The following is a 57,671-nucleotide window of genomic DNA, read 5'->3' as shown; positions in this document are numbered from 1 at the left end:
GAAAAACTCTATGATTGTTTTGATAATCGAGAGGAAAACACACCAATTCAATTACGTTTTCAGCCGAGAACATGAGCAGAAAACAAACTTATTCAATCGCAAAGAGTAATAATGAAAACTGTAGAAAATAAACTACTAATCATCCTGGCATTGCTGATTATTCCTTTTTCAGTTGAATCTCAAGATCTAAATAGCCTAAACCGTGACGCCTTAAATGAACTAAAAGAGGAGGTTATTGCAACGAATAGTGATGCTTTCCTTCTTATGAAAGATGACAGTCTATTAGTAGAATGGTATTCCGACGGTCCACAAAAAATCGAGTTAATGTCCGGCCTAAAATCGGTTGTTGCATTGGGAGTAGGCCGGCTGTTGTACCAGCAAAAAATAGATTCCTTAGATCAACCTGTGCACTCCTATTTTCCCGAGTGGAAACAGGGCAGGAAAAAAGATATAACAATAAGGCATCTTTTAAACCATACTTCCGGGTTGCAGAATGTTTCTAATGCCGGTGTTGAGATATACCCCTCACCCAATGCTTTGCAACTTGCCCTGACCGCAGAATTAACGTCCGATCCCGGAGCCGAGTTCAGCTATAACAACAAAGCGGTAAATCTTCTTGCCGGTATTTTTCAGAAAGCGACCGGCAAACGTATGGATCATTATTTCAGGGATGAATTTTTCAGGCCCCTGCATATAACAGATTATAAATGGTATTTGGACAAGTCAGAAACTCCTCACGCCATGGCGGGATTGGAGCTTTCAGCCAGAGATTTTGCCAAGTTTGGCCAATTGGTGTTACACAAAGGCATCTGGAATGATAATCAGTTGGTAAGCGAAGACTATATCAACGAAATGCTTGAACAAGGACAAACCTATTATCCACTCTCAGGCTTGTTATGGTGGAGGATGCCAGAATATGTTCACTACAATCTCACCAAGGAAAGAATTGAGGACTTTATAAAAGCAGGCATTGACTCTTCAATCCTAAACAAGCTTGAGCCTTTACAGGAATCAAGCATCAATGGGATTGATTCGTATAGGCAAACAATGCAAAAAGTGTTCGGAAGTGATTGGCGCGAAATCAGAGATAAGAATTTCCGTCAAAATGGATTTGAAAATATTTTCAAGAAAGAATATGGACCAATTGCAGGGTATTATGCCGAAGGTTACTTGGGACAATATCTGGTTGTGATTCCCGGGGCAAATCTTGTTGCCGTTCGGCAAATACAGAGGAAAGAGTCGTACAATTCAGAAACGGATAATTTTCAACATTTCAGGTATAGGGTTCTGAACCTGGTATTCGATAACGCCAGTCAATGATATAGCTTTTTAACCCAAGTATTACTTTTAAAAAACAACACATGGAAATCAATTACAATGCACCGGTAACGTATTCCGCCGAAAAGTGGATTCCTGTCCCTCTGGATATTGCCTGGGACGTGCAGACCAATATTGCTGAATGGAGCAAATGGAATACCGAAATCTCCCGGGTCCAATTAAACGGTCCGGTAGCGCCGGGAACGAGCTTCCGTTGGATAGCGGGTGGGGCACCGATTATTTCTGAGATTCAGGAAGTAATTCCCAAACAACGAATTACATGGACCGGCAGAATGCTAGGCATTCGAGCTATCCATAGCTGGACATTTGAGAAAAAAGATGATGGTGTCTTGGTTAAAACGGAAGAATCTTTTGAAGGATTCATGGTGAAAATGATGCCTTATTTATTTCGTAAAATGCTTAGAAAATCTTTACAAAGAAGCCTGGATGCGTTATACAATGAATGCATTCGAGTGAATATTTTACGAATATCCTTACTTTTTTAGTTACTAACTTATTATTTTCAAACACTATTATTTAATCTGCAGCAGATAAAAAAATGTCAAATTTGAATAAATTCGATTATATCTCAGAACAGCTTTGGAAATCATATTCCGACAAAGTATGCTACTACTTTAAAAGCAGAATGGAGAATAACTTACTGGCTTGTGATTTAATGCAGGATACATTTCATAAGGTTCTCACAAATAAAAAGAAATTGGCAGAGATTCAAAATCATGAAGCGTGGATCTTTCAAATAGCGCGAAATACCCTGATTGACTACAGCCGGAAGAAAAAAGAAGAGAAACTGGATAATTTGGAAATTCCGGATGATCAATCATCTATCATAGACTCTACATCTGAATTTGATGAAGTTTCAGAGTGCCTCTATGAACTAATTGATGAGTATTCTCAAGAGGACGAAAATTATCTTCGGGAAGTTTTCACAAAAACCCTTTCCCAAAAAGAAGCTGCACAAGCTCTTGATATACCTTACACTACTTTCAAGTCAAGAGTGCAAAAAGCTCGCAAAATCATTATCAATGAATTTAATGTTCGTTGCTGCCATTTAAAATATAATGATCAAAATAAAATTATCGGGTGCACACCTGTAAGGAATGAATTGGTTTAGTACAAATATCCGATCTCAGCATTTACAATGATACATACACATTGCAACCTTTCAATATGAATACCAATATGTTTACCGAGGATGAATGACTCCTGGTTCTGTTACAATTAGTCTGGCACAAATCCCGGTAATAAAAGGTGCTCTTAAGGAAAACGTAAAGATTCATTTATCATATATTTCTGAATCCTCGTACTTTGGCGCTGATGTGGTTGTTTTTCCTGAACTTTCACTGACAGGATACGAGTTAGAACTTGCTGATCAACTATCATTTCAACAAGAACCCAACGAGTTTAGGGTGTTATCCGAATCATCAGTAGAATACAACATAGTTGTTATAGCAGGGTGCCCGTTGATAAATAAAAAAAGTAAGCCGTCAATCGGTGCTGTGATCTGTTTTCCAAATGGAGATATTGAGTTTTACTCTAAGCAATATTTGCATACAGGCGAGGATGCCTATTGCTCAACTGGCACTGAAGACTACCTGTTTTCCATTAATAAACATCGAATAGCCTTGGCTATTTGCGCTGATTATTCCAATCCCAGACACTCTGCAAATGCCGTTACAAACGGGGCGGATATGTATGTTGCAAGCGCATTAATTTCAGAACCCGCTTATCAAGCAGATGCGAGGATTTTATCCAATATTGCCTCTGGATATAAAATACCAGTCCTTTTATCCAATCATATTTCACAAACAGGAGGTTGGCCTGCTTGCGGCAAAAATACAGTTTGGGATTCATCAGGTGAAGTAGTTATAACCTCAGGCGATAAAGATGAGTGTATTGTCCTGTGCACTTTCTTTGATGATAGTTTTAATGGCACCATAGAGAAGACAACAGTTGGTTAATAACAAGACACTGCCGAAGAAATTACTAACACTTAGAAAGGTTTTCTACTGGTCTTTTTTGATCATCATAATACCCGCTAATGCTAACAGCACCATACCGGCGATTGAGTATAAAATTTTTACAGGGTCTCCGGAGTAGGTCCACCAAGCCGCTACAATTGTCGGAGTGAGTGCTTTAAACAGCATGGAAGAGAGAGACAACCAACCATTGGTTCTACCATACACCGATAAATCCATTTGCTCGGCTACAGCTGTACCTTTGATAATGGTCATAATCCCTTTCGAAGTACCGAAAAGCAGGGAGAATAGCAGCAGTGCCAGTAGACTTTTCGGAAACAGGGCTGCACATCCAATACCGAGCGATGCCATAAACACAGTGAGAGTTCCCAGCTTCAGTGTTTGAAGCTTGCCACCCAGCCAAATAAGGGCAAACCGGCCCAACACCTGCATTGGACCGATGAGTGAATAGCTGATAATCAGCAATGACTTATCCGTGCCGACTTCCGATAAAAGAGGAATAAACAAAAAAGTGATACCGGTGGCAATACTGTTGAAAATGATAAACCATAAATTTAAGCCCCAAAATGTCAGGGGCTTGAATGGTTCTTCCGTAAATAAGCCAAAATCCAATAACTTCTGCTTTCTGTTTGTGGATTCTTTGGCTTTTCCAGCCGGCAATTTCCAAATGTGTATTGGTAATGCAATAAACACGTTAAAAGCGGCAAGCAAAAGTAAGCTCTTCTGCCATCCTACGGTTTGTATTAAAAAGTCAGTAAGCGGAATAAATATGGTGCTGGCAAAACCACCGGCCAGAGTTAACCACGTGATCACTTTCTTATATTGGTCAGGGAACGCCTGCGTTAACACATAAAAAGCGGGTTCATACAATGAACAGGCCATAGCAATTCCCATTAGAATCCAACTTCCATAAAGCAGAGAGAGAGATGATGAACCAGCCCAGAGAAGAAAAGCAAAGACTCCCATCATCGAACCAATACTCATCACTTTACTCCCTCCGAGCCATTCCAATGCATTACCCACAAAAGGGGCCGCTACTGCCCAAGAGATAAAACCAATCGTTAATGCCATATTGATTTCCGAAGAAGTCCAACCATACTCCTTTGCGAGAGGAGTATTAAACAGGGTAAAAGCGTAATAAAAGGTCCCCCAGCCAATCAGCTGGCTTACCGACAGCCAGCCGACCAAGTTGAGTTGCTCTTTTTCCGAACGGATCTTCGACAATAGCCTAAGTGTAGAAATCATCAGGATATCAGCAACAAGCAGCATTTAACGTTTCTGATTCTTCCTGCCCACTACATCCGCAGCCAGTCTCTCCCTCGGCTTTTGATTTTACATCCTTCACACAGCAAGCATCTTCAGTATCTGCATCCAGGATAAAATCTGTAGAACAAACTCCGGTCTCAGGTAGATGAAGTTCGATCTTATCCGCAGCCTCATAATCTCCGGTCAGATAAGCCGCAATAGAACGTACCTGTTCATAGCCGGTCGCAAGCAGGAAATTAGGAGCACGTCCGTAACTTTTAATACCCGCGATAAAGAAGTTTTCGTCTGGATGTTTAAGTTCATTTACCCCGTGAGGTGGCACCGAACCACAACTATGAAAATTGGGATCAATTAGTGGTGCCAAATCTGCTACTGATTCTATGGCCGGGTCAATAGCGGTACGAACTTCGCGTATGAAATTTAAGTCGGGACGAAATCCAGTGGTACCTATAATACGATCGACCTCTACCGACTTGCTTTTCCCTTGAACATTACCAATAATTTCAAGGTTATGAGCCCCTTTTGAACGCTCAATTCTCTGCAATAAAAATGGGGTATGAAGAGTCACCACACCCTTTTCTACTGCTTTTTTCGCTCGCTCTCCCAGTTCACCGCGCGCCTTAAGCTGATCATTTTCCCCACCACCAAAGACCTTGGCAGGATTTGTGCTGCGCATGATCCAGTGAACACGAGTATAGGACGCCTCATCCTGCAACTTGAGCAGGTCCAATACTATCTGCATAGCTGAATGCCCGCTTCCTACTACGGCTACGGATTTCCCGGCATAATCCGACTGATAGGTATCGCGTACATCAGGAATACCATAGGTAATGAACTGTTCATTTTTCTTTTCTCCCGGTGCCGGAATGCCACTTGATCCCACTGGGTTGGGATTAAACCAGGTGCCTGAAGTGTCGATTACCGCCTTGGTCTCCACCTGATATTCTTCTCCATCAGACTGCTGAATTGTTAGTATATAGGGATAGTCACCTCGATTTGCATCCTTCACCTTATCCCAATGCTTACGACTTACAGCAGTAACCATTGAATTTAATCGAACTTTTGATTGCATTTCAGAAAGAGACGATAACGGTAAAAGATACTTCTCTCTAAATTCTTTACCTGTTGGCAGATCAAATTGACTTGGCTGGTTCCAGCCATGATTATCCAGCAAGCGTTTCGCTGTTCTATCAATATTGAATTCCCAGGAAGAGAATAGCTTCACATGCTCCCACTGTTTGATGGCAAAAGCGGGTTCGGGGCCGGCTTCGAACACAATGGGTTGCTCTTCTCTTTCTAATAGATGAGCGGCCGCAGCAAGACCGACCGGCCCCGCTCCAATAATGGCTATATGGTTTTTGTCTTTCATAGTCTCAAGTTTTTTTTTGCTGATATATTTGCCCTTAAGACGAATGAAAAATTGAAGGGACGATAGTTCCGCACAGAATTTTTAAGTATTTAATGATACTGTGTCAGAAAATCACTTCGTGCTTACCTCCTCCCAAGCATCAAATCATAAACATCCATACTCGCACTTTTCGGTGGCTCGGTCAGTTCTGCATCCCTTTGTCGATTTTATTGCATAAGTATTCGGAGTGGGAAAGTAGTAATACTCCAAGCTTTAAAAACCGCATTCGAAAAAGTAATCTCAATGGATTGAACTTTGTTTTCAGATATCTAACCATGACAATTAAATTTGACTATTGGGAGCCTTAGTCATTTGTATAGTCCGTATCAGTTATCGCTATTGAGAAGAAATGCTTTTACCAGGCAACAGAGCGCATTTATGTAAAAATGTTCACCGCTCTCAAAAACAAAAAATCCATAAGACATTGTAAGTAAATATCTTATGGCTTGGCGTTAGTACTTCTCTGTACGCTCGGAAGAAAAGAATATTCTTTCTTAGAATGCACCTTAATGCCGTTTATTGACTAACAAGTGCAGATATAAGTTTTACTTTGGATGGTTAAAGGGAAGGTAAATGAAAGGTTTGTTTGCCATGTATAACTAATACTTAATTTTCCTGTAGACCCTTTAATCTTCGACTTTGAAATTAACTTATATGCTATTTAACCTGTAATGGATAGTGGGCCAAGAAAATGTTATTGCCTCATTCTGATCCGTCATCCGGCATTTCGTTCGGTAATTGTTAAACTTCCAAGGCCTTTCGAGTCTCAAGTCTGTGGACTGAGTCAGGATCATGTGAAGGCAAATATACAAGCGGATCTTGTTCAGCCATTCTTAATATCATCTTTTGGGTATCTAGCGCCTGCTTTGTATCTGGGCTTACTCCATCTGGTTTGAGCTTTAGTAATAAATCCTGAGTGTAGCTGGTATCTCCAGCCAGAAATATTTTTTCATTACCGGTATTTACAACCACTGAAACATGACCAGGGGTATGTCCCGGTGTGGGAACTATTATAATACTTCCATCATTGGTGACAGGAAATGATCGAGCAAATGGTCCATATACCTGGTTTTGAAATTCAATCTCTTTAGGCTGAAACCAATCCTTCCAATGCTGAGGCAGGTACCCTCTTAATTTCCCCAACGTACCTTTAGCAGCCTCATATTCTGTTTTAGGGACAAGGATCTTACTATTTGGGAAATGATATAAACCGCCTGCGTGGTCCGTATGAAAATGAGTCAGTATAACGGTATCGATTTCTTTGGCATCCACATCGAGTCTGGCCAGCTGACGGTCAATTTCATCTTCCCTGGCTACATCCATCTTAACCCCATAGCGATAATACGGATGCCATTTTGGAAAATAATCGGAATAAGATGTTTTAGAGGTTTCTCCGGTATCAATTACAAAAGTTCCTTCAGGATGTTTAATCAGCCAGGCATAAATAGGAAGCCAGGCTGTCCATTCGTTAGAAGCTAAAACTCGCAGCATACCTCCCATTTCGCGAGACTTTTGTGCTTTTTTTAATTTAACGGTTCCTGTTTGAAGTGGGTAGATTTCCATAATTACTCCTATAACTAATTAAGTGTTCAATCATAGGATATACAGCTCAGCAGCCAATCACTTGTATGAACCTGCTGTTTTTGAATATTTTTGAAGGAGTAATACCAAAATTTGTTTTGAAGGCCCTATTCAAGTGAGGGGTATCCGTAAAACCAGCAGAGTAAGCGGCTTCAGTTATCGTCTCACCAATAGCAAGCTTCAGGAGTGCGGTCCGCAGTCGCTGCCACAAAATATATTTACGTATCGGAATACCTACCTGCTCAGAGAACAGATGCATCAACCGACTTGGACTGAGGTAAACTATTTCAGCCAATTCTTCCACCGTTATAGTTTGATCGTTTAAGTGCTTTTTGATCCATTTTATACTTCCAGAAACACGGTCATCCAATTCATCCATAGAATCTGTCACAGGCCATCCTGTAATCACCTCCCAAATTTGATAGGCTGTCTGACAATTCATCGGCTCATTTATAAATGTTTTCAACTCAGATTCAAGATCACCTATAGAGGTATTTATGACATGTAAATCAGGTATCGACCTTTTAATTGAAAATTCAGGATCCAGCCATACCATAAGCACCCTATCTGAACCGTCTAACTCAACCTGATGAGATACATCACCAGGCACAATAAAGGAACTTACATGTTTTGAGTTAGCCCATTCATTGGAACTGAGTTTAAAAGAATTAGATTTACTCAGGCCATATTGAACATAGTGATGAGCATGCATTTCAGACCTGCCATGTCGACCCTGAAAGATCAGACAGTCATCTAATATACAATAGATATTTTGTGTTGTTTTTCCGAAAACGTCTTCAGGTTATGTTTTACTATTTATAATCACTCAATGATTAACTATTGAGAATATATATAAAATCCCTAATTTAGTAGGATGAAGAGCTCACTGAATACGAGAGAATTTTTAAGGGCCCTCAACTCACTGTATCAAAAAATAGCTGCTTGTTCTCGTGACGCTTAAATTCGAGAGCTGGAGTCCAAATCTCTTGTATAGTTCCATTTTAATTGATATTCGCTGGCAAAAAAAAATCTAACTAGCAATAAAGTGCATTTAAGTGATCCTTAAAGGCGCTTTCTGAATTTTGTTTGAGTGGACAAAGAGAAGGAAAACGAAAGATTTGTTTGCCGGTTTTTCACCTACCAAGGTTAATATATAATTGAATCCTCAACTGGTATTGATCTACACTCTCGTTGTTTTCAAATTACTTGACTTATATCCCCCCCTATTTATGTCCGCTACTGTCCGATATCTTGTCCGAAAACTTATTTCATAAAATATACCCTTCTACGCTTCTAGCCTTCAGAACTATAATTCCGAACTAATTCGTCATAAACCACCTTACCAAGCTTTGAGTTTTCTTCTCCTAAAAGCTTAAAAAGTTTTTTTATAGATGAATATCCTGTTTTAGTTAAAATAAGATCATTGATAGTAGAGCGAACGCCAATTTTATTTCTAATTTTATTTATAGGCAAAGGAATTGATATACCTGGACTAAAATTTAGTACATCAAAACTTAAATCAAGACTACCAAATTTATCTGGGCTATACTTTGCTTCAATATATTTTTGAATTGACTTCAAAGTTTTTGTGTGTGTTGATATCTCTTTTGTGTCCTCATGATCAATAGCTTCCTGAAACTTTTTTAACCACGATCTCAGGTCTCCATACTCCTCTCTTAGTTGTAGTGCAACTATAAATAAATCTTCAAAGCTATTTGATTCCTCAATGATTACTGAGATGAGTGGAGGAAGTGAAAACTTAACTTGAATCGACTCTGAGCCCTCATTATCGAAGTAGAGTAACTTGGTTTGATTTGTTGATATGAAACTTAATGTTTCAGTATAGGCATCTCTCTTAGCTATCAGATATTGTTTAAAAGCATGACCTCGAAGTGGATGGGGTAAATAGAAGGTTTCATATACATGACCTCTTGCCAGCATACCGGCACCGCCCCATATCAGTTGCGACAAAAATGGGTCAACAACTTTTCTATTCTTCTTCCACCCCTGCTCATTTTGTTGTTGTATTTCTTGAATACTGGAAGTGATACATAGTTGGTCTACAATAGCTTTTCTTACTTCAATAAACTTTTCTTCTTGAAAGTCATGAACCTTGATTAACCCATCAGATTGGATTCTTTTTAATGAGTTACTGTCATCCCAAACTTGAACAAATCTGCTATCAGTAATAATGGTTTCGCGCAACACTAAATTTTGCAGAAAACTAAAAAGTGCCTGAAGCTGTATAAGGCCCGAAGAGATTTTCTCAAAAGAATGGGAATCATTTTCCTGATCAACAACTAACTTATCAGTTTGGTCATTTGAAAGACCTGATTTCCCTAAATAGGAGATTTCTTGCAAAGTCCAGTTATCTAATAAGATTTGATTGGGCATGAATTAATTTTTGGTTTTATATGCTGTGCATAATGTAAGAATACAGATACTAAAAGGGACAAGCTATACAATTAGTAAATAACGCCATCTTATTCAATCGCTTAATAGTTGTAATTAATCGAACTTTTTTAGTTCTTAACTGCATAACTGGATGAATTCCGTCCAGTAATGCAGTTGAAAACTAAAATGAACAACGGGAATACATACGAATATCTTAGCCGCTACTTAGATCATCTTCGCAGCAAAGGTCGATATACCTTTACGGGAGATGACATAATAACCGAGTTTAACTTATCTGATGAAGCTTATCAAAAAGTTATTCAGCGTTTATCCGATAAAGATCGAATATCAAGGCTCCGGCAGAATTTCTACCTAATCATCCCTCCTGAGTACGCATCCCGCCAAACCCTTCCATTAGGCTACTTCATTGATGACCTGATGAAATTCCTGAACCGCGATTATTATGTGGGACTCCTAACCGCAGCTATGTATCATGGAGCTGCTCATCAGCAGCCACAAACACAATTCGTGGTCTCTGAGCCTCCTTATTTAAGACCTATCAAAAACAGGCAGCAGTCTATTATCTTTTGCCTGAAAAAAGGTTGGAATACTGATTTTGTAACTCAGCAGAAAACAGATGCGGGGTACATAAATATTTCGAGTCCGGCATTAACGGCTCTTGATTTGGTCTTTTACTCAGATCGTATTGGTGGTATAAACCGGGCCACCACGGTTCTGGCTGAATTAGTCATTGAGCTGAAACCGGACACACTGGCAAAAACCGCGGAGGATTTCCCTCAAACCACATCCCTTCAACGCTTAGGTTATTTGTTTGATGAGGTTCTTCAGGAAACCACACTGGCTGATGCCATACATCGTGTATTGGACAGCCGGAAATACTACCCGGCTCAGTTAAATCCCAAGACAGAAAGCGAGAATCAAAAAACACCAAACCGTTGGAAAATAGTACCAAATATGAATGTAGAGGTTGACGAACTATGATCCCTAAAGCGTATATAGATGCATGGCGGTCCATAGCTCCCTGGACTGAATCTTCACAGGTTGAACAGGATTTGGTTATTTCCAGAGCCGTTATAGAGATATTTTCCAATGATTTTTTGAAGGAAAACCTCGCATTTAGAGGTGGCACTGCTTTGCATAAACTCTACATGCAACCACAGGCAAGGTATTCTGAAGATATTGATTTGGTACAGCTACATTCTGGTCCTGCCAAACCCATGCTTGAAGCCATTCGGGATCAATTAATATTCTTGGGTGGTAAAGATGACCGGCAAGTAAAACTGAATGAACATAACTGTACGGTTTACTATCAATTTGAGACAGAAGTAAGTCCCCCGCCAAGCATGAGGGTGAAAATTGAAATCAATACACGAGAGCACTTCAATATGTTGGGATTGAAGAAAGAAACTTTTTCAGTTGATAATCCCTGGTATCAGGGAAGTGCAGAAGTAACGACTTACCAACCAGAAGAACTTTTAGGCACCAAACTCAGGGCGTTATACCAACGAAAGAAGGGACGGGATTTATTCGATCTCCACTACGCTTTGAAAAACCTTGATCTGGAAATCGACAAAATTATAGAGTGTTTTCATGCATATATGGAACAGGAAGACAACAAAGTACCAACAGGCCGTGAATTCGAGCTGAATCTGGAAGAGAAGATGCAAGACGATGAGTTTATTGGAGATATTATGGCTTTACTACGACCAGGAATTAAGTATGATCAGAAACAAGCTTACACAAAAGTTATGTACGAAATTATCAGTGAGGTATGAAGTATAAAGTATTGTTACAATGTATTCTAAAAGCAATTGGGAAGTTTTACACTCAACTTCTGTTTAGAATGGTACATTCAGAAAATTCTTTAAGTATGCAATAAGAAGAATTTAAGTGAAGATGTTTGCCGATCCTAAAATCATAAAAGCCATAAGGCATTGTAAGTACATGCCTTATGGCTTTTTTTAGTACGTCTCTGTACGCCCGGAAGGATTCGAACCCTCAACCTTCTGATCCGAAGTCAAGATAGCTATTGCCTTTAATTGCATATAAAGACACTTATATCACTCTGTGTACCCTAAACTGTACCCTTTTATTTGAATTATATTAAAACTTTTCACTCATATATTTTTAAGTTTATATAAAAATTCCAATAGTGAATGTACTGCATGCCATTTTTTTGATTGCATAACATGATTTGTTAAATGAGTAAGTATGAATAATTACCCTATAGTTTATATACCAGATAATTTTCAACTCCCTCCTGATCTACCTTATCAAGTAGAAAACAATGAAGTCTCCAAAAAGTTGGGTAGAAAACCTAAACGCCCATCAAAACCTATTAAAAAAGAAAAACCCACTTTTCCGGGAATTAAAGGGTTAGATATGCTATTAGTTTATTCAATTATTGGTAGTTTTTTTGGTGGCTTTTTATACTTATTAGGTGGGTCTGATATACTTGAGATGTGGCCCATACTCTTAATTCCATTTGTAGCAATCATACTAACCGCTGATGAATTTAGGGAAACTCTTGTAACTGTAATCAAGAGTATATTTAATTGGTCAAAAGAATATAAAACATATAAAGACCGACTAAGTCAATACAATAGTAGTATAACCAATCATCAGCAAAACCTTAATACTTTTAATAAAAAGCAATTGGAGTATAAACAAAAAACAAATAGGTACTTCGCTGAGAGAAAAAAGCTAACCCAATCAAAAGAATGGCAAAAATATATAGATGGTCAAATAAGAAAAAGTGTACTTGAAAAGTTTAGTAAATACTACAAAAAAAACAGATATGATCTTGATCATTTTGATATCACTAAATTGAAGCCAAAGCTATCTGATAGATATACAAATGAAGGGTTTTCAGAATCCTTTTTCTACAATTATTTAATATTATTGTTTGATGAGAATAGAATTATAACACAACATTCTGTTGGGATTTATTACCCGGACTTTATCATTGCCACGGAAAATCAATTCAATTTAGATATAGAAATAGATGAACCTTACGCATTCGAAACAAGGGAACCTATTCATTATTATTTTGACGATACCGACATTGTTGCTGATGAAATAAGAAACAAATTTTTTAAGGATCATGGATGGGTAGTAATTAGGTTTACTGAAAAGCAGATACTTACTCAACCAGAATCATGCTGTGCAGAAATTATAAGGGTTTGTAAAGAACTATATATCCCATTCAATGAAAATTGCGAGGTTGATATCGATTTAGATATTTCTATTGAAAAGATGCCAAGTTACAATGAATGCTTAGAGGCAGAAAAAAATAAAACCAGAGAAAAGCTTCATTCTTTGATCTGACAAACTACACGATGATTACCCTAATTTAGCCCCAATAAGCGCTAATTACCGCTTATTGGGGCTTATTTCTGTCTATAATATTAACTTAGTTAACAACTAAGATGATTTTTATCGGAAAATTTCGTATGTTAAATCATCATGCAACCATCAGAAATCATTCAATTACGACAACAATTAGGATGGAGTTTAGCCGAATTTGGCAAACACTTCGGTGTAACTGCCCAGGCAGTTCTAAAGTGGGAACGTGGTACAGCCCAGCCTAATGATTTTGCATTGGCTACCATGATACAACTGCAAGAAAGGTTGCAGCAAGCAGAGAGAAATAAACAAAAACAACAATTCATAAATGGGTTAAGAAGAGCACTCCTCACCGGAGGTGTGATAGCCTTACTTACCTATTTATTTAACAAAGAGGTATAAAATGGACCCATCACCATCTACAACACAATCCCCATCCGACAATCGAATATTCCTAAATGGAAAGCAATTAGCTGAAGTATTAGGTGTTGCACCACCCTCATTAACCGAAGCTGTCAAAAATGGATACAATTGTGGAGGATATCCGGTTAGTGAATGGGCTGTTGAATTACCATCAGGTAGAATTAAAGGATATGATGTTCCTGAATTTTTAGTCTCAGGTGAATTCATCAAAGAGACAAGGCCAAATCCAACAGAGAACAAACCTAATTCACCCTCATTTAGCCCTAATAAGGGTGATAGCATTGTCAAAGAGGCTACAGAAATCATAAATAACTACTCATTACTGCCTGAAGGAGAGGATTATGTCAGACCAATCGGAATGATTACTCTACCATCTGTTTTGAAGAAAGCTCTTGAGAAAGACACACCACAAAGCCGAGCAGTCATCGCAGGTGGTTTAGGTGCTTTAGGAGCTTTAGTTGGTCATGCTGTAACAGATAATGCTTCAGGAGCCGGAATTGGTGCAGGAACAGGCTTGACCATTGCGTTGCTGGTATACAAATATTTCAAGCCTGTGCTGGATGGGACGCCTCTTGAATTCGGTATAAATCAGAAAGAAGAGCGGTTAAATAAAAATCAACCAATACACTCATTTTTTTACTCTAATTAGCACTTTAAAGCCTTTGAATTCCACCGATCATCCATTAAGGATATGGAATGTATTAGTGGCAAATTATTAACTCACTTAGTGTTGCAATCAACACCAGAACCAAATTGTTCATATAAAAGCATTGCCCCGATTGGTTCGGGGGGTTCATTTCATCTTATTCTTATTCTCAACGGAGGATTGTATAGCTATCGGTAGTATTCCAGATGTTTTCCCCGTCAAATACTGGCATATTTACAAGGCCTTATTGTGTTGGCTAACCCAAAAACTGGACCGTTTAAAAGTAGAATGCTCGGTTTAATTTAAGAATTTAATTTGATGGGCAGGTACCCCAAACTGGCTTATTATCTTCTATAAGTGGGCTACTTGCAGAAAAAAGACTTGGTTCAGATGTAATTTGTTCAACACACCACGTGTTAATTTGTTGGTTGAATTCACTGCTGTAAAACATTTCCTCCATATATACCACAGAACTTACATTCCAGTTTCCAATATCCTGATTGAAGGGATTTGTATAAGAATTAGGGATACCCCTAAACATTTTATTCATATTATTAACTGAACTTACATTCCAATTTCCAATAGGCTGATTGAACTCACTAGCGTAAAACATCTCTTCCATAGTATTTACTGCGCCCACATCCCAATTTCCAATGGATTGATTGAATGGAGTGCTTAAAAACATACCAGACATATTAGTGACTGAACTGACATCCCAACTACCAATTGGCTGATTGAAAGGAGAAAGAGCGAACATTGCTTGCATATTATTAACAGAACTTACATTCCAATTTCCAATCGGTTGATTAAATTGACTTCGATTAAACATAAAAGACATATTAGTGACTGAACTTACATCCCAATTACTAATATCTTGATTAAAATTTGTGGCACGATAAAACATCTCTTGCATATTCGTAACAGAACTCACATTCCAACTAGTAATGGATTGATTGAAAGGTGTGCCAGAGAACATCCTTCCCATATAACTAACTGCACTCACATTCCAGTTACCAATAGGTTGATTAAAATCAGTGCCTTCGAACATGCTAGACATATCGATCACAGAACTCACGTCCCAATTTCCAATGGGTTGGTTAAAAAAGCTACCCATAAACAAAAAAGACATGTCGGTTACTGAACTTACATCCCAGTTATTAATCGATTTATTAAATGGTGTGCTGAAAAACATTCTTCTCATAGTAGTAACTGAATTTACATCCCAAGTACTAATATCTTGATTAAATGGAGTGTCTTCGAACATGCTAGACATATCGGTCACAGAACTTACGTCCCAATTTCCAATGGATTGATTAAATTGACTTCGAGTAAACATCAAAGACATATTAGTGACCGAACTTACGTCCCAAGTACTAATATCTTGATTGAATGGAGTGCCTTCGAACATGCTTAACATATTGGTCACAGAACTTACGTCCCAATTACTAATGTCTTGATTAAATGGAGTGCCATGAAACATGTATATCATTTCAGTGACCGAACTTACGTCCCAATTACTAATATCTTGGTTAAATGGAGTGCCAGAAAACGTGTATGACATATTCGTTATTAAAGAAACACAAACCTTTGATAAGTCAGAACCATCATCTCTGCGTTGACTGAGGAGTACTCTATCCACAGATTCATATTCTATTCCATTAACCAATCCTTTATCTCCAGGAGATGTATTTGGACACATAATAGTAACCCCATTAGGATGTAAATAGAATGTCTTTTCAAACACAGCCGCCACCGTTTTCTCATTCGTCACTTCAACGGTAGACGGATTCGCGCTACCGGTTACGTCTCCTTCCCAGCGAGAAAACACCCAGCCATCAGCAGGATTGGCCGTGAGCTGCACATTGGTTTCATATGGGTAATCAGTCGTCTTGGCCTGAATCACTTCTTCTGCTACCGTACCCTCACCTTGTATATTGATGGTTAGTGGATAATCTTTTCGATCAAAATTGGCTGTCACGCTTTTATCGGAATCAATGGTAACGGTCTGTGGGTTGTCCGTGCCTTGTAAATCACCAGCCCAGCCGATAAACTGCCAGCCCTCAGCAGGCACGGCCGATATTACAACGGTAGACTCAAATTCATAAGACCCGTCTTCAGCTTTCGTGCCTGTGGACAGGGTTTCTGTAACCTGCCCTTCTCCATTCAGTGTGTAGGAGATTGCAAACATCTCTCGTTCAAACACAGCCGTCACCGTTTTCTCATTTGTAACTTCAATGGTGGACGGGTTCTCACTTCCGGTCACGTCTCCTTCCCAATGGGAAAACACCCAACCTTCTGACGGATTGGCCGTCAGCTGGACGTTGGTTTCATATGGATAGTCCGTCGTTTTAGCCTGAATTACTTCTTCGGCAACTGTTCCTTCTCCATCAACATTAATTGTCAACGGGTAGTCTCTTCGTTCAAATACAGCAGTAACTGTTTTCTCACTGTCAACTTCAATTGTTGCAGGATTCTCTGAACCTTCCAAGTCCCCTTCCCACCGAACAAATCTCCATCCATCGGCAGGCTCTGCAGTTAGCTCTACAACAGTGCCTTCTTCATAATCAGTTGTCTTTTGAGATATGATATTCTCCTGAACAGTACCCTCACCTTCTGTATTGATAGTCAAAGGATAGGTTCTCTCAACAAAGCGAGCAGAGATCTGCTTATCAGAGCTCATGGTAACCGAAGCTGGATTACTGCTACCGGTATGATCCCCCTGCCAACTATCGAACATCCAGCCATCATTCGGAGTTGCCGTTATCTCTACACGTTCTCCCTGTTCATATTCACCAGATGATGGTGTTACCGAACCAGCTTCGGAAGGATTTGCCGTTACTGAAAGAGAGTAAATAGGTGTGCTTTCTGTAGAACAAGAAAGTGTAGCAATCAATAAAAGCACAATTATAGAAAAGGAAATGATTCTATTCATAGCTGGTGGAGGTTGTTAGTACTTCATTTAAAATTTTATACGCTTTCTTAGTTTTGCTGTTAAATCAATCCTTAATGCATCGCAGAGAAAGCCCACTCGAACGAAATTCTCTGAGTATATAGGCACTGATGCTATCTGAGAACAGATACAGTGAGAAGGTCTCAGAAACCGTACTTGACCAGTAAAAACCGTAGCCGCCAACTCCGTCAAGAAAGCCACTGCTGTTATCTCGAAAGCCCGCTGCTGGGAGTTTTAAGGGTGATTCAAATGCCCCAACAATGTCATTACTATTCCAGCTTTGTCGCTCTGCTTCCCATTCAGCCTCGGTTGGCAATCTGTAGCCATCCGGGCACGGATTGTTTATACTATTTACTCCCTGCCAAAGATTGTCATTTTGCGGGCTTCTCCAGTCACGAGGTGAGTTAGGTGCAAGGATATAGTTACTGTGCCCGGGTTGATCAGTATTACTGAGAGTCGAAGTTGTACTGGAATTCCTTTTCTCATGTCCATCCGCAGCCCGACCCCACTGATAGAGGTCGCCATATGCCTCTGAGTCTGTTCTCGATGTCGCTGCTCGACTGGCACCCAGGTTACGGTCCATCCAGGTGCGACCGGTTGCGGGGTTGTATACATCGACTACTTCAGTGGTGGTATCCCTTGGCCAGTCCCCATTACCAGATTCAGACTCAGTGGTGAAGTTTCTCTGCTCGCCATATCCCGTTCCTTGATCATTGGTAGCATAAGCGCGCACAAAATATTCCGTTTCAGCAGTTAAGTCGGTAATAGTGCTTTCAAATTCGCCAACGCCACTGCCATCATTGGTGCATGAATCGTTTAAACTGGGATCTTGATTGGTGCTCCAACAAACACCGCGAGCCGTAATATCTGCGCCTCCATCATTCGATATTTGGCCACCAGTAGTTGCACTTGTTGAGGTTATATCTGTCACATCGCTTGTTACCAGTTGCGGGACAGTAATTATCGATGCAAGCTGCAATAAGACAGGCCTTACAACATCAAATACTGAGGAAGCATTATCATGAATACCTCTTGCAACTTCTGAATGATTGTGATCATTTAAAATTGACTGTAATCCCGACCATTCCGGCAGAGCACTTTCCAATGGGACAATGCCATCATTGTAAGAAGAGACACCACCTAAAAAACTCCACCCTGCCTGATAAACAAGATCTGTTTGAGGAGCTTTTATTCGAGGTCCCATTATGAGGTCCCAATCCATTTCAGGATTCAATTTACCTCCTAAAGAATAAATCTTTTCATTACTTCCTTTCAAATTTTGAAAATCCGATATTACATCACTATTTGGACTCAGATCTAAAAACCCCGGTGTATTGGGAACTAGGGAACCTAATTTCCCTACCTGACAAAATGGTCTACTCGCAATTATTGGATTTTGATCACAAAATTCTTTGATATTGTGGGTACTACTTATCAGGTCAGCCAATGGCGAACCTTCATGAGGTGTACCCAAGGTAATAAGCCCGTCAACTTTATCTTCTCCCTCTGACAGCATCAAACCCCGTGCTACCAGACCTCCCATACTGTGAGCAATAATAACCGGTTCTTCTATCCCCTCTGATTGCATCATATCCCATAAAGCCACGCTATTTTCCAACACCGGGGCATTGGACGTATATCTGTAGATGTACACTTTATAGTTACTGTGAATGTCGTGATCCTCTTGTAATTCCTTGAGGAGCGGCTCAAAAAGGTCCACCTCAGGATCGTAATCAAGAAAATCATCGCAGGTAGCGTTTTGAAGCTGAATACCATGGATGAGAATTAACGGCTTTTCACCATCCAGCACCCCATCAAGCTCTTTCAGACTTCGATAACCTTGGCTGATCTCTGAGTCATCACAAGTACGATCTATTTTGGTCAGCGCTGCTTTAAATTGAAATTCAGCATCAGGTGACAGCGTAAATTCATGAGCCATTACTTCTGTTCCCTGATTTACCCTCGAATCTAAGTATTCTTTTGGTATCCCTTCAGCATAGGCAAATACAGGTTCCTCCTCATCAAATTGAAATGCAAACATAGCCTCATCAGTATTGCCCGAGTAGGACTGTAAAATACTCATAGTGATTTTATTACCTGATGTGGCCGATGATATCATTTCCGCCTGCAACAAGCTGGAAGTAGAGCCACCGTTACTTGACCCTAGTCTAATCTGAATAGGTTTTGACAGGATTTGTTGGCCGGAGAATAAAGACTCAACGGTCTCTTCGATATGCATTTCGACATCTGCTTCAGACTCTGTTGCATCGACAGTGAGATAGACGCCGGAACTTGTGGCTAATGTATCTTTTGTTCCTCTTTGAATCGTAACAGTTTGTTCTCTTACTGGATCGGCGCGTACTTCAATATTTACAGGCCCATCAACTGTAATTATCTTCTCCAGGTTGTCATTTTCACTGTAGCCCTGTGGCAGTCTGATTTTTAACTGATACTCTCCATGGTCGAGGTTGGAAAATTGAAACTTTCCATCTTCTGTGTAGGTTTCCCGGTCAGTAATATTTTGTGCAGATAAGATGACAAATGCATCATTAATACCCTCTTGTGTATCAGAGGTGATTGTTTGTCCCTCTATACTTCCTTTCTCTGGATCCTCAGTTACAGATGTAGGACTTTTATCACTACATGATGTGATAATAATCATGGTAACAAATCCGAAAAAAAAGAGAGCCTGTGGTAAATAAATTTTCCTTGTCATGCCACAAATTTTTTAATTGATATTTAGTTCTATTCTTTAGAAAGAAATAGAGTTATATCTATTCTGTATGCTTGAATGGTATTACAGAATAATTTTTTAAAGATTTTCTGTCGCCTTTCATTTTTATTCTGATTGCAGATCAATCCTTAATGCAGCGGACGGAATAGCCGACCGCACGGTAGTTATTGAGCATATCAGCAGCGTCATCAAAGAATATCAGATACCGTGAGAGAGAACCGAAAACTGTACTCGACCAATAGCGACCGTTTGAGCCTACAGCATCGAGCGAACCACTGGCGCGGTTGCGGTGACCCGCCACAGGCAGCTTAAGCTGAGAGGCAAAAGCGCCTACTCTGTTATTACTGCTCCAACTTTGGCGCTCCGCTTCCCACTCAGCCTCGGTTGGCAACCTGTAACCATTCGGGCATGGATTGTTGATTCCATCAACCCCATGCCACAGATTATCGTTTTGCGGGCTGTGCCAGTCATCTGGTTTGTTGTCGAAATTCAAAATGAAGTTGCCATGGCCGGGCGTATAGGTGTTGCTTAGCGTATATGTTGTGTCGGAGTCTCTTTTTTCATGCCCATCGGCTGCCCGGCCCCACTGGTAGAGGTCGCCGTAGGCCTCTTCATCGTCCATGGAGGTTGCCGCTCGGCTGGCGCCCAGATTGCGGTCCATCCAGGTTTGTCCCGTTGCAGGGTTGTATACATCGACGATTTCAGTGGTGGTATCCTTTGGCCAATCACCTGTGTGACCTGTCCAACCGTTTTCTTGGTACAGCGATAAAACCTGATCTTCTGATAGAGCTATATTGTATATTTTTGCGTCGTCGATTTTTCCCTCAAAAAATGCATTAAAACCATGTCCATAGCTCCCAATTGTAACCCTTTCTGCAGCTGGTCTGCCACCACTTATAGATTCTACTTTTGTCCCATTTAAATATAAATTGGCCATATTATCGTCCCATGTTAGCACAGCATGGTGCCAAGCCTCTCTGTTGATAGGAACTTCACCCATAATTTCCGAAATGAAACTAGAGCCAAAACTATTATCTGCCTTAACCCATAAATACAGACGAGTACCGTCTGGACTAGTAAAATTTGCTGAAGAAAAAATATGCCCACTATTATAACTCGTACCAAATTCATTTGACACGTTGAACCAGATTGATATAGTACCTGCTTCCTCATTTAGTACACTACTTGGAAGGTCAATGTGACTATTTGTCCCATTAAAACCATAAGCGCTATTGATATTTCCAAACCGATCTTCTGTTAAACTGGCTCCATATACAGTTCCTTCAAATCCATTTCCAGTCTCATCGTTGGCGTTACCATTGAATGGATAAGATGCTACCAAGCCATTGGTTAATGGTCTTTTTTCTTGAGTAATTAGAATTGGTTCAGAGTTTCCACCATTGGAATTAATGTAAAGTTCAGCTGTACGTTCATCACCTGTGGTATTTTCATCAACAATTATGTCAACCAAAGTTCTGCCTGTTCCTGACGTAGGAGTAACTATCATCCATTCAACGCCTGGTTGAACAATTTCCCACTCAATTTCACCAGTGCCAATGTTGCTTATCTCTAATTGATAAGAATCTTCTGCAGAAGGTAAATGAAATACTTCTGGGCTAAATGATAAAGCAGGTTTTGCCTGATCGAATTCAGATGGATCAATACCACCATAATGAATTGCAAGTGCCGCTGCTGTTAAGTCATTTACTCCTGGTAATCCTGTAGTAACACCTAGAAAAGGAGAACTAGTCAATAACTCAGCAGACATTTTATAAGAAGAGATCTTTCTGCTTGAATATTTGTTTTCATAGCTGGAGTAACTACCATTTATCGCACTTCGATTTGATCCGATTTGACCTGCTTGAAGGGCGGCAATTAATTCTCCTCCAACACCCGCACCTGTACCTACAGAAACCTCAAAAAATATTTCTTTAACTCCATTAGGTGTTGGTGAGGCATTAAAATAGGATGGACATTCAATTAAGTTATAGAAACTTGCATCACCTTCTACATCTTGTGATTTACCGATAGAAACAGATGCGTCTAAACCTACTGCACCCAAAAAGCCGGATGCTCCAATACCAAAACTCGATGCCTTGGCTGGACCTTGAAACTTATTATTCCGTTTGTCTTGAATTAAATTCAGGAGCCACTTTTTGTATCCTGATAAACCTACATTAGCCGATAGAGATGTACCTATACCAACTCCTGCTAAATTAACACCTATTCCACAGGCTGTGAAGATATACACCTCACGATCCATGTTGACAAAATCGTATAAAACTTCAGATCCGCCCCCTCCCTGAGCTGACAATCCAGTCGCTATTCCACTTGCGACATTTGCTTCAATCCCTGTTTCAATTGAAACACCTTTTCCATAGCCAAGTCCCAAATGATTAAATGCCTTTGCCTTAGTATCTCCAAATTCACTGGAGATAAATTTTTGAGCTTCACGATCAATTCTTTCTATTTCATTCTTTAAATCAGCTGTCGAATGATATTTACTTAATGTATCTACTAATTGCTCTAAGGAAGAACTAAGAGTATCTAGAAAGGCTTCTTTGATATTTGAAGATTGACTATCTATTTCATCTTCCAACGAGTTGAGTAAATCAGAGGGAAGAATTTGTTCAGCTTTTTCAAGAGCCGCTTCTTTTTTCTGAATTACAATTTCAGGCTCTTCATTTACATTGATAGGCCCTTCATCCCCACACGATACCATTAACATTATTGAAACAGCTACCAATAAAAAAACTCTTGAAAAAGTAGATACATTACCCATAGTCCCACGCATTTTACTATTAAATTTCCCCTGCTATTTAATTCAAGTAGAATGGGTAAAGTTGTGAAAAAAACCCTGCCTGAAAGTCACTGATTGCTTTCTCACTCGTATAAACCCCCAAATAAAAACAGTACTTTAAAGTCCCCTTACTCTTCATTTGACTAAATAACTAATGCACTATACTAATAAATCTTTATTTATGTTTATGACCACTTAATTATTATAAAAATCTAAATTTTTATTCAGACAAATCATCCATCTTTTGATTCACAAACATCTATGTCATTCTATTTCCTTAAGGGATTGGCATAAGATAGTTTATGCTGATTTTTTCACTTGAGGACCAGTCTATAATTATGTTATAAAGAGGTGTGATTGGGCTAAATAGGTATGTTTATTCACTGTCCATTTTGAAGCGATTGAACAAGACACTCCACAAAGCCTGGCAATCATCGTTGGTAGGTTAGCTGCTCTTGGAGCTTTAGTTGGTCATGCTGTAACAAATAATGCTTCAGGAGCCGGTGTAGGTGCGGGAGATGGGCTTGCTATTACATTACTTAATTATTGGTACTTCATTCCAAGGGTGTCAACTGTGGACAACCTGAATAAAAATTTATCACACCTAAATGTTTACAATAAGCTCGGCTCATGCTCCCATTCCTTAATTAAGGATGAGAACAAACTGCACGTTAAACAATTTATTTGCTTTACTCAGTTGTAAGCGACCAAATGGGAGACCACTCTCCCGTTATATCTTGATCTTCATTTATACCTCTGACCTTCCAATAGTAGGTCATATTTTCTTTAAGTGGCTCTGAAATCGAAAATGAAGTTGCATCAGTCGAAATATCAACAATTATAGTATCAGTTCCTTCATATACCTGAAGCTGATAGAGAGTAGCATCTTCGTCAGCTTCCCATGCTAATTCGGGTATTAAAGAAACACCTTCTGCGGAGTCATCAGGTGAAAGCAGAACTATTTTAGCAGGTGTCCCCGGACAAGTTCCCCAGTTTGGTTTATTTTCTTCTAACAATGGACTTAACGATGAAAATAAATTGGGTTCTGATTGAATATTTAAAACACACCAATTACTTATATTCTGATTAAAGACGCTTGCTTTATAGAACATCGCAATCATATCTGTTACTGAAGAGACATCCCAATCACCAATGTATTGATTAAAGTTCTGCGCAGAGTGGAACATATCCCGCATATTCGTAACCGATGAGACTTTCCAATTACTAATATTTTGATCAAAACTAATAGCAGAATGAAACATCCCTCCCATATTCCTTACTGAAGAAACATCCCAGCCGCCAATATCTTTATTAAAGCTGTTTGCAAGATAAAACATCCACTGCATGTTCGTAACATTAGAGACATCCCAACTACCTATATCTTGATTAAAGTTCTGTGCATTGCGGAACATATCCTGCATATCAATAACTGAAGATACATCCCAACTACTAATGTTTTGGTCAAAGCTATTGGCTGAGTAAAACATTCCACTCATATCCGTTACCGAAGAAACATCCCAACTGTTGATGTCTTGGTTGAAGTTTAAGGCAGCAAAAAACATATTATTCATATCACTTACTAAAGTGACATCCCAGCTGCTGATGTCTTGGTTGAAGCTACCAGCTCGAGAAAACATATTTCTCATATTAGTCACTGAAGATACTTTCCAATCGCCTATGTAATGGTTAAAGCTACTTGCACCATTAAACATAAAACTCATATTCGTAACAGAAGAGACGTTCCAGCTTCCGATATCTTGATTAAATTTTTCAGCATTTTGAAACATTGCTGCCATTTCTGTTACCGCAGAAACATCCCATTTACCTATGTCTTGGTTAAAGAATCTGGCATCAGAAAACATAAACTGCATATTTGTAACAGAAGATACGTCCCAAATACTGATATCCTGATTAAAGCTGCTTGCATTTAAAAACATAGCACTCATACTCGTAACCGACGTAACATCCCAGCTACTGATATCCTGATTAAAGTTGGTAGCACCTACAAACATGTCGCTCATATCTGTAATACCAGATGTGCAAGTAGTAGCTGCATTTTCAGGAGTAATTTGATCTCTTGCCCGTTTGGTATAGGTAATTCCAAATATAGTACTTGAATCTCCTATTTCAGCTTTTGGACACATAATAGTTACTCCATTGTCGTGTAAATAAAACGACTTTTCAAACACAGCCGTCACCTCTTTGGCATTATCAATTTCAATCTGTGAGGGATTCTCTTTTCCTGTCAAATCTCCTTCCCAATGCGAGAACACCCATCCATCTGATGAGTTCGCTGTTAGTTCAACTACGGTTTCGTATGGGTAGTCGGTTGTCTTCGCCTGGATCACTTCTTCGGCCACCGCTCCTTCACCTTCCACAGTAACTGTTAGTGCATAGTCCTTTCGTTCAAATACAGCCGTTACCGTCTTTTCTCCATCAACCTCGATGGTAACCGGGTTCTCACTTTCCTCTGTATCACCTTCCCAATGGGAAAATGACCACCCTTCATCGGCAACAGCTGTGAGTTCTACAACTGTGCCGTGCTCGTACTCTGTCGAGCGCGTCTGGACGACCTGTTCCTGTACTGAACCACCACCATCAACATTGATCGTCAGCGGATAGTCTCTTTTTACAAATAGTGCTGTTACGGCCTTATCACTGCTCATTGCAACACTTGCCGGATTACTCGTCCCGGAATGATCTCCTTGCCATCGCTCAAACATCCAGTGTTCATTAGCAGTAGCAGTAATCTGAATTGATTCACCCTCCTCAGCTTCAACGCTTGATGGCGAAACAGATCCGGCTTCTGCTGGTTCCGCCGATGTGGTTAATTGATAAATAGGTGTACTTTCGGTTGAACAAGATGCAAAGATGATAACCAATGATAGAAGGAGTAATAGATTCCGCATGTATCCCTAATTTTTAAATAGATATTTAAAAGGCTTAGCTCTTTTTTTATTGAGCCAAATGTAGATGATTATTTGGGTTGCAAAACTATAAACAGTTAGCAGCACGTCCAAAAATTTCACTAAATAATCAGAAGATCATTGGAACTGTACCTGACACTGCCTTAATTATCTATAGTAAGTGTGATCACAACATCAATGAGGCCACTGAATTCATCAATAACTACTCATTATTGCCTGAAAGAGAGGATTATGTTAGACCAATTGGTATGATTACCCTCCCATCTGTCTTGAAGAAAGCACTTGAACAAGACACACCTCAAAGCCGTGCAATCATCGCAGGTGGTCTTGCAGCTCTTGGTGCTTTGGTTGGACATGCTGTGATGGACATACATCAGGAGCCGGTTTAGGTGCAGAGCTGAAATCCCGCTATTACCTTACTGAATGACTGGCACTTCAACTCGAATATAGGAAATGAAGCCGATCCAATTATAGGCCATATTCTCAAATCACCATTCTAATCAATACAAATACAAAAAAGATTATAAAAATTGATGACAGGCCAATTGCCCAAAAAAGCTTACCAACTAACTTCTTTTTATTTTCGGAATAGTACTTTTGATAATTTTCGTTCAAACAATACTCAACTATGCTCTGACCGTTTATCACACCGTTTGGCCCATAAACTCTATATGGGTTGTTGGGGTATTTTTTTAATTCATTTTTGTAATCATCAAATACTGGTAGTGGACAATGATTGGTTAATTCAAAATCAGCAAGGATGCTTGTAATAAGCAATCTTGCTTTATCCATTTTTTGATTTCTTTGATTCAAGCAATAACGCCAGAGTGAAGTAAAGACTTGCTCACAACTATATTTAGCAGCATTGTAGTGGGCATTCAATTTTGATAAGTGTTTTTCGATTAGCGCCCCCATCAAAGTCGGTTGTTTGTAATTTTCCTCTGAAGCATAGAGATCATATTCATCTGAATGATCAACCATAAGTCGATTCTCATCCTGTATCGCAATACTTGTATTTTCAATTCCAAAGTAGTTGTTACCCAACTGGTCTATTACAAAAGACTTTTGACTCAAATCTTTGTCCCCATAATATGTTGCATTGTAGTAATCGGCCAATTCTAAAAGTTGGGCTTTTAGTTTTCGATATTTGAACCAATCTTTGAAACGTTTAAACATATACGAAGAACCCACAGCTCCAGCTACCACCCCGATACCACCACCTATGAATGTACCTATACCTGGGGCGATCATCGTCCCTGCAGCCATTCCTGCTTTACCTCCCGCAATTCCGCCAATTCCAGCTGTAGTTGCTCTTGCACCATCTACTATAAAGTCTGTACCAAACTCTTCTTTTGTGATGTTACCATGATATAGCTTTTTAGTATTACCGAATGTTCTGTAACCCATGAATAAAAACGCAACAACCGGAATGTCACTTGTAACATCTGCTGCTTCTCCAAAGTCGTTAAATGCATCATCCCCTAATTTTTTATACTCCTCTTCAGACCAACCACCATTCCTAACCTTAACCCCCGATTCTTCTAACTTTTGAAGTTTTCCGGTTTCATCTAATTTAAAGTATAGTTCTTTGTTAACTAAGTAATGATCTGCATCACTTTCCTTTACTTTATCAATAAAACTCTGTACTTGGTCTTTACTATAAGTTTTAACAGATATTTCGCTATTCTGAAACCATCCCAATTCAGGGTTGACTGTATCTCCATTCTGATCCTTAAAAATAATATCAGTGTTTGGATGAGATCTATTTTCGTGCAGTTCGGCAGTAATTCCACTTTCTTGTAGCTTTGGTAAAGCGTTTAAAAATTCTATCGCTTCTTCCTCACCTAATTGCCCCTTAATATTGTTAACCACTCTTGATACAGTATCATCCCCTGATATAATTTTCTGTGACATATAGTTCAACCATTCAAAAGGCTTATCTACACCACCTAATATTAAATTATGTTTCTCTTTTAATGCAGCTAATGCTACCTCATGATTGTCCGTTGCTGCATATACATCATAGATACTCATTCCGGTAGATCCAGCCGGTATACCCAAAAATTCAGCATACTTAATTTTTTCAGGTTTAACAGTCTCAGCAATAAACCGATCTACCTTTTTCAGTTCTTTATACCTTTTCCGTGCCCGTATTTCCAGATAAAGTAAATAAACAAGTAATAGAATTGATAGAATCAGTCCGAGCACTACAGCTATAAATTGAACATCCATTGCCTCTGCCATTATCTCACCAGAATTTTAATTGAAAATCACCCCACCCTATCTCTATACAACCACTCCTGAAACCCAATAAACGTATCCCGAATGGATTTCACGCTGCCAAGTTGTTCCTTGGCGTTGGTTAGGGCGTTGTATTTGAGCTCTAACAGATCCGGTAGTTTCTCGTCATCCAGTTCGCTTACGCCTTCCCTGATGTATTGCTCTAATACAAAGTTGATGAACTCTTGCTGTTTGGGATCGTAGGAGTCTAAGTGGAGCTTGGCACGGCTTGCACGCTCTGTTCTGGGGACAATCTCTGAGTGATAGGCCACATAGGATAGCACATCGTAGAGATCGCTGTCTTCACCGTGAACCATGCGCTTCAGATCTTCGAGCTGAGCTTGGCTGTAGCCTTTTTCGCTGAGCTCTTGTAGGAGTCGTTTTCGAGTTTCCGGCTTACTCCAAATTTCCCGTAATTCGGCTTCATTCTTGAAAAAGTGCGGGATATCTCCAAATAAACTATGGATAAACTCTTCACCTGATATGGGCTTCCCATCCGCTGTCCAAAAGGAGGTTTTGACCATGGAGTCGAGTTCTCTCACTTTGTTATCGGAGAGCTTTATGCGGGTCATTTTTCTTGGGGGATTATCACACACGCATGGATCATTTCCACATACTTCACATACTTCGTGATCTTTAGGACACACGCAAGGAGTTTTGCCACACTCCGGACAAGGTTTAGGTGGAGGCTTAGGAGTAACAGGCTCAGGTGCAACAGGGGCACCATCCCAGTCAGGATCATTGAATTTCTCGTGGGTGCTTTGGTAGAAGTCGTAAATAGTGAAGTAGTCTTTCCCATCAAAGAGGCGGGTTCCACGGCCAACGATTTGTTTGAACTCAACCATTGATCGTACCTGCCTCATAAGAACAATGTTTCTGATCTCCGGTGCATCTACTCCGGTGCTTAGCTTCTCGGAAGTCGTAAGGATAGAGGGAATGATCCGTTCGTTATCCTGAAAGTGTTTGAGGTGCTGTTCTCCAAGCTTGCCGTCATCAGCGGTTACACGGTGACAGTAATTTGGATTATCACTGTCTGATAGTTGATTGATGAGATCACGGATTGCAGCAGCATGAATTTGAGTAGCGCAAAATACCAGTGCTTTTTTATCCTGATTGATTAGCTTCATCAATTCCTGTACCCGAAACTTTTCAACGTCCATGAGCTCGATGATTCTATTTTGCTCTGCTAAGGAATATTCTTTGCCCTCCTCAACTACACCTTCTATAACAATATCATCATCGGTGTATTGGTAGTTGTCTCCGGTGGTTTGAATTTCTTTTACACGGAAGGGCGTGAGGAACCCATCGTTGATCCCTTGCTTTAGGGAATAAGTATAGACCGGTTCTCCGAAGTATTCATAGGTATCTACGTTGACATCTCGTTTTGGAGTAGCGGTGAGGCCTAACTGCACAGCCGGACTGAAATGCTCCATGATAGCCCGCCAGCTGCTTTCGTCATTGGCTCCCCCTCGGTGACATTCATCAATGATGATAAAATCGAAAAAGTCTTCCGGGTACTCACCAAAGTAGGGGGAGTTGTCCGGTCCGCTCATGAAGGTTTGGAAGATGGTGAAAAATAGACTGGCGTTATAAGGAACTTGTCCCTGTTGAGCTATCTCATCAGGTCTAATCCTGATCATAGCGTTATCATCAAAGGCGTTGAAGGCATTGAAAGCCTGATCGGCTAAGATGTTCCGGTCAGCAAGGAAGAGAATTCTTGGTCTTCGTTCTCCGCTCCACTGTAAATTCCATCGGGTTTGGAATAATTTCCAACAGATATGAAAGGCCGTAGCCGTTTTTCCTGTTCCGGTAGCCATAGTTAACAGCAGGCGGTCTTTGCCTTCTGCAATAGCATCCAGCACTTTGACAATGGCATTTTCCTGATAGTAGTAGGGCTTGTACCGCCCCTGGTATAATTCGTAGGGTTCCTGCTGAAAGCGTTGCTTCCAGTCCCATTCTTCCGGTTTTTCGTTTTGTACTTCTTCAGGGAAGGTACGTTGCCAGATCTCTTCGGGAGAAGGAAACTGATCTATTTCCTGTTCCTCTCCGGTCTCCATATCAATTTCGTAGATGCGTTGACCATTAGTGGAGTAGGTGAAGCGAATATCCAGCAGCTCCGCATATTGCTTGGCTTGTGCCACGCCATCGGTGTAGTATTTATCCCGAGCTTTGGCTTCAATTACGGCAATTCTGCGATTTCGGTATTCCAGCACATAGTCAGCACTGAGGCTTTGGGTGCGTTGTCCACCTCCAATTAACCGTCCTTTGGTAATGGGAGACTCTGCTCGAATGAAGCAGTCCTCATGCTCCCAGCCGGCCTCTTTTATGGCCGGGGTAATTAGATCTTGTCTGGTTTGCGCTTCATTCATGCAGCCACGTGTTCGTTCGCTGTTAGCTCACCCGAAAAGGCTTTTTGTAGGATGGACTTTTTGAGTTCTTCCAATCCATTGATCTTGTTTTTATAAGCCTCAGTAATTGCTTCAACATCGTTTTTTAGTACATCTAATCCCGAAACAACCTTCTTTTGATCCTCTAATGGAGGAAATGGAACAGGTATGGAATGCAAATTTCGTTGGTTTAACTTAGGCTGAGCCATACCACTTACCCACGGATCTAATTTTATTGAATTAAGATAATATTCAATGAACCTCTGACTGGCCATGTTTTCAAACCTCAACACATGAGCATGGTTATTTACCCAGTTTTTACCACTTATCGAAAATGCTATAGGATAGGTTCTTGCTAATAAATTTGCTCCATCTTCTGATACTAATAGTAAATCTTCATCAAAGATATAATCCGCAACGTAATCTACAATTCCAGATGCACCGTAATAAGGGTAAGGTCCTTCTTCTCGGTTTTTCTTAGATATTGGCTCTCTCATTCTGTCTAAGTTTTCGCAAACTTCTTCCAGTCGTTTTTCCTCCCAACCTTCCCCTCTCTGAGAGAAAATCTCATTCAGCTTACTCTGAAACAGCTCCTCGGCGTTTTCAATGTTCCGCTCAATGTTGGCCTTGGCCTGATCGATGGCCTCAAAGGCCTCATCCAAAATACCCACAATACGCTTTTGCTCCGGTAGTGGTGGAAAAGGGACAGGAATTGAATTTAAATTGCGTTGATTCAACTTAGGTTGAGCCATTCCACTAACCCACGGGTCTAATTTTATTGAATTTAGATAGTACTCAATAAGCCTCTGCGAAACTTTATCTAAAAAACGTAAAACATGGGCATGATTATTTACCCAATTCTTTCCACTAATTGAAAAAGCAATAGGATAAGTTCTATCTAACAAATTAGCTCCATCTTCTGAAACCAATAATAAATCTTCATCAAAAATATAATCTGCAACATGATCGACTATACCCGAGGCACCATAATATGGATAGGGGCCTGGTTCTCGTTTATTCTTAGAAATAGGCTCTCTTAATCTATCCAGGTTTTCACAAATTTCATCCAACCGTTTCAAATAATTTTCATAGCTCATACCAACTCCCGAATAGATTGCATCAGTGATTGGGTTTCCTCATCCAGCATCTCCATCTCTGCTAAGATCTCCTCCGGACTGCGCAAGGGATCTTCTTCCGAGGCATTGGGGTTCTTGGCACTCAGGTCAAAAGTATCGTCAGGAACATCGGCAATCTTCACATTCCAGCTGTGTTCCGTTTCAGGCTTATCCGGTTGCAATTTCCTGAACTCCTTCAGGTCGTCATCATTGAGTGGATTTGTCTTACCAAGGCTTCTACCTGGGTCAAGTTCATAAAACCAGATGTTTTTAGTAGGCTCTCCTTTGGTAAAATAGAGAACAACTGTATGTACTCCGGCTGTAAAAACTTTTTGCGGCAGAACTAATACTGTGTGCAGATTACAGGTCTCAAGAAGATACTTTCTTAAACTATTTTCAGCGTTACCAACATTACTCAAAAAAGAATTCTTAATAACAATGGCTGCCCGTCCTCCTGCCTTTAGGGACTTAATAAAGTGTTGTAAGAACAGGAAAGCGGTTTCACTGGATTTAATATCAAAGTTCTGCTGCACTTCCTTCCGCTCTTTACCGCCAAAAGGTGGATTGGCCAGAATTACATCATGCCGGTCTTTCTCCTGAATACTGCGAATGTCCTCCGCCAGCGTATTGGTATGCACAATGTTGGGAGCCTCAATCCCGTGCAGAATCATATTCATGATCCCGATAATGTAGGCGAGGTTCTTCTTCTCTTTACCATAAAAGGTTTTCTCTTGAAGGGTTTTCAGATTCTCCGTGCCTTTCTCCATGCGCTCGTACATATAATCATAGGCCTCACACAAGAATCCGGCAGAACCCACGGCACCGTCATACACCGTTTCTCCCACTTTGGGATCAATAACCTCAATCATAGTGCGGATCAACGGTCGGGGCGTGTAATACTGCCCACCATTACGACCGGCATTCCCCATATTCTTGATCTTGGTCTCATACAGGTGACTCAACTCATGCTTATCCTCCGCAGACAGGAACGGCAGCTCATCCACATGATTGATCACATCACGCATGATATACCCGCTCTGAATCTTATTCTTTAGCTCTGAGAAGATCTCCCCGATCTTGTACTCAATGGTTTGCGGGTTATCAATATGGAGCTGCTTAAATTTCTTGAGGTAGGGGAACAGCTCACCATCCACAAACTCAATCAGATCATCGCCGGTTTTGGTTTTATTATGGTCTAATTCTCCGTCTTCATTGAGCGGATGAGCCCAGGTGGTCCAACGGTATTCCTCATCGAGGATGTACTCGTACTCCTTGCCCTGCAATTCAGCCTCATCGGCCTTCTCATTTTCAAGATCGTTCAGATACTTCAGAAATAAGATCCACGAGGTCTGTTCAATGTAGTCTAATTCACTGTCACACCCCGCATCTTTAAAAAGTACATCATCAATATTCTTAAACGCCTGCTCGAACATAAACTCCCAAAATTACAGTGATTTATAAGTACGGAGAAAATGGGTAAAATTTGGTATATATGAAAGTCAAAGATAAGTCAAAAAATATCGAGTAAACTATGATCTTAAAATATGAAATGGATAGGCGCTGGGAGGCTTATGTACCCTCCATATACTCAGGATCTATTTGAGGAGATAACAGAATTCTTAATATCACCAAATAAACAAGTACCCAACACAATCAAGGAGAAACTATCAGAAGTAAAGAGCTTTTACAATCTTCGTTCTATCGATTATGAACTTCAAGACGTAGCAGAGTTTCTTATGATAATGGTGTTTGAATTGGCCTTGAGAACCAAATATAATGAGGAAAAAGGAATCCAAACAACCAAGGGATTAACAGGTTTACTGTATTGGGCGAAAAAAAAGAAGCATCTTGATATCAATCAAAAGCAAATTGAAACTGTTGTCAGAATTCGAAATAGTTTTGCACATATAAAAAGGCCAGAAGACCTGCACGGCACTTTATCATCTCATATAATTAAACCGGTCAACGACTGGATAAATGAGCTTTACGGGTAGTTTATCCTACTGATATTTATTGCTATTTCGAGTTGATTAAATTCAACTTATATACATTTATAATATTCTTATATTGAAGAAAAAGAAGATCCAATCAATGCAATGAACACAGTCATACAAAATAGCGTTGATAACAATCTTTCCATTTCGGGAATATTTTCGAACTCGCATTTCAAGCGTGTAATAACTAATGGCAAAAGTAATTTCATTGATGCCAAAATTGATAAGTACATTCAATTTCTGGAGTTGAATGAGGGTGCTACACGTAAGGATGCCCTTAAGGCTATGTATTCATACCTGCTATCAGAATACCGTTGTGAATATGTGTACAAAAACTTTATCACTAAGAAAATTCTTCTTGGTCGCCACAGTCTTAATACTTCCACTTTATTGAATGAGTTTAGAGTTGGCTCTTCACTAGCAGACCTTGTACTTATTAACGGAAAATCGGTTGTGTATGAAATCAAAACTGAGCTTGATACCCCAGAACGGTTAGAAGATCAGTTGGCGGATTACAGAAAAACCTTTACACATATCTACTTGGTAACTCACCACTCACTTATTGAAAAATACCTTTCTATACTGAAGGACGAAGAAGTCGGATTAATAGCTCTTACGAATAATTTTACCCTATCTGAGGTAAGAGAGGCTAAAAAAGAAACCCGATACCTGGATATAACAACCATGTTTAAGTCCCTCAGAAAAGAAGAATACTCCAATATAATCGAATCAGAATATGGGGAAGTGCCGGATGTACCTAATATGTACTATTTCAAAGAGTGCCTTAAATTAGCCGAGCAAATGCCACCTAAACACTTCCATAAATTAATGACTACGGAGCTAAAGAAAAGGAAGCCAAAAGAGACAACCCCTTTTAAGGAAAATCTCCTACCTGAGTATCTAAACAGTGTCTGCATGGCCATAGACCCTACTGCTAATCAGTATGATCGCTTATTCCAATTTTTAAACACAAAAATTAACTGAATGTACTTTCCATATCTGAGGGGTAAACAATACGAACTCATTTCTCTGCGTGAGCTATCTGAGAAAATGAGCGAAACGGGTGTAATACACCCCATAATAGAACCTGTTAAAGAAACAACATCTACACTGAGAATTACCTGTGAACAGTTAGTAGATGCTGAAGTACCCTTTACTCTCATTCTAAATCCTTCTGTTGGCGATCTCAAAGATTCACTTCATGAGATTATTCATTTCATTAATGCAGAAGTAGGCGACTACGAGCAGTTACACCTTGGAGTACTAATACATTCAAATACTAATCTTGCCCCCCTGAACCAAAGTCTTAATGAATTAGAGAATAACTATCCTTTCACAATTGTTCATTTAAGCCAGTATCCTGATACAGATAGCCTCTCCGATTTTTATAATGATAAGACGGTACATTATAATCTATTCAGAGACTCAAATCTCGTTAGAAGGTATAGAAGGATAATTAACCAAAATACTAAGGTGGTTCTTAGCGACCCTTTTAACTCGAAGCGAACCAATGCAGATTATGCAAAAGTTCCAGACGAGTTTTTTACTGATGAACATAATTTCTACCATGAAGATGGTTACATCGGTTTTTCTGATTATCTAACCATTGGTGAAGATTACTCTGACTCAGGTTTTGCTCCTTATGCCGTTACTATTCACCTCACTTATCTACGAGATGATGGCCAAATCTGGATACGCCACTTTGTTTCTGATTCAAACGATGATTACACCGATGTGCCTGGAACTTACAAAGAAGCTCTTGATAAGCTAATTGAGTTTATAAATGATGAAAATCTGCAATCAAGCGCATGTGAGGAATTCCGCAAACAAGCTGCAGCCGGTCACTATCCAGGTTTAGGTAGTGTTAAAAAGCTTTCCATAATACACCACATAGAACTTATAATTGGAGTTCTAAATTAACAATGAATTGCTGCTCAAACTGCTTTGATGACATAGAATTAACAGGTTTTATTACCTCCAATTCAGTTAAATCTGGTGATTGCGACTATTGCTCAAAGACAAATACTTCACTCATAAACCCAAGAGAGTTTGAGGAAAAATTCATCTCTCTCATTGATATATATGAACCAGTTAAAGGTGAGGTTGAGGGAGACATTTCTCCTGATTTAATTCACAAAAAAATTCAAGATGATTGGTCTATTTTTAATGGTGACATTAGCGCTAACGTTCATCAATCATTGCTAAAAGAAATCCTATCGAGCTCATTTAAGGCCAACGATAGGTTATTTTCGGAGCCCTACGAGCTAAGAGTTATATTACATAAGCTTGAAGAAGCTGATAGCCTGGAAAAAGAATGGGAAGCATTTGCCAATGAGATAAAGACCAATAACCGATTCTTCATTGGAGAAAGTATTAATCTTGACTTGCTTAAAGACCTATTCAGAGTTCATACTAAAGCTTATAAAAAGGGGAAGCTATTTTATCGCGGTAGAATATCAAAGGAAAAAGGATATCAAAAAGAGAAAATGGGAAAACCTCCTATAGAGTTAAGTGAGTCTGGCAGGGCAAACCCTATAGGAATACCTTACTTGTACTTATCAACTGAAAAAGAAACTGTCCTATATGAATCAAGAGCGACCCATTCAGACTTTGTTACAATTGCCGAATTTCGTTTGATCGCTGATAACATGAAAGTTTTACGCCTCCGGAGGATTGATGACCTTAGCCCATTTATGGCAGAAGATGGACTTGAAAACTACCTTAAGTACAAAAATTACCTCAAGCGATTAGAACATGAATTATCAAGACCATTAAGAACACACGACAATAAAATGCTCGACTACTTGCCCACCCAGTATTTATGTGAATATGTTAAGTCACTCGGTTACGATGCCATTGAATATGGAAGTTCCCTACATGACGGAGGAATTAATCTTGCCGTATTTGATGATAGCAAATTGGAAATCACTGATATTAAAGTTCATGAAATAATATCAATTCAACTTGACTCTAAAATCGTTTCTTAATTGGTTTGAGCTATTACATAATCTACCAAGTCCAACCCTTTCGCCATATCATTTGCATTTGCGTTCACTTCAAGCATATCCGATACCGAGACCGTACAAATTCTGGATAGCTCATCAGCTTTTTGCTCCCAGTCATCAAACGCCCCTAAATCGGGAAATAACGTTACGTTTCTATCCTTCAAGCACTGAGCATACTCAATCTTAAGCGTTGCTTTCATACCTGTTGCCACCCAGATGAATTCCGGAAAGTACGCACTTGCAATTATGGCTGTCTTTTCTGCTTCAACTATGGCTACAGGCTTCCTTTTGTCAATAAGCAAATGCTCACCAAAAAACCTCCATTCAGGATAGAACCTCTTTTCTATACCCAGCAAGCTGTGAACAGAATGAATTCTTCCTCTCCGACCGGTAATCGGGTTGTAAACGATAATCTTTCCTCTTCGGATGTTCCCTTCAAGATCCAGCTGATAGAAGATACAGCCACCCTTTAGCTTTGTAGATGTACCCAGATGGTAGCGTTTAATCAAACCGTTAACTTTCTCTTCATCGAAAAGCGTATGCAGATAGCGGACGAAGTTGTTTTGCCGATAGTTTGCTAAGCTTTTTTTGTATAGCTCTCTTTGAATGAATATAGGCTTAACCTTTCTTTTTGGAATGCGAACAACTTTCTGGTCGGCAAAGGTGTGATCATCATAGGGAGAGTAAAAATAGGAGCAGGAGACCTCACGGTCACACCTTCCGTACTGAGAAGGCAAATAATTCCCGTTAGTTTGATCCACATATCTCACAAATCGTTTCATTTGGCAAGATGGGCACCTGTATTTTTTTGAACCGGAGTCTAACTGATATCGATACGTCTTCATAAAAGTTTTTTGTGAACCTACAGTTTCGACAGTATCAACAGGATATAAGCTTTTATAGTGTTTAACCTATGATTCCCTGTCGATACTGTCACTACTGCTGTTCATAAACAAAATCATAAATCCTGCACCAGGTAGAATACTCGTCCATACTCCTTCCGATCGGTTGTATATCCGGCATTCTTTAAACGGGTGCTAAACTTTCGATTACTGCACGCTCTGTATCCGTCCTGTTCACAAAACCTCTTGTATCCTTGATAGAGTTCTGATAGTCGTGTATAAGATACCTTGCTTGACTTGTATCCCCTCTGATCGATGAAAGAGAGTACGGAGTCGGATTCTTTTCGGTAGTTCTCGACCTGTTGATTTACCTCTTCACACTCTGTAAATCCTTTTTGCTCGAGTAGGCGGTGAAGTCCCTCAATCACCCAATTGAAAACACCTGACAACTCATTCTCAATAATCTTTCTTGAGAGCTCCTTATCCTGCTCCTCCGGTGGAATGGTAACGTCAAAGGGAACAATTAAAAAGCGCCTGAAAAAAGCGTTGGTATGTTCTACATCGGATGGAAGCTCATTACAGTTAAAAATGAGCTTTGCATAGTTGGTCAATGTAAACGGTTCACCATATGGCAATCTCGCCTCTACAGGCTCACCGGATACAAGCTGTTTGAATAGAGCCGTATTCATCTCACCATCTATCTCCGTTGCATAGTTCAGCAGCTTGTTTGCAAGCTTTGCCCTGTAGTAGCCATTCTGATTCGTCAGACTTTTCAAGGTATATGTTGACACATTTTCATCGCCAAGCATCGCATTCACGATATCAAAGAAGACCGATTTCCCATTAGCTCCCGTACCATATAGAAGCAATGTCTTTTCAAGCTTCAATGTGGATGGCTTTAAGAAAATGTACCCTAAATATTCCGCCAGGAGTTTTTGCAGATCTTTGCTTGGGAGTACCTTATCCAGATACTTATCGAATCGTGGTGAAGTAGCATAAGGATCATACTCAAACGGTAACTGATAGGTGATGAAGTCATCACTTTCAGGTTGTCTCAGGTTAACTCTTTTTTCCGCTTCCGGGTTTATCTCTACCGTACCATTTTTAAGGTTGATCAGCACCTCCGGGCCATCCTTCTCAGGAGCCGGAAGATGAGCTGTCACTATGAACTGTTTGAGAAGTTCATCCCTGAATCGATGGTACTTCGACTCAAATCGATCAACTCCCATCCGGTACGCTGCTAAGCCTAAAAAACTCTGCAGTGATTCCTTCTCAATTTCATCCCAATACGCTCCATTGTATAGGTAGATGAAATCAAGTCGCTTACACAATCCCCAGTCATATTTTTTTGCCAGTTCAAGTATTTTCTCAACTGTTATGACTAAAAAATGCTTTTTTGAGAGCTTCTTATCCGTTTTTGCTTCCTTTTGATAGTCTAATAACTCAACTTTTTCCAGCATTTGGGATAATACATCCTTGTGGGGTATTACATTTTGTCCGGAAATTTTAGTCTTCGCTTTATGAAGCTGCTGCTTTACTTCTCGCTTTACGTCACTGAATGATAATCTTGGCATAATACTATTCCCCTTTCAGTATTAATTTTGCTTCTTCCACTCGTCTCTCCATTGTCCGTAAGTCTTCTACCGACTCATAAGCTGGATGATTTGGTGGAATACAGTCACTAATTGTTTCCACCTTATCGTTACCACCATCATTAATGGTTATCTCTATTTTCAGGTCTTTATATTGTATTACTGTTTTCATTGTACTACCTCCTTGAAACTGGTTTTAGTAAACGGTCGATTACTTTTCTCTCAAAGTATTTTCGGCGGCCTTTACCGCTGATCTTCATACTTGGAATAAATCCGGGTGAGCTGGGATGAAGGTTGCTACGGTTTAGTACCGTTCGCTGATCAATACCGTATTCAGCTTCAATGTCCTGAGCTGTTAGGTATTTGGAAGTGTCTCGTTTACGCTGAAGGGCACTCACGACAAAGTCGAGTTTGTCCTCAAGGTTCGAGATTTTTTTGATAAGTGTATTGTCTGTAGTCATGATCTTTTTGTTTTAATTGGTGTTTATTTACACACCTAAGATCAGGACCATGTGGACTATAAGCACTGGTTTCAAGCAATCTCCCATATAACTTTTAGAATAAAAGGGGGTGTAAAGAAGCAGTTTTACTCTAAAAGTTTGGAAAGTGTTAAAAAATCAACCTCTATGGGCTATAGGAGGTATCACAAAATGAAACTTTTAACCTTAATTTGGGCTAATTCTTGTCAATTTATTCTTAAAAGAAGTATTTACAGAATCGTAAAATGATTTTGTATCAAGAATGAAGTCGATATTATCTATTACTTCGTACTTTTTAATCGCTTCCTTGACGTATTTCTTCAAATTCTTCAACACCTTTTCAGGGTCAGCTTCTGAGTACTTGCCTTCTACGAACATTAGGCTAAACATTTCTTCTACACTTTCTACTAACCATTTTGCATTAAATTCACCTGTAGTATCAATTCTGTCTTTAACGTATTTAACTGCCCAAATTTTCGCTTCACTCTTGGCATATTTATTTAAGTTTATATCTAATTCTTTCAATTTCGTTTTTGAATGAGCTCTTACTTTTATTTCCCCATCCTTTTCTAAATCAGATAACAGCGCTCTTATTGGCACATTCTCAATGTGACTATTATTTACCCTTGTGAAGTAATGGTACTTAGAACCATATTTAATTCCTCCGAGGTGGTTTAAAAGATTTTCCAAATGCTGATCCCTCTCTATTTTAAATCTTTTCAAAAGAGCCTTCTTCGTATTTTTTGAAAATATTTTTCCCCTGGAGTTGTCTTCTCTAAATTCTTTGGATACAAAACCATCCAATTTTTTTAGAGCAGTACTTCGAACATCTAACAGTCTACCTTTGTATTTCATATAGTCTATTGAAAACTCATTTGGCACCTTCCGATAATCAGATGTATAATGTGCTTTATAGTGGCGGTAAAGCTTTTCTGCTAACAGCAATTGGTATGCTTCAAATTCATCAATGGGTAATGGTTTATCTCCTTTAGTAAATAGCTTTTGTTGTGTTTCCATTTATGTAATTAGTCCTAATTCTTTTGCTCTGTTCTTGTGATCTTTTACAGCAAGGCTTACATACCTCATGGTTACTTCAATGCTTCTATGCCCAAGCATCTCTTTTACTATCGTCACGTCAAAACCTTTGCGAATCATAAAGGTGGCACATGAGTGACGTAATCCATGAAAGTGAATACTATCCTTCAGTTTTGCCTTTACCACGTAACTCTTAAAAACTTTTGACACGTAATCTCCCCTGTGTCCAAATTGAGTTTTCTCGTTGGACTTTGGGCTTGGAAAAACGAAGCCACCTTGAGGCTTACCCATATGGGCATGCCAATCCTTTAAACTTTCATACGCTTTATCAAAAAGTATAACCGTTCGTTCTCGTCCGTTCTTCGTATCTGTTACGCTAATTTCTCGGTTATCAAAATCCACTTGATGCCACTTCAGCTGTGTTATCTCTTTTCTGCGAAGGCCGGTATAATAACAGGTCGTAATTAAGGGAATAAACCAGTGTTGACGTAAAGATGATTGAACGATATGCTTATTCTCTTTACACTTTTTATGATGCTTCCTAAAAGCTTCAAAGATTTTTTCTAATTCACTTTCACTAAAAATTTTATCAACAAGCTTGTCTTTCTTTTTAGGTGGGGTAACCTGATCACAAGGATTTTGATCAATAATTCCCTGTTCAGACACCCATGAAAAGAAAACTTTTAAATGTTTATAGTAATTTCGTTGAGTTGCATTGGAGTACCCTCCCTTAAAACAGAAATTTCGGATATCAGAAGGCCTAATTAGGCTAATTGTCATAGAACGACCCACCTCTTCGATGAAAAGCTTAATAACCGATTTGTATGCTTTCCTTGTCGCAGCCGCCGTATGTGCCTTGGTTTTTAAGAACTCTTCTTTTAGGTCATCGATAAAGTAGCTGTCAACCGATCCGGCACTTCCTCCGCTCTCTTTCTGCTGGTCCTCAAATGCTTTAACACACCATCTATCCTGAAAGGGATCAATTTCTCCCTGATCATACAATTTTTGAAAATTGACCTTTTTCTCTTCGGCAATTTTTTTGAACGTTGTGCCCAATGAATAGGTCTTTTTAACCTGTTTGCCGTCTTCGCTCCTACTAAAGACAATGTAATAGTTCTTACCCCTCTTCTTTAATCCAGCCATCGTAGTCTATTTTAAGTTATTAGATCAATAAAAATGTACCCTTTTTTGTACCCTTAATTCAAGAAAAATACCCTAATTTGGGAAAACTTTTCACGAATCAAGATGGCTGAATTTGGTTTAAAAGCATAAAAAAACCCGCTTTAAAGTGTATTAAAGCGGGTTTTTACAAGTGTACGCCCGGAAGGATTCGAACCCTCAACCTTCTGATCCGAAGTCAGACGCTCTATCCGGTTGAGCTACGGGCGCATTTCTATGCATCTGTAAAAATAATCTCAAATTTTTACAGATTTCAAAGTTAATCGTTTTTACACTTCTACACAACTGAATTCAACTCTGTTTTCTCTTTTACTGTCCTATGCTTGTTGCATAAGTGAAAAACACTTTACTTTAATTATTATGAAGAATGAAACGATTAAGATTAAAGATTCAGAGAGTGTTGAATTGCACTGTTCTGTTTGGCTACCCGATACCCCTCCAAAAAGCGTTCTCATTGTTGTTCACGGAATGGCTGAGCACGGCGGCCGATACCACGAATTCGCCTCATTTTTAACCGACCATGGAATCGCTGTCCTTGCACATGACCATCGGGGTCACGGAAAATCTGCATCAAACGGATTAGGCTTTGTGAATTCTGATGATGCCTTTCACACTCTTGTTGATGGAATTCACTCTGTATATAAATTTGTTGAACATAAATACTCTGGGCTTCCGGTTTTTTTGCTCGGACACAGTATGGGTTCGTTCCTGGTCCAGCGATTCATACAACTGTACCCTGTCCAACTACAAGGCATTATCTATTCCGGTAGTAATGGCAAACCCCCGTTTCTCCTCCATTTTGGAATTATCCTATCTGGTATGATTACATCCATTTTTGGTTCTAAAAAGAAGAGTCCGCTCATCAACTATCTCACATTTGGCAAATACAACAAACCTTTTAAACCCAATCGCACAGACTTCGACTGGTTGAGTCGCGATGATGAGATTGTTGACAACTATGTACAGGATCCCAGTTGTGGATTTATATACTCAGCTTCTTTTTATCATGATCTCTTTCGTGGCTTGAAAACCCTTCAGAAGCACAAACCATTTGCCGGCTACAGTAAATTGATCCCTATATTTTTGATTTCAGGCGATCAGGATCCCGTTTCGAATATGGGAAAGGGAGTTCATCAACTCAAATCGCTACTGGAAAAATCCGGGGCTGAATCTGTAGACATGAAGATTTATCCCGGGGGCAGGCACGAAATGCTACTTGAAATAAATCGCGATAAAGTAATGAATGATGTTCTTTTATGGATGCAGAATCAACTAGATGTGTAATTTATTGGATTACTAAGAGAGATGAATCAACTACGAAAATACACGAAGAAGTTACTTCCTCTGCTGATCATCGTTCTATTCACCGGCTTGATTCTATCCCGTGTTTTTACACCGGATCGTCAGCAGAACATTGAAGTTACAACCAGTGCAAATGAAGCCGGTGAGCACCGGGGAAAGTATGCTGAAGTTTGTGGGGAGGTCGTTTCGGTTCAAACCATTTATCAGATAGACGGTGAACCTACCTTTATTAATTTTGGAGAGGAATATCCCAACCAGCATTTTACCGGTTTGATATGGGGAGAAGATCGCGCAGAATGGCAAACCTTACCTGAGGATCTTTATATAAATCGAAATATATGTGTGGAAGGGTATATTCAAATTCATGAAGGAACTCCTCAAATCAGAATCAATTCAACCGAACAGGTTCGCTTTCAGAATGGTGAAGCAGCTAATTAAGGAAGTGGATTGAACGTCACCATACCGATACTGCTTTTTTCAGCCCGTTCAAATTCAGTTTCTGTTGGACGGGTAGTCATCACAGGCTTGGATAGATTTTGAACCACTTTCTCCGTAATCGATCCCAGAAATAGATGTGCAAATCCGCTATGGCCGTGGGTTGCCATCACAACAAGATCTGAATTCTTTTCGGCGTACTTCTCAATTTCATAGTGAACGGAATATCCTGCAATTACCACAGTTTTAAGTGGAATAAATTTTTCTGATGCACCCACACCGGCTTTAAGGCTATCGAGAAATGACTTTTCACTCCTTTGCAGTTCAATTCCTTCAGGATTTCTGTCCTGCAGGTAGTGTTCTAACCGAACCATCAGCTGCTCATAAATCTTCTCTTTTTCATGCTCTTCTGGTTTAAAATCAGACTCCTCAGTAATACCGCCAAACATTTCCATGACATAGAATAGGGCGATTTCTGCTCCAAATGCATGCGCCAGTGCTACTGCATGCGGTAGCGCCGTTAGGGAAAGTTGTGATGAATCCGTTGGCAGGAGAATTCGTTTGATATCTCCGGGTGAAACTCCTTCATCAACTGCCAGAACCGGGATTTTTGAATTTCTTAGCGTTCGCAGGGTTGTCGCGCCTCTTTTCATTAAAGAGCGGTCTTCCCCTTTAGCACCCATAACAATCAAATCGTAAGATTCATCCTTGGAGTAATGAATGATGGAATCGGCCGGTTTCCTGTTTTTCCCGATATGAATTTTCCCGCGAACCTCTTCATCCACTTCTTCTAAAACAGACTTCAGTTTTATCTCTGCCTCTTTAACAATTTCAGGAATCACATCTTGTTCAGGGTCTACCGCAACCGGCACTTTCTTTAAACTGTCCCGTAGATATTCTGAGGTAGGCAGGACATGCATAAAGTCTGTTTTACCGCCAAACTTATAGGCTATCTGTCGTGATATTGCGTATGCGGCTTCAGCCCCTTTTGAAAAATCAGTTGGCACTAAAATTTTCTTATATGTTTTCATAAGAGAACTCCTTGAAATTATTCGAAGTGAATTTGATTCAGGCTTTATCGTCCATTGCGATGTCAATCAGCTCAATGACATTCTCATAAGCCTCATCCATCGTTTCTCCCTCGGCAGTTAGCTCTCTTCCTTTTTTATTCTTAACAACCACTTTGACCCCGGCCCACTTTTCACTTTTTTTCGCCGATACGACATTAAAACTGCGGTAACCTGTCTCTTTCAAAATATTAACTCTTTCCTGAAGTGCAGATTCTCTTTCCCCATTATTCAAATTGCTCATAATCTCCTCCTCTGTAACTGGTTTATGCCCTTCTGTTCAAAAATGTCTCCACTCATTACATCATATATAAAATTAACTGAATAAACACTAAGGGAATTCCTTATCTATCTTTGATTCACCAGATAAAATCAACCCTCCCGCATCCCGCCGGTAATATTTTTGAATTTTTAGTTCAATATTAAAATAAAATATTTGAACGGGAACCATACAAGGATTATATTTAGTTTAATATTAAACAATTACACATCAATCATAATAAAAAGACATGAGTACTGACACACTAACCAAATGGACCATCGACACGGCTCACTCTGAGATAACATTTAAAGTAAAGCACCTGGTCATTTCAACTGTAACCGGAAAGTTCAAAGAGTTTGATGCCACAGTTGAGACGGATAATGACGATTTTGAAGATGCAAAAATCACCTTTGAAACGTCAATAGATAGCATTGAAACCGGCAACGAAGATCGCGATAATCACCTTAAGTCTGATGATTTCTTTAATGCCTCCGAATATCCAAAAATGAAATTTGAGTCCACTTCATTTAAGAAAACCGGCGACGGTGAGTACAAACTGATAGGCGATCTGACCATTCGTGATCATATCAAACAGGTAGAGCTCGATGCAGAGTATGGCGGAACCGTGGTTGATCCATATGGAAATACTAAAGCCGGATTTGAAGTGACCGGCAAAATCAACCGAAAAGAGTTCGGCTTGACCTGGAGCGCAGTTACGGAAGCCGGAAGCGTAGTTGTTTCGGATGAAGTAAAACTGAATCTGAATGTTCAGTTTACTAAAAACTAAACCCAGAAGTTTAGGTTAGATCCACCGTCATATCCGAAAGAGCATGGCGGTTTTTTTATGGTTCTTCGTTCAGTGAAAACTATCTAAAATTGAAAACAAGGTTTCCCCCTTCGAAGGGGGACACTTTTGGTATTCAAACCTTATCCCAAGCTGTTAAAAACAAAAAAGGCATGAGTTATTCACCCATGCCTTTTTAACAGTCAGAAAGATTTACTTCCTAGTATCGGTACTGATCAGACTTATAAGGTCCTTTGATCGGTACACCGATATATTCTGATTGCTCTTCAGTCAGTGTTTCAAGCTCCACTCCAATCTTGGATAGGTGCAGTCGTGCTACTTTCTCGTCCAGTGATTTTGGCAGAACGTGTACACCCGGCTCAAACTCCTCCGGACGATTCCAAAGTGCAATCTGAGCGATCGTTTGGTTGGTAAAACTGTTACTCATCACAAACGAAGGATGCCCAGTCGCATTCCCAAGATTCATCAAGCGTCCCTGAGAAAGAAGTACAACTTGCCGGCCGGTTTCCTTGATTGTAAAAAGGTCAACCTGTGGTTTGATATTCTCCTCTTCTGCGTTCTGCTTCAGCCAGGCTACATCAATTTCGTTATCGAAGTGACCGATGTTTCCAACAATAGCTTTGTCTTTCATTGCCAGGAAGTGGCGGTCTTTGATGATATCCTTGTTTCCTGTAGCCGTTACAAAAATGTCGCCTTCTTCAACGGCATCATCCATTTTTTTCACTTCGTAGCCGTCCATTGCAGCCTGAAGGGCGCAAATAGGATCAATCTCTGTTACAATAACTCTGGCACCGGCCCCTCTCAGCGAAGCCGAAGTTCCTTTACCCACATCACCGTATCCGGCAACAACAGCTACTTTTCCGGCCATCATCACATCTGTGGCGCGACGAATCGCATCTGCTGCAGATTCGCGACATCCGTATTTATTGTCAAACTTAGATTTAGTTACAGAATCATTCACATTGATAGCAGGCAGTGTAAGCGTACCTTTTCGCTCGCGCTCGATCAGGCGAAGAACACCCGTTGTGGTTTCTTCAGAAATTCCGTTGATGCCATCAACCAGTTCAGGATAGCGGTCGAGCACCATATTAGTAAGGTCTCCTCCGTCATCCAGAATCATGTTTAGTGGCTGTCCGTCAGGAAAATGCAGGGTCTGTTCGATTGCCCAATCAAATTCTTCTTCGGTCATTCCCTTCCATGCATACACCGGAACACCGGCTTCGGCCATGGCTGCAGCAGCGTGATCCTGAGTGGAATATATATTGCAGGAAGACCATGTTACATCGGCTCCCAGTTCGATAAGCGTTTCAATAAGAACCGCTGTTTGGATCGTCATGTGGAGGCATCCGGCAATACGGGCACCTTTCAAGGGTTGCTCGTCTCTATACTCTTCTCGAAGAGCCATCAATCCGGGCATCTCCGCTTCTGCCAAATCAATTTCTTGCCGTCCGTAATGTGCCAGTGATATATCTTTAACCTTATAAGGTAATTTTTCTACTTGTTGCTCCATGTCGTCTATTTATTAAGAATTAATTTCATTTATTTTCGAACAGATAATTGAGAGTGAGGGTTCAATTTGTGTTAAAAATACTCCTCAATCATCTCTTTGGTTTTATTGTAATCTCCTTCACGTCCGTAAGACCCCATTTCGATTTTTATAAAGTTTCCGTCCGGGTCAACAAACGCTTTGAATGGAATCCCTTGACCTCCCAGCTTAACAAATACCCCGGTTTCGTCATATAACCAGTTAAAATCGTATCCGTTTTCCTCTGCAAATGCTCGTGCATCTTCAGGGCCTTCATTCATTCCTACCGTTACTGCCAGTACTTCAAACTGGTCAGGGTACTCTTCTCTTAGTTCATCCATAGATGGAAAAACCTGAAGACAAGGGCCACACCACGACTCCCAAAAATCTATCAGTACCAGTTTACCTTCAAAATCCTTCACACTCACCTGATTCCCATCCAGATCATTAAATACAGCGTTCTCGACAATTGCTTCAACAGAATCGTCTGAACTGCCACAAGAAATAAAGTTCAATAATAAAAATGGGATAATCAGAAACTTAAAATATTTCATTAATTTGATATTCAGTTTAGTTTTAAGATTGATGAAAATAAGGGTAATTCTGCAAAAATGTGTGATCTAATTACGGCTAGCGTGGTTCTTTATTCTCTGATCATCGCATGTGAATCGATTTAACAATTCTTATATTCCAAACATTTTTAAAGGCAATAAATTAATATGATTTACGATTTCACAATTGTTGGAGCCGGAATTGTTGGCTTATCAACGGCTTATAAATTATCCCTTTCCTATCCGGATGCCAATATTTTAGTTCTTGAAAAAGAAGGCCGGGTAGCCTCCCATCAAACCGGACACAATTCGGGTGTAATTCACTCCGGTATTTACTACAAACCGGGTAGCTACAAGGCAAAAAACTGTGTGGATGGGCGACACCAGCTGGTTGAATTTTGCAGAGAGAATAATGTTACACACGATATCTGTGGTAAAATTATTGTGGCGTCTGACGAGTCTGAAATTCCCACTCTCAAAGAGATCTATGAGCGTGGTCTTCAAAATAAAATCGAGGGAATAGAACGGATTGATCAACAGCAGATGAAAGAGATTGAACCGTATGTAAACGGTGTCCAGGCTATCCATGTTCCCTGTACCGGAATCGTAGATTTCGTTGGTTTTTGCCGGGTTTTAGCTGATAAGTTATCCGAAAGTGGACATATTGTTAAATTGAACCGGCAAGTTCAAAATGTAATTCACTCTAATGGATCGCTTAACGTTCAGACAAATACCGACTCTTTTAAAACTAATTACCTGATTAATTGTGCTGGATTACACTCTGACCGTGTCGCTCGGGCAGCCGGTGTTCAGAGTCCTGTGAAGATTGTACCGTTCCGGGGAGAATACTACGAACTTACGCCGGAAGCTGAACATAAAGTAAAAGGTTTGATCTACCCCCTGCCCAATCCCGAATTTCCATTTTTAGGCGTTCACTTTACCAAAATGGCTCTCGGCGGTGTAGAGTGCGGACCAAATGCAGTCTTCACTTTCAAACGAGAGGGTTACAAAAAAGGTTCTTTTGACCTGCAGGATACCATTGAAGTGGCCGACTTTCCCGGATTCTGGAAACTTGCCTCACAGCACTGGAAAATGGGGATTGATGAAATGTACAGATCCTATTCAAAACGAGGCTTCCTTAAAAAACTTCAAAAATTGATCCCGTCCATTCAGCTTGAGGATCTAACCGGTTCCCCATCAGGTGTACGGGCCATGGCTTTGAAACCCGATGGTGAAATTCTGGACGACTTCTACTTTGAGACCACCGACAGGGAAGTGCACGTACTGAACGCCCCGAGCCCGGCTGCAACTGCAGGTCTTGCAATTGGTGATGAGATCGTCAAAAAAGTTAAAGAGAATTTTTCGCTGGTTTGAGGGCTGACGTTTTATTCATAATAGAATTTTAGATAAAACTTTCCCCTCCTTTTTAAGGAGGGGACAAAGGGGTGGTTAAAAAAACCTGTTTTTCTCACATTCATTTCAATAGATGTTCACTTCTACACTTCAAATTGTTTTGAAGTATTATTTGGCTACCTCCCCTAACCCCTCCTTACACAGGAGGGGAATATTTCCTAATTCATTAAATAAATAGTCTGTAGAAGTTGAATTGGTTCGGAATTCCGTGTACACTCAAAACTCAAGTCTGTTATCCGGCCTTGCTAATTGAAATTCCGATCACAATCCAACTCCTGTTTTGTCTGATATTCAAACCGACTCCCTTACCCGTCGTCTCTATGCAAACGATGCTTCTCTTTATGAAGAGCTTCCGAAAGGAGTCTCTTTCCCGAATTCCCGGGATGATATTCAGACTCTGGTTAGAAGATCAAAAGCTGAAAAATTTACAATAACAGCGCGAAGTGCCGGAACCAGTCTCGCCGGACAGACAACCGGGGCGGGTATCATCATGGATACTTCCCGCCACATGCAAGACATCCTTGAAATCAATTCGGGAGAGAATTATGCAATAGTTCAGCCCGGGGTGATACGTGACACGCTAAACCGTGAAGCAGCAAAGACCGGACTTCAGTTCGGACCCGACACCGCAACCACAAATCGCTGCATGCTGGGCGGGATGATTGGCAATAACTCCTGCGGTTCGTTCTCCATCAAACATAAAACCACGCGTGAGCATATTCTCGAAATTGACGCCGTGCTGAGTGACGGCTCCGCAGTCACATTTAAACCGTTATCAGGTGAAAAACTCAACCAAAAACTGAAGCTCGATTCGTTGGAGGGAGAGATCTATCGAAGAATGCTGGAACTGCTGAAAAAGCATAAAAATAAAATTCTGAAGCACTACCCACATCCCGACATCATCCGAAGAAATACCGGATACGCACTCGACCGCCTCTGTGAAATGGATCCGATCACCCCGGGTGGTCGACCTTTCAATCTTGCCGAACTGCTCTGCGGAAGTGAAGGCACCCTGGCAATGACCGCATCCGCCAAAGTGAATCTGGTTCCTCTGCCCAAACACAAAACAGTTGTCATTCCTCAGTTTGATTCACTCCATGAAGCGATGCTCGCCACCGTGGAAGCCGTAAAATGGAATCCTGCCGCAGTTGAGCTGGTGGATGACATCATTCTGGATGCAACAAAAGGAAATATTGAACAGCGAAAGAATCGGTTTTTCCTGGAAGGTGAGCCAAAGTGTATTTTGATCATCCAGTTTGAAGGTGATAATCCCGAAGAGCTTCAAACCAAGGCCGACCAACTGGCCAAAAAACTAACGGAGGTCAACTTGGGATACGCTCACCCTGTTGTAACGGATGAGGATAAAATGCGCCGGGTATGGGATCTTCGAAAAGCAGGTCTGGGCCTACTGATGGGTCTTGGCTCCGAGAATCGTTCTCCTACTTTTGTTGAAGATACAGCCGTTCGTGTAGAGGATCTGCCTGATTACGTGAAAGAATTTCAGGAAATACTGAAGCGCCACAATACCTCCTGTGTGTTCTATGCGCACGCTTCTGTTGGTGAACTACATCTTCGCCCGGTTGTGGATACAATGACTGAAGAGGGACTAAAAACACTCAAATTGATTGCACAGGAAGTGGCAGATCTGGTGAAAAAATATCGAGGATCACTTTCGGGCGAACACGGTGATGGTCGTGCGCGCGCCCCTTACATTGAAACCGTTCTCGGCAAGGAGATGATGCCGCTGCTCAGGCAGGTGAAGGAGTTGTGGGACCCGGACTACCGTTTCAATCCCGGTAAAATTCTCGATCCCAAACCGATCGATAGCGACCTGCGGTTTTCACCCGAGTATAAAAAGCCGACCGTTGAAACAACGTTCAATTGGAGAGTAGAAAAAGGGTTTGATTCAGCCGTTGAGCTGTGTAACGGTGCCGGTGTTTGCCGAAAGCTGGCTGAGAGCGGTGGCACAATGTGTCCCTCCTACCACGCCACCCGGGATGAGAAAGACACCACCCGCGGACGCGCGAACCTGTTTCGTCAGCTCTTTTCAGGAAAACAACAAGAAGCTTTCAAATCTGAAGAGTTGAAAGAGGCACTGAGTCTCTGCCTGAGTTGTAAGGCGTGCAAGAGTGAGTGCCCGGCCAATGTGGATATGGCCAAAATGAAAGCGGAGTTTATGAACGGCTGGCATCAAGAAAATGGTGCTACACTAACAGAAACCTTTTTTGGTCATCCTGAGAAATTCTATCCTGTAGCGTCTCTGTTCGCTCCGCTGACCAACTTTATGACCCGGCAAAAACCGATCAAAAATCTTCTCCAAAAAGTTGCCGGCATTGATGAACGACGAAATCTGCCGGAGTTTGCGCATCAGACATTTTATAAATGGTATCAAAAAAATGAAAAGAAAATCATTCAGCCGGGCAGAAAACAAGTTATGCTTCTGGTCGATCTCTTCTCCAACTACCATGAGCCGGAGATTGCAAAAGCAGCTTGTCAGGTTTTGAACCGTCTTGGATATAGCGTGATCGTGCCGGGAATCTTCCCGACCGGGCGCCCGCAAATCTCCAAAGGTTTTCTGGATGAGGCAAAAGAGATTTGCGAAACCAATATCCGCCGATTAATCCCATTTGCAGAGCAGGACATTCCTATTGTTGGACTGGAACCAAGTGAGATCCTCACACTCCGGGATGAATACACGGATCTCTGTGGAGATGATTTGCTGGCAAAATCACAAACAATAGCTGCCAATACGTTTTTATGGGAAGAATTCCTGGCAACTGAACTGGCCGGCGAAGAATTTAAAAAACCGGTAAATGGGAAAAAAATTCTTGTTCACGGACACTGCCACACAAAATCACTGGTTGGAAATGATCCTCTTCTCCAGAGTTTTCGACTGCTTGGGTTTGATCCGGTAGAGCTTCAAACCGGCTGCTGCGGTATGGCGGGCAGCTTTGGGTATGAGCAGGATAAGTACGAGGTCTCAATGGAGGTTGGGGAGCAGACGTTATTCCCGCAACTCAGGGAATTGAATAGTGAATATGAAATTTGTTCAGAGGGTTTTTCGTGCAGACATCAAATCCGGGATGGAGTCGGGAAAGAAGCGAAGCATCCCGCTGTAATTATGTGGGAAGCGATGCAAGAGTATCAGTCTTAATTTTATAGCCACGACTCATCTTTTGACGCGAAGCGAAACATGAAAATTTTTAAAAATCTGCGTGACTCAGCGACCCATCTGCGAGACTCTGCGAGAAAATTATTCTACCACGGAGTTCATACTTTTAACAAGCTTCGCCACCCGCTCACCCAATAGAAAACCTTTCTCTGTAAACTGTTCTGATATTTCATTTTGTTCACTCACCTCAAACGGCGGCTCACCCGTCACAGCAGATGCACCAAACGGTTGTGTCCAATCCGGACCACCAACCACAATCATTCCGAAAACCAGCATGCTTTGCAGGATGTTCATCTGCACGATCTCCTCACCTGCCGAAATCCCTCCGGCAGTCACAAAAGCCGCTCCGATTTTATCCTTCAGCGGTTGCACCTCGAACGGCCAGGAAGCAATAAAGGCTGATATTTCAGGAGTGACGTTGGCGTTGTAAACCGGGCTTCCTACGATAATGGCGTCTGCCGAAATCAAATCTTCGTTTGAAACATCGTCTACACTTTTCAAAACAACAGAAACTCCATCCACGGATAACGCTCCCTTTTCCACAGATTGAGCCATCACTTCTGTATTTCCAGTCTCAGAGTGGTAGGCAATCAAAACCGTCTTCTGAGCGAACCCTTGATTGCTCCAAAAAAAGAATATCAGCAACAGTACGTATTTAATCATGAAGTTTAATTATTTCCGAAAGGAATCGTTATACCAAGCCATGGTATTCCAATAAAATCAAAATTAGACAGCGGGGTGGCCAGCCCAAAATCTACGGCGAACTTTTCCGGTGCCCATCTGCCGCCAAAAATACCCACACCGCTCTCTTCAATACCCGGTAAAAAGTAAATTTCAGCCAGCCACTGAATACTCTTACTCGATCTGTAAAGACCGCTTATGTTAATGAGTGGCGTGTTCGACCATGTGCCTCCAGCATATGCGTAACCCAGTCCAATGGTTAGATTTTTATCCCGATCACCCACGGTCGTATTCCCGTAGAAAAGTCCAAAACCACCGGAATCTTCTCCCATTACTCCGCCAATTAACGCACCTGCGCCCAAATGAAGATTATCATTAGAAACAGGAATGGATAGCTTTGGCAAAATCCAGAATGGCACCGATGTTGTTCCAAATAAAAAGACGGGAATGGTGCCGGCACCCAAAGAGAAGTTATTCGAAATTCCATAGTTCACATTATTAAACAGAATCCACGCATTTTGATAATATCCGTTCCCATTTTTTAGCCCAATGGCATTGGGTGCAAAAAAGTATCGGTTACCCTGTGGATTTTCAAACCAATACTCACCCTCTTTTATTCTCTCAGGATCAATGAACTGTATATTTTTAATGTTCCTTTTTTGAACCGTAACCTCTCCGATTCCTTCCACTCGCAAAACAATTTGAGCATCATCTTCCTGCTCAATCACTCCGAGAAAAATATTCCCATCCGTCGTTGTAATCCGAACGGTTTCGCCTGTCCGATCCTGAGCAGATATAGTATTGTAGGCGCTTGATATCAGAACTAAACTGAACACGAAGAAGAACACTCGAAAAAATTTCATTATATCATCGGGGTTAATTGACAGACGCAAACTTGAAGTACACAAGAAAAACAATTCAAAGGTAACAGAAAACAGAAATGGCTGGTTTCAAAGAAAATAAGTTACCTCAAAGTCAGTAAGCCTCAAAGATTCACGAAGTCCAGAACCATTTTTGATTTCCTATAGATGCTATAAAACTACAAATTCGTTACATACAAAAACTGACTCACCATCTCTCTGGCCGACAATATTCAAGAATAGATCAACTGGATATAATCCCTCTCCGGTCTCTTCTAAAAGGGGCTGCAGCAATGATTTTTGAATTGCAACCCAATACTCAACTCCATTTTCCCTAACTTCAAATTCATTTAGAAATAATCTCTGCACCTCTTCAGGTTGACCAAGTTGTGTTAACCATAAATCGATAACATCTTTTCTTTTTTCAGGAACTTCGCGTACTCGTCCGGTAAACTCCACTCTTGGGCGAAAAGGTTGATTATTTACTAATATAGTTGGATCTGAATCAGAAGTATTTGTAATTGAGGAAGTCACATTTTGAATTGTATCAATTTCATATCTGAACCAACTCCTTGGCCAGCCTTGTTCAATCAGATAGCTATCAATTCCATGAAAAGAAACACTATACAGCCTGTCCTTGCTGTCTAATTCAATGGAGTAGTTTTTCCCTTCAAAACTGTAAAATGTACCTCCGGTTATCTCTACTAAACTTGAATCTGAAGCAGAGCCGATACGCTCAAAAACATCTCCCTTAGACATACCCAGTTTCAAACCACCAAACAATTCTTCTCTTTCATCGTAGCCTGTTAGTTGAACAGCATGTGCATACTCATTTCTAAAGGGCGGAAAAGTGAATCCAACGTACGTTTCTGACTCTTCATCTAACAAGTAAAACTTGCGAACAGTCCCATCATCCAACTCCATTACTTGTAACTCTTCTAATCCTTCAGCATCCTCAATTAATGATTCCGACAGTCCATAACGAAACTCTCCAATTGCAGAAATGCTTGGATGATTTTGAGAAACGACCTCACAAAATACCCCGGAAAATATGAGTACTAAGACTGAACCAGTGATTATTTTTAAGGTAAATATGCTTTTCATAATTTTTCACGTTTCCCGTTTGCCTTTTCACTTTTCAAAATCTCAATTCCTCATCCCGCTTCTCTCAATCAGTTCTTTTGCACTGCTTAGTGCCGAGTCTGTAATCTCCTCACCGCTCATCAAACCGGCCACTTCGCGGATATGCTCCTCCTCAGAAAGTGAAATAATTTTCGTGATGGTTCTCTCTCCTTCCTCCACTTTTTCCACCTTGTAGTGTTTGTGCGCCTGGCTCGCAATCTGCGGCTGATGCGTGATCGCCACTATCTGACAATACTCCGACAACTTCCTCATCTCACGACCCACTTTTTCAGAGATGTGCCCGCTAATTCCCGTATCGATCTCATCAAAGATCATCACCGGCAAGTGGTGCTCCTTCGCCAGAATCGATTTCAGCGACAGCATCACCCTGCTAATCTCACCGCCCGATGCAATCTTAGCCAACGGTTTTGGAGACTCTCCCTTGTTTGTTGAAATGAAGAAAGACACCTCATCACATCCTTCAGATGTACACTCAACCGGAACTCCATCAACCTCAACCCAGCCGGAGCCGCCCTTCAGCCAGTCCACCCTTACCTGAAAACGGCCATGTTCAATACCCAAATTCTTCAGCGCATCGGCTATATCAGCTGAGAGCTGATTTCCTACCTGTACTCTTGTCTCGTGCAGATCCACTGCTCTCTCCTTTAACACTTCCGCCTGATCTGCAATCTTCTTCTCAATCCGCTCAATCTCCAAATCAAAATTTTCAGCTACATTCAGTTCCGTTTTGATTTCATTGTAATACTGAATCAATTCCGGAATATCGCGCTGATACTTCTTCTGAAGACGGTTCAGCTCTGATTGGCGCTGACGCAGAGTCTCCAGCCGTTTCGGGTTGAACTCTATCCCATCCCTGTATCTTTCGGCAAACTGTACGGCCTCCTGGATGCTGATCCGGGCTGTGGTCACCTCTTCCAGGTAGGTTTGAAACTCCGGTTCAATTCGGGCCATATCCTCCAGGTGCATTTTGATGGTATTGAGCAGCTCAATCAGGCTCACATCCTCGCCATTACCGATCTCCGAAATAGCCGCCGCTTTTTGATCCAGATCCTCGGCATTGTCAAGCAGATTCATCTCCGATTCCAGTTCATCCTCTTCATGGGCATCCAGTTCAGCTGCTTCCAGCTCTTTTACCTGAAACTGATAGAGCTCCATCTTCTCACTTAAATCACGCTCCCGGCGTTTTAAATCACGAAGCTCTTTCTGCAATTCCGACATTTTCTGATACTCTGTCCGATACGCCTTCATGACCGGCTGAACCAAATCAAACTGATCAATCACATCCTGGTGATTCTCCTCTTTCAACAGTAGCTGATGATCGTGCTGACCATGCAGATCCACAAGCTGATCCCCTACCTCTTTCAGTACTGAGATATTGACCGGAGTGTCGTTAATAAACGCCCGGCTTCCGGTTTGACGGATTTCTCGTCGCAGAATCAGTTCTTTGGAAACTTCAACCGCATTCTCTTCCAGCAGTTCAAACAGATACTCATTCTTCCCGACAAAAATCGTAGCTTCAGCGATCGCCTTTTGGGCTCCCTGGCGAATCACTTCCGTATCTGCACGCTCACCCAAAATCATATTCAGTGCACCGATGATAATCGATTTACCCGCACCGGTCTGACCGGTCATAATATTGAGCCCTTTCTCAAACTGAACATCCAGTTCGTCAATCAGAGCAAAATCTTTGATGTAGAGGGATTTGATCATTTCTTTCAGAATTTTGAATGAGGAATGATGAATTTTGAATTATTATTGGTGGAAAAAATGTAGAACTCTGAATATTTAGATATCAAAAATTGAAATTATACATCAAGAACACAAAATCAACATTCATTAATAAATAATGACTATTTGTTTAATGATTCAGAAGTCGTTTTAACAATCGAAGTTAAAATAGAGTTTATTTCATTGATTTCGTCAAAATATTCTTTTGGAATATTGAGAATTCCCCCTCTTTGAATAAGTCTCATCCAATACCGGGTTTCCCTCGCTTCCTTGGAGGCAATGCCCATTTTATAATTAAAATCCTTCCTTGAATAGGCAGCAAGTGACTCCTCAACATTCGCACCAATACTCGTTCCCGCTCTTAACAGTTGCCTAGCCATATCAAATTCGCTTTTCGACTTAAGCTTCTGATATATCTTTATGATCATCAAAGAGAATTCAAATGACTTATCTAAAATTACATTATCCGATTTACCCATTTTGCCTCCATTTAATTCAACACTCAAAATTGAGAATTCAAAATTTAATACTGACTTATATATAAGAGGGGAAATTCAGATATTCCTTACAACAAATCCTTTTCAGAGCTCCGGAGCAGGATTTTTAAATAAGCCGAAATTATATAAAGCTAAATCCAACTGATTAAAATAATAAATATGTTTACCTGAATATTGTGTCTGTTTCTCGCGGATTTCCGCAGATCATTTTCGCTGATTTACGCAAAACTTAAAGATTATTTACGATCCGTGTCATTGATTTATTTAAATCTATACAATTAAAGTTAATCAAAAGTCCCAGTTTTAGATTACTCAACTTCAAATATGTGAGTAGCTGTTTGTGATGAACATTCAATAAATTCTCTACAGATTTTATTTCAACAATAACTTTGTTGTTTACCAACAAATCCAACCTAAACCCTTGATCCATTCTTATATCATCATAAACCACCGGTAAACCAAACTGAGTCTGAACATCAATTCCCTTTTTTCTCATTTCATGAGCGATTGCAG

General features: G+C 40.4%; 49 protein-coding genes and 1 tRNA gene (2 of these 50 cut by a window edge). 20 read left to right on the top strand and 30 right to left on the bottom strand.

The window, feature by feature from the left end; genetic code table 11:
- The 5 genes from CWD77_RS09170 to CWD77_RS09150 all read left to right on the top strand — a co-directional run.
- A protein-coding gene (locus CWD77_RS09170) for a hypothetical protein (protein WP_101073261.1) crosses the window boundary here: on the top strand, positions 1-14 show its final stretch. 517 nt of this gene lie to the left of the window's left edge; 14 of the gene's 531 nt are visible here — the last part of the coding sequence; its start codon lies beyond the left edge, outside the window; it ends in the stop codon at positions 12-14.
- Positions 15-111: 97 nt separating this feature from the next.
- Complete coding sequence (locus CWD77_RS09165; RefSeq protein WP_101073260.1) at positions 112-1,320, top strand: serine hydrolase domain-containing protein; 1,209 nt, start codon at positions 112-114, stop codon at positions 1,318-1,320.
- Positions 1,321-1,361: 41 nt separating this feature from the next.
- The gene (locus CWD77_RS09160) at positions 1,362-1,823 is read left to right on the top strand and encodes an SRPBCC family protein (protein WP_101073259.1); all 462 of its coding nucleotides are present in this window, start codon (positions 1,362-1,364) and stop codon (positions 1,821-1,823) included.
- Positions 1,824-1,885: 62 nt separating this feature from the next.
- Positions 1,886-2,449 carry a sigma-70 family RNA polymerase sigma factor gene (locus tag CWD77_RS09155; protein WP_165779119.1) on the top strand — a complete coding sequence of 188 codons (564 nt, stop codon included), beginning with the start codon at positions 1,886-1,888 and terminating at the stop codon, positions 2,447-2,449.
- Between the two features lie 85 nt (positions 2,450-2,534).
- Positions 2,535-3,296 carry a carbon-nitrogen hydrolase family protein gene (locus CWD77_RS09150; protein ID WP_101073257.1) on the top strand — a complete coding sequence of 254 codons (762 nt, stop codon included), beginning with the start codon at positions 2,535-2,537 and terminating at the stop codon, positions 3,294-3,296.
- A 45-nt stretch (positions 3,297-3,341) separates the two neighbouring features.
- On the opposite strand, the gene CWD77_RS09145 is transcribed toward CWD77_RS09150, so the two are convergent.
- The 5 genes from CWD77_RS09145 to CWD77_RS09125 all read right to left on the bottom strand — a co-directional run bounded on the left by CWD77_RS09145 (position 3,342) and on the right by CWD77_RS09125 (position 9,963).
- The gene (locus CWD77_RS09145; protein ID WP_101073256.1) at positions 3,342-4,583 is read right to left on the bottom strand and encodes an MFS transporter; all 1,242 of its coding nucleotides are present in this window, start codon (positions 4,581-4,583) and stop codon (positions 3,342-3,344) included.
- Entirely contained in the window at positions 4,567-5,949 is a 1,383-nt protein-coding gene (locus tag CWD77_RS09140) for an NAD(P)-binding domain-containing protein (protein ID WP_101073255.1), read from the bottom strand. The genes CWD77_RS09145 and CWD77_RS09140 overlap by 17 nt, the downstream gene beginning before the upstream one ends.
- A 780-nt stretch (positions 5,950-6,729) precedes the next feature.
- Positions 6,730-7,551, bottom strand: a complete 822-nt coding sequence (locus CWD77_RS09135; RefSeq protein WP_206017991.1) for an N-acyl homoserine lactonase family protein — start codon at positions 7,549-7,551, stop codon at positions 6,730-6,732.
- 46 nt (positions 7,552-7,597) lie between these two features.
- Positions 7,598-8,281: a helix-turn-helix domain-containing protein gene (locus CWD77_RS09130; RefSeq protein ID WP_101073254.1), complete on the bottom strand. Its 684-nt coding sequence runs from the start codon at positions 8,279-8,281 to the stop codon at positions 7,598-7,600.
- Between the two features lie 581 nt (positions 8,282-8,862).
- Positions 8,863-9,963, bottom strand: a complete 1,101-nt coding sequence (locus tag CWD77_RS09125; protein WP_101073253.1) for a hypothetical protein — start codon at positions 9,961-9,963, stop codon at positions 8,863-8,865.
- Between the two features lie 168 nt (positions 9,964-10,131).
- Between CWD77_RS09125 and CWD77_RS09120 the strand changes: the two genes are divergently transcribed.
- The 5 genes from CWD77_RS09120 to CWD77_RS09100 all read left to right on the top strand — a co-directional run bounded on the left by CWD77_RS09120 (position 10,132) and on the right by CWD77_RS09100 (position 14,401).
- Positions 10,132-10,965, top strand: coding sequence for a type IV toxin-antitoxin system AbiEi family antitoxin domain-containing protein (locus tag CWD77_RS09120; RefSeq protein WP_101073252.1), 834 nt, complete (start codon positions 10,132-10,134; stop codon positions 10,963-10,965).
- On the top strand, positions 10,962-11,759 hold the full coding sequence (locus CWD77_RS09115; protein ID WP_101073251.1) for a nucleotidyl transferase AbiEii/AbiGii toxin family protein: 798 nt from the start codon (positions 10,962-10,964) through the stop codon (positions 11,757-11,759). Before CWD77_RS09120 ends, CWD77_RS09115 begins: the two co-directional genes overlap by 4 nt.
- 436 nt (positions 11,760-12,195) lie before the next feature.
- Positions 12,196-13,311 carry an endonuclease domain-containing protein gene (locus CWD77_RS09110; RefSeq protein ID WP_101073250.1) on the top strand — a complete coding sequence of 372 codons (1,116 nt, stop codon included), beginning with the start codon at positions 12,196-12,198 and terminating at the stop codon, positions 13,309-13,311.
- A 138-nt stretch (positions 13,312-13,449) separates the two neighbouring features.
- Positions 13,450-13,731: a helix-turn-helix domain-containing protein gene (locus CWD77_RS09105; protein ID WP_101073249.1), complete on the top strand. Its 282-nt coding sequence runs from the start codon at positions 13,450-13,452 to the stop codon at positions 13,729-13,731.
- Position 13,732: 1 nt separating this feature from the next.
- Positions 13,733-14,401, top strand: a complete 669-nt coding sequence (locus CWD77_RS09100; RefSeq protein ID WP_101073248.1) for a hypothetical protein — start codon at positions 13,733-13,735, stop codon at positions 14,399-14,401.
- Between the two features lie 307 nt (positions 14,402-14,708).
- Here CWD77_RS09100 and CWD77_RS09095 read toward each other — a convergent pair whose 3' ends face one another.
- From CWD77_RS09095 to CWD77_RS09080, 4 genes are all read right to left on the bottom strand, one after another.
- On the bottom strand, positions 14,709-17,330 hold the full coding sequence (locus tag CWD77_RS09095; RefSeq protein WP_101073247.1) for a BspA family leucine-rich repeat surface protein: 2,622 nt from the start codon (positions 17,328-17,330) through the stop codon (positions 14,709-14,711).
- 64 nt (positions 17,331-17,394) lie between these two features.
- A complete protein-coding gene (locus CWD77_RS09090; protein WP_101073246.1) occupies positions 17,395-20,064 on the bottom strand; it encodes a PGAP1-like alpha/beta domain-containing protein in 2,670 nt (889 codons plus the stop codon).
- 139 nt (positions 20,065-20,203) lie between these two features.
- Positions 20,204-22,864, bottom strand: coding sequence for a LamG-like jellyroll fold domain-containing protein (locus CWD77_RS09085; RefSeq protein WP_165779118.1), 2,661 nt, complete (start codon positions 22,862-22,864; stop codon positions 20,204-20,206).
- 707 nt (positions 22,865-23,571) lie between these two features.
- On the bottom strand, positions 23,572-25,791 hold the full coding sequence (locus tag CWD77_RS09080) for a BspA family leucine-rich repeat surface protein (protein WP_206017990.1): 2,220 nt from the start codon (positions 25,789-25,791) through the stop codon (positions 23,572-23,574).
- A 77-nt stretch (positions 25,792-25,868) separates the two neighbouring features.
- On the opposite strand from CWD77_RS09080, the gene CWD77_RS09075 reads away from it, so the two are divergent.
- On the top strand, positions 25,869-26,198 hold the full coding sequence (locus tag CWD77_RS09075; protein ID WP_101073244.1) for a hypothetical protein: 330 nt from the start codon (positions 25,869-25,871) through the stop codon (positions 26,196-26,198).
- A gap of 94 nt (positions 26,199-26,292) precedes the next feature.
- Here the strand turns inward: CWD77_RS09075 and CWD77_RS09070 are convergent, their stop codons facing one another.
- Genes CWD77_RS09070 through CWD77_RS09055 form a run of 4 tightly spaced genes read right to left on the bottom strand, consistent with a single transcriptional unit; the run spans position 26,293 to position 33,024 of the window.
- Positions 26,293-28,053 (bottom strand): hypothetical protein, encoded by a 1,761-nt coding sequence (locus tag CWD77_RS09070; RefSeq protein WP_101073243.1) that lies wholly within the window; start codon positions 28,051-28,053, stop codon positions 26,293-26,295.
- A 26-nt stretch (positions 28,054-28,079) separates the two neighbouring features.
- Complete coding sequence (hsdR, locus tag CWD77_RS09065; RefSeq protein ID WP_101073242.1) at positions 28,080-30,458, bottom strand: EcoAI/FtnUII family type I restriction enzme subunit R; 2,379 nt, start codon at positions 30,456-30,458, stop codon at positions 28,080-28,082.
- Entirely contained in the window at positions 30,455-31,573 is a 1,119-nt protein-coding gene (locus tag CWD77_RS09060) for a restriction endonuclease subunit S (RefSeq protein ID WP_206017989.1), read from the bottom strand. The genes hsdR and CWD77_RS09060 overlap by 4 nt, the downstream gene beginning before the upstream one ends.
- Positions 31,570-33,024, bottom strand: a complete 1,455-nt coding sequence (locus CWD77_RS09055) for a class I SAM-dependent DNA methyltransferase (RefSeq protein WP_101073240.1) — start codon at positions 33,022-33,024, stop codon at positions 31,570-31,572. Before CWD77_RS09055 ends, CWD77_RS09060 begins: the two co-directional genes overlap by 4 nt.
- A gap of 111 nt (positions 33,025-33,135) precedes the next feature.
- Between CWD77_RS09055 and CWD77_RS09050 the strand changes: the two genes are divergently transcribed.
- The 4 genes from CWD77_RS09050 (at position 33,136) to CWD77_RS09035 (ending at position 36,572) form a co-directional block, all read left to right on the top strand.
- The gene (locus CWD77_RS09050; protein WP_101073239.1) at positions 33,136-33,585 is read left to right on the top strand and encodes a hypothetical protein; all 450 of its coding nucleotides are present in this window, start codon (positions 33,136-33,138) and stop codon (positions 33,583-33,585) included.
- A gap of 102 nt (positions 33,586-33,687) precedes the next feature.
- Positions 33,688-34,569 (top strand): sce7726 family protein, encoded by an 882-nt coding sequence (locus CWD77_RS09045; RefSeq protein WP_101073238.1) that lies wholly within the window; start codon positions 33,688-33,690, stop codon positions 34,567-34,569.
- Positions 34,570-35,505 carry a sce7725 family protein gene (locus CWD77_RS09040; RefSeq protein ID WP_101073237.1) on the top strand — a complete coding sequence of 312 codons (936 nt, stop codon included), beginning with the start codon at positions 34,570-34,572 and terminating at the stop codon, positions 35,503-35,505.
- Positions 35,506-35,507: 2 nt separating this feature from the next.
- Positions 35,508-36,572 (top strand): RES family NAD+ phosphorylase, encoded by a 1,065-nt coding sequence (locus CWD77_RS09035; RefSeq protein WP_101073236.1) that lies wholly within the window; start codon positions 35,508-35,510, stop codon positions 36,570-36,572.
- Here CWD77_RS09035 and CWD77_RS09030 read toward each other — a convergent pair.
- The 7 genes from CWD77_RS09030 to CWD77_RS09000 all read right to left on the bottom strand — a co-directional run bounded on the left by CWD77_RS09030 (position 36,569) and on the right by CWD77_RS09000 (position 41,927).
- Positions 36,569-37,435 carry a DUF6371 domain-containing protein gene (locus CWD77_RS09030; protein ID WP_276307517.1) on the bottom strand — a complete coding sequence of 289 codons (867 nt, stop codon included), beginning with the start codon at positions 37,433-37,435 and terminating at the stop codon, positions 36,569-36,571. The two genes, CWD77_RS09035 and CWD77_RS09030, sit on opposite strands and share 4 nt — an antisense overlap.
- Before the next feature lie 113 nt (positions 37,436-37,548).
- Positions 37,549-39,006 (bottom strand): DNA primase family protein, encoded by a 1,458-nt coding sequence (locus CWD77_RS09025; protein WP_101073234.1) that lies wholly within the window; start codon positions 39,004-39,006, stop codon positions 37,549-37,551.
- A 4-nt stretch (positions 39,007-39,010) separates the two neighbouring features.
- Positions 39,011-39,196: a hypothetical protein gene (locus tag CWD77_RS09020; protein WP_101073233.1), complete on the bottom strand. Its 186-nt coding sequence runs from the start codon at positions 39,194-39,196 to the stop codon at positions 39,011-39,013.
- Positions 39,197-39,200: 4 nt separating this feature from the next.
- Positions 39,201-39,485, bottom strand: a complete 285-nt coding sequence (locus CWD77_RS09015; protein ID WP_101073232.1) for a hypothetical protein — start codon at positions 39,483-39,485, stop codon at positions 39,201-39,203.
- Positions 39,486-39,689: 204 nt separating this feature from the next.
- Positions 39,690-40,520: a hypothetical protein gene (locus tag CWD77_RS09010; protein ID WP_101073231.1), complete on the bottom strand. Its 831-nt coding sequence runs from the start codon at positions 40,518-40,520 to the stop codon at positions 39,690-39,692.
- Entirely contained in the window at positions 40,521-41,681 is a 1,161-nt protein-coding gene (locus CWD77_RS09005; RefSeq protein WP_101073230.1) for a tyrosine-type recombinase/integrase, read from the bottom strand.
- A 172-nt stretch (positions 41,682-41,853) separates the two neighbouring features.
- Positions 41,854-41,927: transfer RNA gene (locus CWD77_RS09000), tRNA-Arg, on the bottom strand.
- 150 nt (positions 41,928-42,077) lie between these two features.
- Here CWD77_RS09000 and CWD77_RS08995 point away from each other — a divergent pair.
- Both CWD77_RS08995 and CWD77_RS08990 read left to right on the top strand, forming a co-directional pair.
- On the top strand, positions 42,078-43,001 hold the full coding sequence (locus tag CWD77_RS08995) for an alpha/beta hydrolase (RefSeq protein ID WP_101073229.1): 924 nt from the start codon (positions 42,078-42,080) through the stop codon (positions 42,999-43,001).
- A gap of 21 nt (positions 43,002-43,022) precedes the next feature.
- Entirely contained in the window at positions 43,023-43,457 is a 435-nt protein-coding gene (locus CWD77_RS08990) for a hypothetical protein (protein WP_101073228.1), read from the top strand.
- Here CWD77_RS08990 and CWD77_RS08985 read toward each other — a convergent pair.
- Positions 43,454-44,485, bottom strand: a complete 1,032-nt coding sequence (locus CWD77_RS08985) for a universal stress protein (protein ID WP_101073227.1) — start codon at positions 44,483-44,485, stop codon at positions 43,454-43,456. The genes CWD77_RS08990 and CWD77_RS08985 overlap by 4 nt on opposite strands.
- Positions 44,486-44,522: 37 nt before the next feature.
- Positions 44,523-44,765 (bottom strand): hypothetical protein, encoded by a 243-nt coding sequence (locus CWD77_RS08980; protein WP_101073226.1) that lies wholly within the window; start codon positions 44,763-44,765, stop codon positions 44,523-44,525.
- A gap of 265 nt (positions 44,766-45,030) precedes the next feature.
- Here CWD77_RS08980 and CWD77_RS08975 point away from each other — a divergent pair, with 265 nt between their 5' ends.
- Positions 45,031-45,570, top strand: a complete 540-nt coding sequence (locus CWD77_RS08975) for a YceI family protein (RefSeq protein WP_101073225.1) — start codon at positions 45,031-45,033, stop codon at positions 45,568-45,570.
- A gap of 217 nt (positions 45,571-45,787) precedes the next feature.
- Here CWD77_RS08975 and ahcY read toward each other — a convergent pair whose 3' ends face one another.
- Positions 45,788-47,098 (bottom strand): adenosylhomocysteinase, encoded by a 1,311-nt coding sequence (gene ahcY / locus CWD77_RS08970; protein ID WP_101073224.1) that lies wholly within the window; start codon positions 47,096-47,098, stop codon positions 45,788-45,790.
- Between the two features lie 71 nt (positions 47,099-47,169).
- Entirely contained in the window at positions 47,170-47,667 is a 498-nt protein-coding gene (locus CWD77_RS08965; RefSeq protein WP_240596746.1) for a TlpA family protein disulfide reductase, read from the bottom strand.
- Positions 47,668-47,832: 165 nt separating this feature from the next.
- Here CWD77_RS08965 and lhgO point away from each other — a divergent pair, with 165 nt between their 5' ends.
- On the top strand, positions 47,833-49,038 hold the full coding sequence (lhgO, locus tag CWD77_RS08960; protein ID WP_206017988.1) for an L-2-hydroxyglutarate oxidase: 1,206 nt from the start codon (positions 47,833-47,835) through the stop codon (positions 49,036-49,038).
- Positions 49,039-49,357: 319 nt separating this feature from the next.
- The gene (locus CWD77_RS08955; protein WP_240596745.1) at positions 49,358-52,231 is read left to right on the top strand and encodes an FAD-binding and (Fe-S)-binding domain-containing protein; all 2,874 of its coding nucleotides are present in this window, start codon (positions 49,358-49,360) and stop codon (positions 52,229-52,231) included.
- 99 nt (positions 52,232-52,330) lie between these two features.
- Here CWD77_RS08955 and CWD77_RS08950 read toward each other — a convergent pair whose 3' ends face one another.
- The 6 genes from CWD77_RS08950 to CWD77_RS08925 all read right to left on the bottom strand — a co-directional run.
- Positions 52,331-52,912, bottom strand: coding sequence for a flavodoxin family protein (locus CWD77_RS08950; RefSeq protein WP_101073222.1), 582 nt, complete (start codon positions 52,910-52,912; stop codon positions 52,331-52,333).
- Positions 52,913-52,917: 5 nt separating this feature from the next.
- Positions 52,918-53,793 (bottom strand): hypothetical protein, encoded by an 876-nt coding sequence (locus tag CWD77_RS08945; RefSeq protein WP_206017987.1) that lies wholly within the window; start codon positions 53,791-53,793, stop codon positions 52,918-52,920.
- Positions 53,794-53,961: 168 nt separating this feature from the next.
- Positions 53,962-54,894: a hypothetical protein gene (locus CWD77_RS08940; RefSeq protein ID WP_101073221.1), complete on the bottom strand. Its 933-nt coding sequence runs from the start codon at positions 54,892-54,894 to the stop codon at positions 53,962-53,964.
- Between the two features lie 42 nt (positions 54,895-54,936).
- Entirely contained in the window at positions 54,937-56,643 is a 1,707-nt protein-coding gene (gene recN, locus CWD77_RS08935; protein WP_101073220.1) for a DNA repair protein RecN, read from the bottom strand.
- Between the two features lie 140 nt (positions 56,644-56,783).
- Positions 56,784-57,140, bottom strand: coding sequence for a four helix bundle protein (locus CWD77_RS08930; RefSeq protein WP_101073219.1), 357 nt, complete (start codon positions 57,138-57,140; stop codon positions 56,784-56,786).
- Positions 57,141-57,387: 247 nt separating this feature from the next.
- A protein-coding gene (locus CWD77_RS08925; protein WP_101073430.1) for a GxxExxY protein crosses the window boundary here: on the bottom strand, positions 57,388-57,671 show its 3' portion. 94 nt of this gene lie beyond the right edge of the window; 284 of the gene's 378 nt are visible here — the last part of the coding sequence; its start codon lies beyond the right edge, outside the window; its stop codon occupies positions 57,388-57,390.

The organism is Rhodohalobacter barkolensis (assembly GCF_002834295.1).
Taxonomy (GTDB): Bacteria; Bacteroidota; Rhodothermia; order Balneolales; family Balneolaceae; genus Rhodohalobacter; species Rhodohalobacter barkolensis.
Note: the sequence above shows the minus strand (reverse complement) of the source record. Positions and strands in the feature narration are given on the sequence as shown.

Bases quoted from the DNA above. Each gene is read 5' to 3' on its own strand.
- CWD77_RS09165 (WP_101073260.1), top strand. From the start codon at position 112: ATGAAAACTGTAGAAAATAAACTACTAATCATCCTGGCATTGCTGATT.
- CWD77_RS09160 (WP_101073259.1), top strand. From the start codon at position 1,362: ATGGAAATCAATTACAATGCACCGGTAACGTATTCCGCCGAAAAGTGG.
- CWD77_RS09150 (WP_101073257.1), top strand. From the start codon at position 2,535: ATGACTCCTGGTTCTGTTACAATTAGTCTGGCACAAATCCCGGTAATA.
- CWD77_RS09145 (WP_101073256.1), bottom strand. From the start codon at position 4,583: ATGCTGCTTGTTGCTGATATCCTGATGATTTCTACACTTAGGCTATTG.
- CWD77_RS09140 (WP_101073255.1), bottom strand. From the start codon at position 5,949: ATGAAAGACAAAAACCATATAGCCATTATTGGAGCGGGGCCGGTCGGT.
- CWD77_RS09135 (WP_206017991.1), bottom strand. From the start codon at position 7,551: ATGGAAATCTACCCACTTCAAACAGGAACCGTTAAATTAAAAAAAGCA.
- CWD77_RS09130 (WP_101073254.1), bottom strand. From the start codon at position 8,281: ATGCATGCTCATCACTATGTTCAATATGGCCTGAGTAAATCTAATTCT.
- CWD77_RS09125 (WP_101073253.1), bottom strand. From the start codon at position 9,963: ATGCCCAATCAAATCTTATTAGATAACTGGACTTTGCAAGAAATCTCC.
- CWD77_RS09120 (WP_101073252.1), top strand. From the start codon at position 10,132: ATGCAGTTGAAAACTAAAATGAACAACGGGAATACATACGAATATCTT.
- CWD77_RS09115 (WP_101073251.1), top strand. From the start codon at position 10,962: ATGATCCCTAAAGCGTATATAGATGCATGGCGGTCCATAGCTCCCTGG.
- CWD77_RS09110 (WP_101073250.1), top strand. From the start codon at position 12,196: ATGAATAATTACCCTATAGTTTATATACCAGATAATTTTCAACTCCCT.
- CWD77_RS09105 (WP_101073249.1), top strand. From the start codon at position 13,450: ATGCAACCATCAGAAATCATTCAATTACGACAACAATTAGGATGGAGT.
- CWD77_RS09100 (WP_101073248.1), top strand. From the start codon at position 13,733: ATGGACCCATCACCATCTACAACACAATCCCCATCCGACAATCGAATA.
- CWD77_RS09095 (WP_101073247.1), bottom strand. From the start codon at position 17,330: ATGAATAGAATCATTTCCTTTTCTATAATTGTGCTTTTATTGATTGCT.
- CWD77_RS09090 (WP_101073246.1), bottom strand. From the start codon at position 20,064: ATGACAAGGAAAATTTATTTACCACAGGCTCTCTTTTTTTTCGGATTT.
- CWD77_RS09085 (WP_165779118.1), bottom strand. From the start codon at position 22,864: ATGGGTAATGTATCTACTTTTTCAAGAGTTTTTTTATTGGTAGCTGTT.
- CWD77_RS09080 (WP_206017990.1), bottom strand. From the start codon at position 25,791: ATGCGGAATCTATTACTCCTTCTATCATTGGTTATCATCTTTGCATCT.
- CWD77_RS09070 (WP_101073243.1), bottom strand. From the start codon at position 28,053: ATGGCAGAGGCAATGGATGTTCAATTTATAGCTGTAGTGCTCGGACTG.
- hsdR (WP_101073242.1), bottom strand. From the start codon at position 30,458: ATGAATGAAGCGCAAACCAGACAAGATCTAATTACCCCGGCCATAAAA.
- CWD77_RS09060 (WP_206017989.1), bottom strand. From the start codon at position 31,573: ATGAGCTATGAAAATTATTTGAAACGGTTGGATGAAATTTGTGAAAAC.
- CWD77_RS09055 (WP_101073240.1), bottom strand. From the start codon at position 33,024: ATGTTCGAGCAGGCGTTTAAGAATATTGATGATGTACTTTTTAAAGAT.
- CWD77_RS09050 (WP_101073239.1), top strand. From the start codon at position 33,136: ATGAAATGGATAGGCGCTGGGAGGCTTATGTACCCTCCATATACTCAG.
- CWD77_RS09045 (WP_101073238.1), top strand. From the start codon at position 33,688: ATGAACACAGTCATACAAAATAGCGTTGATAACAATCTTTCCATTTCG.
- CWD77_RS09040 (WP_101073237.1), top strand. From the start codon at position 34,570: ATGTACTTTCCATATCTGAGGGGTAAACAATACGAACTCATTTCTCTG.
- CWD77_RS09035 (WP_101073236.1), top strand. From the start codon at position 35,508: ATGAATTGCTGCTCAAACTGCTTTGATGACATAGAATTAACAGGTTTT.
- CWD77_RS09030 (WP_276307517.1), bottom strand. From the start codon at position 37,435: ATGAAGACGTATCGATATCAGTTAGACTCCGGTTCAAAAAAATACAGG.
- CWD77_RS09025 (WP_101073234.1), bottom strand. From the start codon at position 39,006: ATGCCAAGATTATCATTCAGTGACGTAAAGCGAGAAGTAAAGCAGCAG.
- CWD77_RS09020 (WP_101073233.1), bottom strand. From the start codon at position 39,196: ATGAAAACAGTAATACAATATAAAGACCTGAAAATAGAGATAACCATT.
- CWD77_RS09015 (WP_101073232.1), bottom strand. From the start codon at position 39,485: ATGACTACAGACAATACACTTATCAAAAAAATCTCGAACCTTGAGGAC.
- CWD77_RS09010 (WP_101073231.1), bottom strand. From the start codon at position 40,520: ATGGAAACACAACAAAAGCTATTTACTAAAGGAGATAAACCATTACCC.
- CWD77_RS09005 (WP_101073230.1), bottom strand. From the start codon at position 41,681: ATGGCTGGATTAAAGAAGAGGGGTAAGAACTATTACATTGTCTTTAGT.
- CWD77_RS08995 (WP_101073229.1), top strand. From the start codon at position 42,078: ATGAAGAATGAAACGATTAAGATTAAAGATTCAGAGAGTGTTGAATTG.
- CWD77_RS08990 (WP_101073228.1), top strand. From the start codon at position 43,023: ATGAATCAACTACGAAAATACACGAAGAAGTTACTTCCTCTGCTGATC.
- CWD77_RS08985 (WP_101073227.1), bottom strand. From the start codon at position 44,485: ATGAAAACATATAAGAAAATTTTAGTGCCAACTGATTTTTCAAAAGGG.
- CWD77_RS08980 (WP_101073226.1), bottom strand. From the start codon at position 44,765: ATGAGCAATTTGAATAATGGGGAAAGAGAATCTGCACTTCAGGAAAGA.
- CWD77_RS08975 (WP_101073225.1), top strand. From the start codon at position 45,031: ATGAGTACTGACACACTAACCAAATGGACCATCGACACGGCTCACTCT.
- ahcY (WP_101073224.1), bottom strand. From the start codon at position 47,098: ATGGAGCAACAAGTAGAAAAATTACCTTATAAGGTTAAAGATATATCA.
- CWD77_RS08965 (WP_240596746.1), bottom strand. From the start codon at position 47,667: ATGAAATATTTTAAGTTTCTGATTATCCCATTTTTATTATTGAACTTT.
- lhgO (WP_206017988.1), top strand. From the start codon at position 47,833: ATGATTTACGATTTCACAATTGTTGGAGCCGGAATTGTTGGCTTATCA.
- CWD77_RS08950 (WP_101073222.1), bottom strand. From the start codon at position 52,912: ATGATTAAATACGTACTGTTGCTGATATTCTTTTTTTGGAGCAATCAA.
- CWD77_RS08945 (WP_206017987.1), bottom strand. From the start codon at position 53,793: ATGAAATTTTTTCGAGTGTTCTTCTTCGTGTTCAGTTTAGTTCTGATA.
- CWD77_RS08940 (WP_101073221.1), bottom strand. From the start codon at position 54,894: ATGAAAAGCATATTTACCTTAAAAATAATCACTGGTTCAGTCTTAGTA.
- recN (WP_101073220.1), bottom strand. From the start codon at position 56,643: ATGATCAAATCCCTCTACATCAAAGATTTTGCTCTGATTGACGAACTG.
- CWD77_RS08930 (WP_101073219.1), bottom strand. From the start codon at position 57,140: ATGGGTAAATCGGATAATGTAATTTTAGATAAGTCATTTGAATTCTCT.